Origin of the sequence: Streptomyces sp. NPDC006385 (assembly GCF_040612485.1) — a bacterium.
Lineage (GTDB): Bacteria > Actinomycetota > Actinomycetes > Streptomycetales > Streptomycetaceae > Streptomyces.
In genome coordinates, this window is record NZ_JBEXQG010000045.1 from 1 (window position 1) to 56,313 (window position 56,313).

The window sequence follows — 56,313 nt, forward strand, 5'->3', positions numbered from 1 at the left end:
GGGCCCGGGCGCCGCTGGGCACCGCCGGAGCGGGCGGGCTTCGCGGGTCCGGGTACGCGGCGGCGCGGCGGTTCCCTGTCGGACACTTCCGTCACCTGCCGGGGGTCGGGTACGGGGAGAGCTGGGCGGACGGGATGGACTGGGCGTACGGGGTCGGCTGCTGGGCGGAGGGAGCGTAGCCGGGGTCGGCGGTGGCCTGCGGCGACGGGTACCGAGGCGCGGTGGAGGCGGCCGCGGAGTCCGGCGCGGTGGGCGTCGGACTGGGGGCCGGGGGCGCCAAGGGCTCGCTGACGAGGGCTTCGGGGGGCAGGACGAGGGGACGGTACGCGGAGTTCTCGTCGGCGGCCGCGGGGCTGGGTACGCCCTTGACCTTGCCGTCGGGGCTGAGGAAGGCGGGGTCGCCCCCGGGGACCATGCCGAGTTCGCGGGCGCGGTGCTGAAGGGCGTCGGGGGCGGAGTAGGCGTCGATGTCCCGCTGCAGGGACTGCTCCTCGTCGGTGAGGCCCTTCGTCTCCCGCCGCAGGTCCTCAAGGCGGAACGCGCCTTCGCTGAGAGCGGAGTTCAGCACCAGGAGCCCGATGAGGCCGCCGCCGAGCAGGAGGACCACGAGGAGGACGAAGGGGGTACGGGCGGCCCGTGCGCGTCCTGCGGGGATGAGCCGTGCGAGCCGGGCGGCACGCCCCCTCAGTTCGGGTTTCCTACTCACTCGCCCTCCCGCGTCCGGTTCTCCGACTCATGGGTGTGAATCCTGGACCCGGACGCCCGCCCCTGCCTCACGCCCTTCATTCGATGGACTCCCTGATGCGCTCGGCCCCACGCAGGCGCGCCGGTGCCGCGCGCCGGTTCTCGGCGATCTCTTCCTCGGTGGGAAGTTCGGCACCGCGCGTCAGCAGCTTGAGCCGAGGCTGGTACCGCTCGGGGACGACGGGCAGTCCGGGCGGGGCGGTGTTGGCGGCGCCGGCCGCGAACACCTGCTTGACCAGCCGGTCCTCCAGCGAGTGGTACGACAGGACGGCGATCCGCCCGCCGACGGCGAGGGCCTCCACGGCGGCCGGGATCGCCCGCTCCAGGACGGAGAGCTCGCCGTTGACCTCGATACGCAGCGCCTGGAAGGTGCGCTTGGCCGGGTTGCCGCCGGTGCGCTTGGCGGCCTGCGGGAGCGCGTCGCGGATCAGCTCCACGAGCCGCGCGCTGTTGCTGAACGGCTCCTTCTCGCGCTCGCGCACGATCGCGGCCACGATCCGCTTGGCCTGCTTCTCCTCGCCGTACGCGCGCAGGATCCGGACGAGTTCGCCGGCCGGGTAGGTGTTGAGGACCTCGGCGGCGCTGATGCCGGTGGTCTGGTCCATGCGCATGTCGAGGGGGGCGTCCTGGGCGTAGGCGAAGCCCCGGTCGGCCTCGTCGAGCTGCATGGAGGAGACGCCCAGGTCGAACAGGACGCCCTGCACGCGCGCGATGCCGAGCCTCGCCAGGACGTCCGGGAGCTCGTCGTAGACGGCGTGCACGAGGGTGGCGCGCTCGGCGTGCGGTGCGAGCCGCTCGCCGGACAGGCGCAGGGCCTCCTTGTCACGGTCGAGGGCGACGAGGCGGGCCTCGGGGAACCGCTGAAGCAGGGCCTCGCTGTGGCCGCCGAGGCCGAGTGTGCAGTCGACGACCACCGCTCCCGGCCGCTGAAGGGCGGGGGCCAACAGGTCCAGGCACCGCTGGAGCATCACCGGGACATGTCGACTCTGACTCAAGGGGCCCTCTCAGATCCGGCGGGCGGTACGCACCGCCGGGTCCCCGCCCGCTCGTGAAGGGGAGGCCTGCCGGCGCCGGAAGCGTCAGCCGACCGGGAGCGGGAGGAGGCCGAGCCGTACGTACGCGCCGCGCACGCGGGGAGATCTCCGGAAAATCGCCGGGGTCTCCGGGGGAAAACAGTCCAGCAGGGAGAGTCGCCTCCCGCTTCGCGTCACTTTAGTCCACCCTGTCTCGCGGTCAATCAACCGGCCTGCGCGTCGCCGATTCGGGTTCGGACGCAGCCGTGCAGCGGGCGAAATCGCTCGTATGGGCGCACTCACGCCACCCCTGTGGGTTAGCTCACAACAAGGCTCGATGACACTCTTTGTCCCCTCTCACAACGGGAACGTTTCGGCCGTGACCAGTAACGTCATGGCTATGACGACTTCTGCATCGGTCCCCGCTGCTCCCGAGAGTGCGACAGGCCGCCGCGGCACGGTCACCGACCGGCTCGTCGAGGCGAACGCGCGCTACGCCGCCGCCTTCACCGACCCCGGTATGGACGCCCGCCCCGTGCTCCACGTCGCCGTGGTGGCCTGCATGGACGCCCGCCTCGACCTGCATGCCGCGCTCGGCCTGGAACTCGGCGACTGCCACACCATCCGCAACGCCGGCGGCGTCGTCACCGACGACGTGATCCGCTCGCTCACCATCAGCCAGCGCAAGCTCGGCACCCGCAGCATCGTGCTGATCCACCACACGGGCTGCGGCCTGGAGTCCCTCACCGAGGACTTCCGCACCGAGCTGGAGGCGGAGGTCGGACAGCGGCCCGCCTGGGCGGTGGAGTCCTTCCGGGACGTCGACCAGGACGTACGGCAGTCGATGCAGCGCGTGCGCACCTCGCCGTTCCTGCCGCACACCGACGACGTGCGGGGCTTCGTCTTCGACGTGAAGACGGGCCTGCTGCGCGAGGTCGACCCGGCGTGACCATCCGCCGCACCTGTCGTTTCGCTGTCAATTCGGGCTCAGGCGTGCCCAAAAGTCCGTAAGACCCGACATATCACAGGCAGTTGTCCACAGGCGAGTGACACGAATCGGTAACGGCAGCAAGAATGCGGGTGTGGCAACACGCGGAACCTTTCACGCGTGGTGTCCGTGTTCCAGGGGTGGGCCGGTCCGCGTCGTAGAGCGTCGGCCCGGAAAGAACGGGCCGAGGAGGGCCGGGTGACGACCTATGACGATCGAGCGAGCCTCACTGATCTGACCGCCACTGTGGAGCGTGTCCGCAGTTCGGTGGAGGGTGTGATCGAGGGCAAGCCCGAGGTCGTACGGCTTTCGCTGACCGTACTGCTCGCCGAGGGACATCTTCTGATCGAGGATGTCCCGGGCGTGGGCAAGACGATGCTGGCGAAGGCGCTGGCGCGGTCCATCGACTGCTCGGTGCGGCGTATCCAGTTCACACCGGACCTGCTGCCGTCCGACATCACCGGTGTGTCCATCTGGGACCAGCAGCGCAAGGACTTCGAGTTCAAGCCGGGTGCGATCTTCGCCCAGATCGTGATCGGCGACGAGATCAACCGCGCCTCGCCGAAGACGCAGTCCGCGCTCCTGGAGTCCATGGAGGAGCGCCAGGTCACGATCGACGGCCAGACCTACGAGCTGCCGAGCCCCTTCATGGTGGTGGCCACGCAGAACCCGGTCGAGATGGAGGGCACCTACCCGCTGCCCGAGGCCCAGCGCGACCGCTTCATGGCCCGTGTCTCCGTCGGCTACCCCAGTGTGGAGGCCGAGCTGCAGATGCTGGACGTGCACGGCGGCGTCTCGCCGCTGGAGGACCTCCAGCCGGTGGCGCACGCGCATGACATCGTGAAGCTGATCGACGCCGTCCGCGGTGTCCATGTCGCCGAGTCGGTCCGCCGGTACGCGGTGGACCTGGTCTCCGCCACGCGCACCCACCCCGACCTCAGACTCGGCGCCTCGCCGCGCGCGACGCTGCACCTGCTGCGCGCGGCGAAGGCGTCGGCGGCCCTGAGCGGCCGGGAGTACGCGCTGCCGGACGACGTGCAGGCCCTCGCCGTGGCCGTCCTGGCCCACCGCCTGCTGCCCACCGCGCAGGCCCAGCTCAACCGCCGTACGTCCGAGCAGGTCGTCCAGGAGATCCTCCAGCGCACCCCGGTGCCCGCCGCGCCCCAGCAGAGCGGCTTCGGCGGCCTGGGCCGCGGTACTCCGGCGTACGGCCAGCAGCCGCCGCGGAGGCTGTGATGACCTTCGGCGCGGCGGGCCAGGCCGAGGCGGACCGGGGCGAGCAGAGCGGGCTGCGCACGGCACTGGCCGGTCTGACCACGCGCGGCCGCTCCTTCCTGGCCGCCGGCATCGCGGCCGCCGTCTGCGCCTACGTCCTCGGCCAGAGCGACCTGCTGCGCGTCGGACTGCTGCTCGCCGTGCTGCCGCTGGTCTGCGCGACCGTGCTGTACCGCACCCGCTACCGGGTCGCGGGCAGTCGCCGGCTCTCCCCCGCGCGCGTGCCCGCGGGCAGCGAGGCCCGCGTCCACCTGCGGATCGACAACGTCTCCCGGCTGCCCACGGGCCTGCTTATGCTCCAGGACCGGGTGCCGTACGTCCTCGGCCCGCGCCCGCGCTTCGTACTGGACCGGGTGGAGGCGGGCGGCCGTCGCGAGGTGTCCTACCGGGTCCGCTCCGACCTGCGCGGCCGCTATCCGCTGGGCCCGTTGCAACTGCGCCTGAGTGATCCGTTCGGCATGTGCGAGCTGACCCGGTCCTTCTCGACGTACGACACCCTCACGGTCATCCCGCGCGTGGAGCCGCTGCCGCCGGTTCGCTTCGGCGGGGAGGCGAAGGGGTACGGCGACGGGCGGCAGCGCTCGCTCGCGCTGGCCGGCGAGGACGACGTACTCCCCCGCGGCTACCGCTACGGCGACGACCTGCGCCGTGTGCACTGGCGCTCCACCGCGCGCTACGGCGAGCTGATGGTGCGCCGCGAGGAGCAGCCGCAGCGCTCCCGCTGCACGGTGCTGCTGGACACCCGGGGCCTGGCCTTCCAGGGCGCGGGCCCCGACTCGGCCTTCGAGTGGGCCGTGTCAGGCGCGGCGTCCGTGCTGGTCCACATGCTGGAGCGGGGCTTCTCCGTGCGGCTGCTGACCGACACGGGCAGCTCGGTGCCCGGTGAGGGCGCCGACGGGTTCGCGGGCTCGAGCCAGGAGTCGGCGGACGCGGCGGGCCTGATGATGGACACCCTCGCGGTGATCGACCACTCCGACGGCACGGCTCTGTCACGGGCGTACGACGTGCTGCGCGGTGGCAACGAAGGACTGCTGGTCGCCTTCTTCGGTGACCTCGACGAGGAGCAGGCGGCGGTGGCCGCCAAGATGCGCCGGCGCAGCGGGGGCGCGGTGGCCTTCCTGCTGGACAGCGGGGCCTGGGTGCGGGAACCGACCGATGTGCCCGGCGCGTTGGACAGGAGCGAGGAGCGGCTGCGGCTGCTGCGGGAGGCGGGCTGGACGGCGCTGAGCGTGCCGCGGGGCGCTGCGGTGAACGAGCTGTGGCGCCAGGCGGACCGAGCGCGTACGGACGCCGCCGCGACCAGTGGCGCCCGGGGCGAGGGGGGACCGGCATGAGCGGGCGGACACGGATGACGCTGTGCGCCGCGGCGGCCACGCTGATGGCGTCCTGCGCCCTGCTGCCGCTGGTCGCCCCGGTCACCTGGTTCCTGCAGGCGATCTTCCTGCTGACGATCCAGACGGCCATGGGCATGGCGGCCCGGCGGGTGCCGCTGGCGCGTCCCCTGACGGTGGCGGCACAGGCGCTCGTCGCCCTGATGCTGCTGACCCTGACCTTCGCCCACCAGCAGGCGATCATCGGAGCGATCCCCGGCCCCGATGCCTTCCGTCACTTCGCCGATCTGCTTCAGACCGGCGCGGCCGACGTCAGCCGGTATTCGATCCCCGCACCGCTGTCGGACGGCATCCGGCTGATGCTCATCGGTGGCGTTCTGATCATCGGACTGGCGGTGGACACCCTCGCGGTGACGTACCGCAGTGCCGCCCCGGCCGGACTGCCGCTGCTGGCGTTGTACTCCGTGGCCGCGGGACTGTCCGACGGGGGCGCGGACTGGTTGTGGTTCCTGATCGCCGCCGCGGGTTATCTGATGCTGCTCCTGGCCGAGGGCCGCGACCGGCTCTCGCAGTGGGGCCGGGTCTTCGGCGGGGCACCGCGGACGCCGGGCGGGGAGCCGTCCGGCGCGGTGGCACCGGTCCGCACCGGGCGGCGCATCGGCGTGGTGGCGCTGGGCATCGCCCTGGTGGTGCCGCTCGCCCTGCCCGCGATGAACAGCGGTCTGCTGGACGCCGCGGGCACGGGCGTGGGCCTCGGCAGCGGGCGCGGGGGCATGGTCTCCACGGTCGACCCGGTGGTGTCGCTGCGCAACAATCTGAACGTGGACGAGGACCGCGAGGTCATGTCCCTGAAGACCAGCACGGACGACACCTCGAGCCTGTACCTGCGGATCGTGTCCCTGGACGACTTCGACGGCGAGACCTGGAAGCCGGCGCAGCGCGACATCCAGGCCGTGCCGGACCCGTTCCCCCAGCCCGCCGGCCTCGGCCCCGACGTACGGCGCGCGGAGATCGAGACGACCATCTCGGCCGCGGACTGGTACGGCCAGTCCTGGCTGCCGATGCCGTACCCGCCCAGCGACGTGGACATCGCGGGCAGGTGGCGGTACGAACCGCTCGGGATGACAGTCGTCGGTGACCGACGCCAGACCACACGCGGGGTGACGTACACCGTGCGCAGCCTCGATGTGCAGCCGACGGCCAAGCAGCTCGCCGACGCGCCGGAACCGCCCGCCGCCCTCAAGCGTGCGTTCACCGAGGTGCCCGACTCGCTGCCCGCGGTGGTCGCCCGGACCGCGCGCGAGGTCACCGACGGCGCGACCAGCCACTACGAACAGGCGGTCAGGCTGCAGGACTACTTCGCCCTCACCGGCGGGTTCCAGTACGACACCAGCGTCAAGACCGGCGAGGATCAACAGGCGATCGCCCGTTTCCTGCGGGACAAACAGGGCTTCTGTGTCCACTTCTCCTTCGCGATGGCGTCGATGGCCCGCTCGCTGGGCATACCGGCCCGGGTCGCGGTGGGCTTCGCACCCGGGACCCCGCAGGGAGACAACTCCGTCTCGGTGGGGTTGAGGGACGCGCACGCCTGGCCGGAGCTGTACTTCCAGGGCGTGGGCTGGACCCGCTTCGAGCCGACGCCGACCCGTGGCTCGGCTCCCTCGTACACCCAGCCGGACACGCCCGGCTCCACCCTTCCGGACGCGGCACGGCCCACGCAGTCCGCCAGCACCGGGCCCTCCGCCTCACCATCGGCGAGCGAGAGCTGCGCGGGGCGGAACCCGGAGCTGTGCGCGAGCGAGTCCCCCGGGGCAGCGCTGCCCCCGGGCGGCAACGGCCCCAGGTGGTACGTCGTCCTGGCGTGGGTGCTCGGCGGCCTGGCCGCCCTGCTGACTCCGTTGGCCCCGATGCTGTGGCGGCTGCGGACAAGAGCGGCACGGCTGGGCGCGCACGGCCGCACGGAAGCGGACGTGTCGCTCCACACCTTGGCGGTCTGGCAGGAACTGACCGACACCGCCTGGGACTTCGGCATACCCCCGGACGAGTCCCAGACCCCCCGCAGGGCCGCGGCACGCATCGTCCGCCTGGGCAACCTCGACCCACCGGCCGCGGCCTGCGTGCATCGGGTCGCCGACGCGGTGGAACAGGTCCTCTACGCACCCAGTCCGCGCCCCACGGCCGGCCTCGCAGAGGATGTCCGCGGCGTCCTGTCCGACCTTCGGTCCAGGGTCGGCTGGACGACGAACGTGCGCGCTCTGCTGGCCCCACGGTCCACCGTGCGCGTGGTCTGGGCCTTGTCGGACTGGTGGACCACCGTGAAACGCCGCGTGGCCGCCGCACGTCCGACGCTGCGCGGGCCGTCCACCTCGGGTCAGCGGGGGTGACGGCTCGCTGACGGCCCGCTGACGGCTCGCTTCGGGCGAGGTCGTGGGGACACTGAGGCGGGCTCGCGGGGAGGGCTCCTCAGCGACGCAGGCGCCCGGAGTGCCGACGCAGGGGCTCCGCGGGCTCCGGGCTCCGGGCGGGCATGGGCTGACGGGGCGGCCCCGGCATCGAGCGGGGTGGCGCCGACCGGGAGACCGGGTGGGGCCCGGTGCCCGAGGCGTCCCCGCCCGCTCGCCGAGCGGTGCGCGGCATGCGTCAGGGGGTGACCACCCGTCCGGTGGTCACCCCCTGCGTATGGCTAGGAGCTGCTCGTCGAGCTAATGGCCGCCCTGTTCGTCGCGGCGGCGCTGCCAGCGCTCTTCGATACGGTCCATCATCGAGCGCTTCTGGCGTGGCTGACGGCGGGCATGCGGGCCGCCGCCGCTGGGCTGTTCGCCCGGCTTGGGGGCCTTGCGCCAACCGGTCACCGCGAGTACCGCACAGCCCAGCATGACCAGGAAGCCCACCACGCTGAGCCAGACCTGCTTGGCGACCATTCCAGCCATGAGGAGCGCGATACCCACGAGGAAGCCCGCGACCGCCTGGTAGACCCGCCGCCGGGTGTACGTACGCAGCCCGCTTCCCTCAAGCGCCGACGCGAACTTGGGATCTTCGGCGTACAGCGCTCGCTCCATCTGCTCGAGCATTCGCTGCTCGTGCTCCGAGAGCGGCACGGAGTCCTCCTCATCGTGCAGTCGCCGGGGCGACCCGGGGGTCCCTTCAGGATAGGCAGGGAATCGCCCCCGTGAAACCCGCCCCTCTACGCCAATTGGCCAACCGGGCTCCGCCATGGGCGTCCCGGCTCGCTGAGATCTTCTTTCCCCAGCGGCCGACCCGTCATGCCGGAACGGTCTCCCTCGATCATACGGCGCTGAGCGCCCGATCGGGGGGCCTGTGGCGTACTCCATGTGCAGCCAAGTCCCTGATCAACGGCGCACCCTGCGGTCGGTTCACGGGAGACGACTCAGACCTCCGTGGCCTCCTGCGTCTCGCCGAGCACATGGAGCTGCGTGGCCACCGAGTGGAAGGCGGGCAGCTCGGCCGCCGCCTCCTCCAGCTTCAGCAGCGCCTCCAGGGCGCCGGGCTCGGTGTCCACCAGCACGCCCGGAACCAGGTCGGCGAAGACCCGCACGCCGTGCACGGCACCGACCCGCAGGCCGGCGCCCTCGACCAGCCCGGTGAGCTGATCGGCGGTGAAACGCCGCGGCACGGGGTCGCCCTGGCCCCAACGGCCGTCCGGGTCCTCGAGGGCCTGCTTGGCCTCCTTGAAGTGGCCGGCGAGGGCCCGCGCCAGCACGGCACCGCCCAGTCCGGCGGCGAGCAGGCTGAGGACGCCCTCCGCGCGCAGGGCGGCCACCGCGTTGCGGACGCCCTCGGCGGGGTCGTCGACGTACTCCAGGACGCCGTGGCACAGCACTACGTCGTAGCCGCCGCGTTCGACCACGTCGAAGAGGCCGTGCGCGTCGCCCTGAACGCCCCGCACCCGATCCGCGACCCCGGCCTCGGCGGCGCGCCGCTCCAGGGCGAAGAGCGCGTTCGGGCTGGGGTCGACGACGGTGACGCGGTGGCCGAGTCGGGCGACGGGCACCGCGAACTTGCCGCTGCCGCCTCCGGTGTCGAGGACGTCCAGCGCCTGACGGCCCGTGGCCTTGACCCGGCGGTCCAGGGCGTCCTGGAGGACCTCCCAGACCACGGCGGTACGGAGAGAGGCGCGGGGTCGCATCGGGTCCGACACGGCAGATGACTCCTCGGCACGGCACCGCCACGTGCATGGCGGAGCGAACGGGCTGCCTCCCTCGCCCGGGGTACGGAGCGGGAAGGCTTCAGGCGCCCTCCACCCTATTGCCTACGGCGCCCCACCCGAGAGCCGCGGGCAGGGAGCGACGCAAGCACGTGGCGTGCTCCGGGCTCCCCGGCCCCACCGGCCCGCCGATCCGCCCCGCCCCCGTCAGCCCGCGTCAGGCATGTCCTGACGCGGGTGGCGTGGGCCGTCGGTCTTCTCCGCGTCCGCGTCCGGTCGCGGCTGGGGCAGGACCGGCTGGAGCACCAGCATCCGCTCGACGAGGCGCAGGAACATCGCCACGTCGCGTATCAGGTCGTCGGCGTCCCGGCGGCTGGCCGCGCCCTGGATGCCCGCCTCGGCCCGGGCGCGGCGCCGGGCGCCCGAGGCGAACAGGGCGCTCCACTCGGTGAGTTCGGGCGCTATCTCGGGGAGCACTTCCCAGGCGCTCCGGATGCGGGCCCGGCGCCTGGACGTGGGCTCCGGGCGCCCCCGTGCGGCGAGTACGGCGGCGGCGGTGCGCAGGGCGGCGAGGTGGGCCGTCGCGTAGCGCTCGTTGGGGGTCTCCAGGACGGCGGCCTCGTCCAGTCCGGCGCGGGCCTGGGCGAGCAGATCGAGGGCGGCGGGCGGGGCCGTGGTCCGGCGGAGCACGGGGTGCACGTCGCTCGCCGGGCCGGTCAGTGAGGGGGCAGGGCCGGTTGCGCGGTGCCGACGGGCGGCTGCTGCGTGGTAGCTGGCCATGACGAACCTCCTGTCGTCTTCGTGACGGCACGCCCTGATACGAGGTGCCGTATGCGCCCATCGTGAGGTATGGCACTGACAATCCGTTCTGACCTGCGCTTTTGCATCGATCGCGAGTTCGGACTAACTTTTGAACTGACCAGTCAGTTCAAAAGTAGGAGGGGCAGGATGGGGGGAACCGTGACCGGAGTCGGCGTCACGGCCCAGGGCCTCGGTCTCGAAGGACCCCGCGGGTGGGCGTTCCGCGGGGTCTCCTTCGAGGCGGACCCCGGCTCGCTGATCACGATCGAAGGGCCGTCCGGCAGCGGCCGTACGTGCCTGTTGCTCGCGCTCACAGGGCGGATGAAGGCCACCGAGGGGACCGCCACCGTGGGCGAGGCCCCGCTGCCCAAGCGCATGGCCGCGGTACGGCGCGTCGGCGCCCTCGCCCACGTCCCGGGGGTGACCGACCTGGAACCGGCCCTGACCGTCGCCGAGCACCTCCATGAACGCGCGCTGCTGCAACGGCGGTTCGGCGACTCGGTGCGCGCGCTGTGGCGGCCGCGCACCGAGCGGCGGGCCGAGGAGAAGCTGCGCGTCGAGGCCGCGCTGACGGCGGCGGGCCTCGACCTGGAGGCCCTGCCCAAGGGCTCCCGTACGGCCGTACGGGATCTGGAGCGGCTGGAGGCGCTGCGGCTGTCCGTGGCGCTGGCTCTGATCGGGCGTCCGCGCCTGCTCGGCGTCGACGACACCGACCTCAAGCTCTCGGACGCCGAACGGACCGAGGTCTGGGCGCTGTTGAAGTCGCTCACCGAGGCCGGGACCACGGTCGTGGCGGTGTGCAGCGAGGCCCCCGACGGCACGGTCACGGTGTCGACCCGGGCATCCCAGGAGACCGACACGCCTCCCGGCACCCCCGAAGCCCCCAAGTCCCAGGGAACCGACGGAAAGGAGGCCGCCGATGCGATCGCCGAGGCTGGCCGCGCTTGAGCTCAGGCGCTTCGGCCGGGGGAAGCTGCCGCGTGCCGCCCTGGTCGCGCTGCTGGTGCTGCCCCTGCTGTACGGCGCCCTGTACCTGTGGTCGTTCTGGGACCCGTACGGCCGTCTCGACCGCGTCCCGGTGGCGCTCGTGAACGACGACAAGGGGGCGACGGTCGAGGGCAGGAAGCTCAGGGCCGGCGACGACATCACCGAGGGGCTGCGCGAGAGCGACGTCTTCGACTGGCGTGAGGTGAGCGCCGCCGAGGCCCGCAAGGGCGTCGAGGACGGCACGTACTACCTGTCGCTGACCATGCCGGACGACTTCAGCGCGCGGATCGCCTCCAGCGCCGGGGAGTCGCCGGAGACGGGCGCCCTTCAGGTGCATACGAACGACGCGAACAACTACATCGTCGGGCAGATCTCGCGGACGGTCTTCAGCGAGGTGCGCGAGGCCGCGTCCACGAAGGCGTCACGGTCGTTCCTGGACCGGATCTTCGTCTCGTTCTCCGACATCCACGGCGCGACGGTGAAGGCCGCGAACGGGGCCGACAAGCTCGAGGGCGGCATCGGCAAGGCGGAGAAGGGCTCCAAGGACCTCGCGGACGGGCTGACGGACGCCAAGGAGGGCAGCGGCAAGCTGTCCACCGGCCTGAAGAAGCTCGACAAGGGCTCGGCCGATCTGGAGGACGGCTCCAGGCGGGTCGCGGAGGGTACGCAGACGCTGGCCGACCGGGTCAACGGCGTCGACAAGAAGATCGGCCCGTTCCTGGCGGACAACGAGAAGACCATCGGGGACACCGCCCGGCTGGTCGCCGACTCCTCAAGGGCGATCCGCAACAACCTCGACGACCTGGTGGAGCGGGCTCCGGGCGCCGCCGAGGGCGCCCATACGGCTGCCGACGCACTGAACGCCGTCTACAAAGCACGCTGTGAGGACGCCGCGCTGCCCGACCCGGCCTGCTCCGACCTGAAGAAGGCGAAGCAGTCGGCCGCGGACGTGGCGACGATCGCCGACGATCTCAACACGCTGATCACCGACCATGACGGCGATCTGAAGAAGCTCGACGAGAACCTCGCCACCCTCCAGAAGCAGGCCGGGGCGCTCGCCGAGCGCGCACCCCACCTCTCCGAGGACCTCGACGACGCCGTCACCAGGATCAACAAGTTGAACCAGGGAGCCGCCAAGGTCGCCGCGGGCGCCAAGAAGCTGCACTCGGGGATCGGCTCGGCCAAGACCGGCGCTGCCGACCTGGACACCGGCGTGGGCGAGTTGAAGACCGGCGCCCACGACCTCAACGGCGGCATCTACAAGCTCGTCGACGGCTCCGGGAAGCTCTCGGACGGACTGCACGACGGCGCGGAGCAGATCCCCGACTACGACAAGAAGGCCCGCGACCAGCGCACCGAGGTCATGGCCGACCCGGTCCAGCTCGTCTCCAGGGACCTGCACAAGGCGCCCAACTACGGCACCGGTTTCGCCCCGTACTTCATCCCGCTGTCCCTGTGGGTGGGCGCGATGGTGGCGTACATGGTGATCGCGCCGATGAACCGGCGCGCGCTCGCCGCGGGGGCCTCGGCGTGGCGGATCGCGCTGGCCGGCTGGCTGCCCGTGGTGGCGATCGGGGTGCTGCAGACGGTGGCCCTGATGTCGGTGCTGCACTGGGCGGTCGGGTTGCAGATGGCGCGGGCGGCCGGGACGGTGGGCTTCCTGTTCCTGGTGACGGCGTGCTTCGCGGCGATCGTGCAGTGGCTGAACGCGCGCTTCGGGGCGGCGGGACGGATCCTCGTCCTGGCCTTCCTGATGCTCCAGTTGACGTCCGCGGGCGGCACGTACCCCGTGCAGACCAGCCCTGGCTTCTTCAACGCGCTCCACCCCTTCCTCCCGATGAGCTACGTCGTCGAGGCGCTCAGGAGGCTCATCACGGGCGGCGGCCTGGGACCGGTGTGGCACGCGTGCGTGGTGCTCCTCGCCTTCACCGCGGGCGCCCTCGCGCTGACCGCGCTGTCGGCCCGTCGCCGACAGGTGTGGACGCTCGACCGGCTCCACCCGGAGCTGAGCCTGTGAGCGCGCGCGGGACAATCAGGGCCATGGAAAGCAGCAGCGCCGCGTCGGGCGGCAGCACGCGCCGTGAGGCCACCCGGCAGAAGCTCTACGAGGCGGCCGTCACCCTCATCGCCGAACAAGGCTTCTCCGCCACCACGGTGGACGAGATCGCCGAGCGGGCCGGGGTGGCGAAGGGCACGGTCTACTACAACTTCGCGAGCAAGTCGGTCCTCTTCGAGGAACTGCTGCGGCACGGAGTCGGACTCCTCACCGCCTCCCTGCGGGAGGCGGCCGAGAAGACCGCCCGGGACGGCGGCGGCAAGGTCGACGCCCTGGACGCGATGATCCGCGCGGGGCTGGTCTTCATCGACCGGTATCCGTCCTTCACGCAGCTCTACGTCGCCGAGCTGTGGCGTACCAACCGGGCCTGGCAGTCCACGCTGATGGTGGTCCGGCAGCAGGCCGTGGCCGTCGTCGAGGGTGTGCTGCGCGAGGGCGTGGAGAACGGCGAGTTCAGCGAGGAGATCGACATCACGCTGAGCGCGTCCGCGCTGGTCGGCATGGTTCTGGTGGCCGCCCTGGACTGGAAGTCCTTCCAGCCGGAGCGTTCCCTGGACGATGTGCACGCGGCGCTGTCCCGGCTGTTGCAGGGCCGGGTGAGCGGCTGCCGCTGAAGCGGCCGGCGCGCATGCGAAGGCGCCGGCCCGAAGTGGCCGCGTCCCCCGCGGGCCACCGTCGAACCGGCGCCTTCTCCTGCTCCCCCGTTTCCCCGTTTCCCCCGTTTCCCCGTTTCCCCCGCCGGACCCCCGTTCGGTCGTCCCACCCCGGGTCCCCCGTCTCACTCCCGCCGACGCCGGGCCGGCGGAAGGAGCGGATCCGGGGGCCGCTCCGTTCCGGCGCCCCGTGTCGCCGGTGCCGGAGCCGACCCCTTCTCCGTGGCTCCACTCTCTCGTTCAGGCTGGTCGGGACCCATCCGCGCGCGTACTCATCTCAACGACTAGGTACGCGTACTCAGACCTGCGCACCCAGCCCCAGGACGCTGCGTCGCCGGCTGGTTACGATCGCGTCCGTGTCCATACTTCCCTTGATCTTCACCAGCGGCTGGGCCAGCGGCGTCAACGCCTACGCCGTGGTCCTGCTGCTCGGCGTCTTCGGCGCGACAGGGCTGAGCGACGAGGTGCCCGAAGCGCTGCAACGGCCCGATGTACTGATCGCGGCCGGCGTCCTGTTCCTCTGCGAGGCCGTCGCCGACAAGATCCCGTACGTGGACTCGGCGTGGGACGCGGTGCACACCGTGATCCGGCCGGTGGCCGGTGGTGTGGTCGCGGCGCTGCTCGCCGGGCAGAGCGGGTCGCTGCCCGAACTGACGGCGGGTGTGGTGGGCGGTTCCACAGCCCTGGTGAGCCATCTGATCAAGGCGGGGACGCGGATGGCGGTCAACTCCTCGCCCGAGCCGTTCAGCAACATCGTGGTGAGCCTCGCGGAGGACCTCGGGGTCGCCGCCCTCATCACCCTCGCGATCTTCCACCCCGTCGCCGCGGCGGTCATCGTCGGCGTCCTGCTGCTCGGCGGGCTGCTGCTGCTCCTGTTCCTGGTCTCGCGGATCCGTCGCTTCCTTCGCCGCAGGGCCGAGCGGCGGGAGGAGAAACGGCTCGCGCAGGCGGTGGGACACCGGTCCGGCTGAGCCGGCGCCCGCCGGTCGCCGAGCCTTCTCCCGAGGTCAGCGAGCCGGTTGTCAGTGGTGGCCGATAAAGTCCCACGCATGGCACGGATTGCGGTGATCGGCGCCGGGATGGGCGCGATGGCGGCCGCTGCCCGGCTGGCCGTCGCGGGCCACCGGGTGGCGGTGTACGAGCGTACGCGGACGTACGGCGGAGCGGTGCGCCGCTTCGAGTGCGACGGCTTCGCCTTCGACACGGGCCCGGGGCTGCTCCCCCTCCCGGCCGTCTACCGCGACCTGTTCATCAAGACCGGCAAGGAGCCGCTGGAGGCGTGCGTCGAGCTGGTCCAGGTCGACCCGTCCGCGCGGCACGTCTTCGCGGACGGCACCGAGGTGTCCCTGCCGAACGCCTCGCGCGCGGGTGTGGTGGCCGCCCTGGGGGAGGCGCTGGGTGCCGGGACCGGCGAGCGCTGGGGTGACTTCCTGGTCCGCGCCCGCGAGGCCTGGGACCGCACGCGCAGGCCGCTGCTGGAGGAGCCCCTGTGGCCGAACTGGCAGGTGCTGGCCGAGCGCGAGCCCTATCCGTCGGTCCCCCACAAGCGACTCCTGCGCACCCGCCGGGCCGGCACGCTCGCCGAGGTCGGCGCCTGGGAACTGCGCGACCCCCGGCTCATCGCCCTGCTGGAGAGCCACGCGCTCGCGTACGGCCTGGATCCGCGCGAGACACCGGCGAGCGCGGCGGTGCTGCCGTACATGGAGCACGCCTTCGGCACCTGGTATGTGCGGGGCGGCATACGGGAGCTGGCGCGGGCGGTGTACGAGCGGTGCCTCACACGGAAGGTCGAGTTCCACTTCGGCGCCGAGATCACCGGGGTCGTGGAGAAGGACGGCCGGGCGGCGGGCCTGGAGCTGGCCGACAGGTCGATGGCGGAGGCCGACTTCGTGGTCGCCGGCGTCGCCCCCGGGGTGCTGGACCGTCTCGTTCGGGAGACGGCGCTGCGAGGCGAGGGCGAGGTCGTGCCGCAGCGCGCCGCAGCGAGCCGCCTGACCGTGCTGCTGGCGCTGCGGGGCGGCCGACCGGAGGGCACGGCACACCGCACGGTGGTCCACGCGGAGGACCGTGAGACCGAGCTGGACGCTCTGTTCGGCGGCGCCGGCGGCATGGCCACGCGGGGCCCGCGGGCCACGGTCACCGTCCTGCGGCCCGACGACCCGGCGCTGGTCCCGGACGCCGGTCATGAGGCGATCACGCTCACCTCGACGGTGCCGGCGCAGCCCGACGGGGGCAGGGCGGAGTCGGAGGTCTTCGATCAGCACGCCGAGGATCTGATCACGGTCGCCGAGCGTGCCGTGCCGGGCCTGCGCGACCGTCTCCTGTGGCACGAGGTGCGTACTCCGGCCGACATCGCGGACGTGACCGGCGCGGAGGGCGGAGCGGTTCCGGCTCCGGCGCTGGCCGGGGCCGACGGGCGCCTGTTGCACCCCTCCAACAGCACTGCGCTGTCCGGCCTGTTCGGCGTCGGCGGCTGGTCGCACCCGGGCGGCGGACTCCCGCACGCCGGCATGTCGGGCGCGCTGACGGCCGGGCTGATCGTGGAGGGACCGGAGTTCCGGGGCTCGCAGTGATGTCTGCGTCAGCCTGATCGCGCGGGGGGCGTCAGGCGTCAGAAACGGTACTGCTCGTCGTACCCGTTGCCCTGCTGGCCGTTGCCCTGCTGGCCGTTGGCCTCGTACGGGTACTGCTGCTCGGGCGGCAGTTCGCCGCCGTACGCCTCGTCGGTGCGCTGCTGCGGGACCCAGACACCGCCGGGCGGGGTCGTCTCGCCGTAGGTGCCGGTCGCGTACTGGTCCTGGCCGTAGCCCTGTTGGCCGTACTGCTGCTGGCCATAGGCGTCGTACGAGGTGCCGCCGTAGGTCTGGGTGCCGATGTACGGGTCGGAGTAGGCGGCGTACTGCTGCTGGCCGGTGGCGTCGTAGCCGTACTGCTGCTGGTCGTAGCCGGAGTAGCCGTCGTACGCGTAGCTCTGGTCGGCCGTCGCGTACTGGTCCTGGGGCTGGTCGGCGGAGGCGTAGTTCTGGTCGGCGGCGGCGCGGGCGGGGTCGCTGTATATGCCGTATGTGCCGGTTTCGTCCGGCAGGGGCTGCGGCTCGTAGACGGCGGTCGTCTCCGCGGCCGACGACCGGTCCGGGCGCGAGGGGGTGAAGACGTCGTCGCGGTCGTAGTCGTCGTGGCCGTGGTCGACGCTGTCGTGGCTGTAGTCGCCGCGGTCCGGGCCGTAATCGCCGTCACCGTGGCCGTACCTGCCGTCGTCGCCCCCGAAGCCGCCCTCGCTCGCCTTGAGGTCGGAGACCTCAAGGGTCGGCTCCTTGCGGTCCGGCTCGCCACCACGGCGCTTCCCGCCGCCCAGGGGGCCCAGCGCCGGCGCGGAGACCGCCCAGCCGGACGAGAAGCCGCGGCGGAAGGACAGCGTGACGTAGGTCTGGCCGACCGCGAACGCGGCCGCGCCCAGACCGATGACGATCACCGACGGGATGAGCACCCCGACCACGACGCCGAGGAAACCGACGAAGGCGAGCAGCCGCCAGCGCAGACGTGCCTTGTACTGCAGCAGTACCTCGCCCAGCAGCCACAGCGCGACGATGCCGAACGCGATGTAGAGGACCGTCCAGCCCATGTACGCCCCTCTCCCAGTGGCCGCCTACGCAGTGTGACGTATATCAGGACGACCGGTCTAGGCCCGCGGTGGGTGGTGCAGGCCCAGGTTCTCGTAGATTTCCAGGGTCGCCGTGGAGTTGTTGAGCGTGATGAAGTGCAGTCCGGGCACTCCTTCGGCCAGCAGCCGCGCGCAGAACTCCGTTGCGAACTCGATACCGATTGAGCGTACAGCCGCCGGATCGTCCTTCGCTGTGAGGATCCGCTCTTTCAGGGCGTCCGGGAAGGCGGCGTTGGTGAGGGACGGGATCCGCTCCAGCGTCCGGACGCTGGCGATCGGCATGATCTCCGGGATGATCGGAGTGGCGCAGCCGGCGGCCGAGACACGGTCGCGCAGCCGCAGGTAGTCCTCCGGGTCGAAGAACATCTGCGTGATCGCGTAGTCCGCGCCGGCCCGGCACTTGTCGACGAAGTGCCGGACGTCGGCCTCCCAGTCGGAGGAGCGCGGATGCATCGCGGGGAAGGCCGCGACACCCACGCAGAAGTCACCGGACGCCTTGATCAGCTCGACGAGTTCGGCGGCGTAGGCGAGGCCCTGCGGGTGCGGCACCCACTCGCCCAGCGGGTCGCCGGGCGGGTCGCCGCGCAGCGCCAGCATGTTGCGGATACCGGCGTCGGCGTACTGGCCGATGATGTTGCGCAGATCCGCCACCGAGTGGTCGACGGCGGTGAGGTGGGCGATCGGCGTGAGCGTGGTGTCCGAGGCGATCGCCTCGGTGGCCTTGACCGTACCCGCGCGGGTGGAACCGCCCGCGCCGTAGGTCACGGAGACGAAGTCCGGTCCGACGGCCTCGACCCGGCGCAGCGCGTTCCACAGGTTCCGCTCGCCCTTCGGGGTCTTGGGGGCGTAGAACTCGAACGAATACGTCGTCTTGCCGGTCGCGAGCATCTCACGCACGGTACGAGCGTGGTCCGACCTGATGGATGCGGTACCGAGGGCCATAGTCGCAGGTTAACCAGGGGGCCTCGGTCACCCAACCAGACCCTGGACATTTGCCCGATTTGTCGGGCTGTTGTCCACGCCTTGGACAAAGACGGGCCAACGGCGGCCTCAGGGGGCCGGCGCCTACGGCTGCCGGAGCCGCTTCGCGAACTCCGCCGCCGCCGCGGCCGGGTCGTCGGCCTGTGTGATCGCCCGTACGACGACGACACGGCGCGCGCCCGCCTCCAGCACCTGGTCGAGGTTGGCGAGGTCGATGCCGCCGATGGCGAACCAGGGGCGGTCGGTGCCGAGGGCGGCGGTGTGGCGGACCAGGTCGAGGCCGGGGGCGTGGCGGCCGGGCTTGGTGGGGGTGGGCCAGCAGGGGCCGGTGCAGAAGTAGTCGACGCCCTCCTGGGCGGCGGCCGCGGTGGCCTCGGACTCGGAGTGCGTGGAGCGGCCGATGAGGACGTCGTCGCCGAGGATCGCGCGCGCGGCAGGGACCGGGAGGTCGCCCTGGCCGAGGTGCAGGACGTCGGAGCCGGCGGCGTGGGCGACGTCGGCACGGTCGTTGACCGCGAGGAGCCTGCCGTGCCGGGCGCATGCCTCGGCGAAGACCTTCAGGTGCTCCAGTTCCTCGGCCGCCTCCATGCCCTTGTCGCGCAACTGCACGATGTCGACACCGCAGGCCAGCACGGCGTCCAGGAACTCCGCCAGGTCCCCCTGCCGCCTGCGGGCGTCGGTGCACAGGTAGAGCCGGGCGTCGGCGAGCTGGTTCCGGGCGGTGGCCCCGGTGACGGTGTCGGACATGCGGTTCCCCCTGGGATCGGGTGCCGGGCGGATGGCGTCGGGCGGCTGCCGGACGGTGGCACCGTAGCCGGAACCGGGCGGACCGCGGCGGCCCGGTGCCGCGCGCGACGGCGACCCGCGGCGGCCCTCGGCGGCCCGCAGCGTGCCACCGCAACCCGGGGTCGGCGGTGGTGGCGTACGGGCCGGCCGACCCGGCGCGGCCCGGCAGGCGCCCGCACCCTCAGCGCTCGCGGAGCCCCGTGGTCCGCAGCAGCCGGCCCGTACGCCCTGAGGATTTCGGATCGGTTGGTTCGGGTCAGACAGCGAGCGCCTGGGCGCGGCGCTTCACCTCCGTGCCGCGGTTCTCGCTCAGGGCCTGTGCGGGGGTGCCGGGCAGGCTCGGGTCGGGGGTGAAGAGCCACTCCAGCATCTCTTCGTCCGTGAAGCCGTCGTCCCGCAGGAGCGTCAGGGTCCCGGACAGGCCCTTGACGACCTTGTCCCCGTCGATGAATGCGGCGGGGACGTGCAGCGCGCGGTTCTCGCCACGGCGTACGGCGATGAGCTGGCCCTCCTTGACCAGCTGCCGGACGCGGGTCACCTCGACATCGAGCATCTCCGCGATGTCGGGGAGGGTGAGCCAGGCGGGGACGAGAGCATCGATCTTTGCGTCAATCTCGGTCACGGAAACAAGCCTGCCATCTGCCACTGACAGTCGGAAGTCAGGCCGGTCCGCCTGGGAGGACCTGTCGCCCCGACGCGCTACGCCACCGCCGCCTTCAGCGGCCGTGTCGCGTCCGCCAGCAGCTCCCGGTCCATCGGCGTGCCCGCCTCGATCAGCCGCCGTCCCTGCGCGAGATCCCTCGGCCGGCCCACGGCCAGCAGAGCGACCAGACGGTCCTCCTTCAGCCAGCAGACGGTCCAGGCCGGACCCGACGGATCACCGCGCCACAGTGTCGTGTCGGCGGCGGCGTGGTGGCCCGCGTACTGGACGAAGCGGCCGAACTGCTCGGACCAGAAGTACGGCACCGGGTCGTAGACGGCGGGCGTCTCGCCGAGGATGTTGGCGGCGACCGTGCGCGGGCCCTGGAGGGCGTTGTCCCAGTGGTGGACCAGCAGGCGCTCGCCATACCGTCCCGAAGGGAAGGAGGCGCAGTCGCCGACCGCGAACACCTCCGGCACGGAGGTGCGCAGGTGGTCGTCGGCGACGACCTCGCCGTGCGCGCCGAGCTCGATCCCCGAGCCGGCCAGCCAGGCCGTGGCCGGGCGTGCCCCGATGCCGACCACGACGGCGCCCGCGGGCAGCCGCGAGCCGTCGTCGAGGATCACCGCGCCGGGCTCGACGCGCTCCACGCGCGCGTGCGTGCGCAGTACCGTCCCGCTGTCCTCGTACCAGGCGGTCATCGGCGCCGCCACCTCCGCGGGCAGCGCACCCGCGAGCGGCCGGTCGGCGGCCTCCACGACCGTCACCGCGCAGCCCGCCTCGCGCGCGGCCGTGGCGAACTCCGCGCCGATCCAGCCCGCGCCGACGACCACGATGTCGTGCTGCCGGGCGAGCACCGGCCGCAGCCGCTCGGCGTCGTCCAGGGTGCGCAGCAGATGCACGCCGGGGACGCCCTCCGCGCCCGGCAGCCGGATCGGTTCGGCGCCGGTGGCGAGTACGAGGACGTCGTACGGGACGGGCCCGGCCTCGGTGTCCAGCTCGTGGTCGGCGGTGCGCAGGCCCAGCACCTCGCACCCCAGCCGGAGTTCGATGTCGAGGGCGTCGAAGTCGACGTCGAAGGCGGACCCCTCGGCCTTGCCGAGCAGCACGGCCTTGGACAGGGGCGGCCGGTCGTACGGCTGGTGGGGCTCGGCGCCGATCAGTGTGACGGTCCCGGTGAAGCCCCGCTCCCGCAGGGCGACCGCGGTCTGCACACCGGCCATGCCCGCGCCGGCGACGACCACGCGCCGCGCCTGTGACGTGCCCTGTCGCTGCGTCTGCTCGCTCACCTGATCACCATAGACAACTGACAATTCGTCAGTCAGGGGGCATGCTCAGTGACCTGCTCCACAACACTCGTCCCCGCGCCCGCCTGCGACTCCCACTCCCAGGTCTCCTCCAGGCGCACCCGTCCGTCGGGCAGCTCGCTGACCGTCGACACACAGTGCCCCGACGACGTCGTGCCGTCCCGCTTGAGCTGCACGTAGCGGAAGTCCAGCCGGTCGCCTTCCCTGGTGCCCACGAGGTGTCCGCGTACGACGTCGCCGCCCGCGTACTCCGCCCAGACCTCACCCTCCTTCTCGTGGTACGTGAACCGGGTGCGGGTACCCACCTGACCTGGGGCTTGATCGGCCACAGGGGCGAGGACGAGACCGTCGAGCGAACGGGCCACGGGCACAGGCTCCCTTACTGAGACACACGGCGGCGGGCTAGGGTGGCCAACGTAGAGCACTCGCGGGAGCCCGGACGCACCGGGCTGAGAGGGAGGCTGGCGGCCTCCGACCGTACGAACCTGATCCGGGTCATGCCGGCGAAGGGAGGGGCTGGACGCCCATGTCGCGTACGCGAACGTCAGACGTCCTCGTCATCGGGGGCGGCATCATCGGCCTGGTCACGGCGTGGCGGGCCGCGCAGAGCGGGTTCTCCACGGCTGTCGTGGACCCCGAGCCGGGCGGCGGCGCCGCCCAGGTGGCGGCCGGGATGCTGGCCGCCGTCACGGAGCTGCACTACGGCGAGCAGACGCTGCTGGGCCTGAATCTGGCCTCGGCCCGCCGCTACCCCGACTTCGTGGCCGAGCTCACCGACCTCACCGGCCATGACCTCGGCTACCGCCGCTGCGGCACGCTCGCCGTCGCGCTGGATTCCGACGACCGGGCCCACCTGCGGGAACTGCACGCCCTTCAGCGCCGGTCGGGGCTGGACTCCGAGTGGCTGTCGGGGCGCGAGTGCCGGCGTCTGGAGCCGATGCTCGCGCCGGGCGTGCGCGGCGGGCTGCGCGTGGACGGGGACCACCAGATCGATCCGCGGCGGCTGGCCGGGGCACTGGTGGCCGCGTGCGAGCGGGCCGGTGTGGTCTTCCACCGGGCCTGGGCCGAGCGCTTCGACGTCGTACGGGACCGGGCCGCCGGTGTCACCACGGCGGACGGCACCGAGCTGCGCGCGGGCCAGGTGGTCCTCGCCGCCGGCAGCCGCAGCGGGCGGCTGCCCGGGGTCCCCGCCGACGTACTGCCGCCGGTCCGCCCGGTGAAGGGCCAGGTGCTGCGGCTGACGGTGCCGAAGCGGTACGCGCCGTTCCTGAGCCGGACCGTACGGGCCGTGGTGCGCGGCAGCCACGTGTATCTGGTGCCGCGCGAGAGCGGGGAGCTGGTCGTCGGGGCGACGAGTGAGGAGCTCGGCTGGGACACGACGGTGACCGCGGGCGGGGTGTACGAGCTGCTGCGCGACGCGCACGAGCTGGTGCCGGGCATCACGGAGCTGCCGCTCACCGAGACGCGGGCGGGTCTGCGCCCCGGCTCCCCCGACAACGCGCCGCTGCTCGGCCCGACCGAGCTGGCGGGGCTGCTGCTGGCCACCGGGCACTACCGCAACGGCGTGCTGCTCACGCCGGTCACCGGCGACGCCATGGCGCAGGTCCTGGCCACCGGTGAACTCCCGGAAGAGGCCCGGCCGTTCACGCCCAGGCGCTTCAGTCCCGCCGCACTCACGGAGCAGCCCGCATGAGCCACCCGGTCACCATCTCGGTCAACGGCGAGCGTCGGCGGATCGAGCCCGGCACAGCTCTCGACGCGCTCGTGAAGTCCCTCACCGCGGCGCCCTCCGGAGTGGCCGCCGCCCTCAACGAAACCGTCGTCCCGCGCGCGCAGTGGCCGTCGACGTCCCTCTCGGAGGGCGACCGCGTCGAGGTCCTCACCGCCGTCCAAGGAGGCTGAACCATGGCCGACGATCCCTTTGTCATCGGCGACACGTCCTTCACGTCCCGCCTGATCATGGGCACGGGCGGGGCGCCCAGCCTGGACGTGCTGGAGCGGGCGCTGGTGGCGTCCGGGACGGAGCTGACCACGGTCGCGATGCGGCGGGTGAACCCGTCCGTGCACGGCTCGGTGCTGTCGGTGCTGGAGAGGCTCGGCATCCGCGTGCTGCCGAACACGGCGGGGTGCTTCACGGCCGGCGAGGCCGTGCTGACGGCCCGCCTCGCGCGCGAGGCGCTCGGTACGGATCTGATCAAGCTGGAGGTCATCGCCGACGAGCGGACCCTGCTGCCGGACCCGATCGAGCTGCTGGACGCCGCGGAGACGCTGGTGGACGACGGGTTCACCGTGCTGCCGTACACGAACGACGACCCTGTGCTGGCGCGGCGGCTGGAGGAGGTCGGCTGTGCGGCGATCATGCCGCTGGGGTCCCCGATCGGGTCGGGGCTCGGCATCCGCAATCCGCACAACTTCCAGCTGATCGTGGAGCACGCGCGCGTGCCGGTCATCCTGGACGCCGGAGCCGGTACGGCGTCGGACGCGGCGCTCGCGATGGAGCTGGGGTGCGCGGGCGTGATGCTGGCCTCGGCGGTGACGCGGGCGCAGGAGCCGGTGCTGATGGCCGACGCGATGCGGCATGCGGTGGAGGCGGGGCGACTGGCGTACCGGGCCGGGCGGATTCCCCGACGGCACTTCGCCGAGGCGTCGTCTCCGGTGGAGGGCATGGCGCGGCTGGACCCGGAGCGACCCGCGTTCTGACGCACGTTCGACAAAAGCCCTTTACCGATGAGGCGTCCGTCACAGGTCGGCTGCAGTCCCGCCCCGATCACGGTCGGGGCGGCGGGTCTGTCGGTGACGGCTCGTAGACTCACCCGCGTGGATACGACCCTTCAGGACCCTCTGGTCGGGCAGGTGCTCGACGGCCGGTATCGCGTGGACGCGCGGATCGCGGTCGGCGGGATGGCCACGGTCTACCGGGCCCTGGACACCCGCCTGGACCGCGTCCTCGCGCTCAAGGTGATGCATCCGGCACTGGCGGTGGACGGGGTGTTCGTCGACCGGTTCATCCGGGAGGCGAAGTCCGTCGCCCGGCTGGCGCACCCCAATGTGGTCCAGGTCTTCGACCAGGGCACCGACGGGTCGTACGTCTATCTCGCCATGGAGTACGTCGCGGGCTGCACCCTGCGGGACGTGCTGCGCGAGCGCGGGGCGCTCCAGCCCCGGGCCGCGCTCGACATCCTGGAGCCGGTCCTCGCCGCGCTCGGCGCCGCGCACCGCGCCGGGTTCGTGCACCGCGACATGAAGCCGGAGAACGTCCTGATAGGGGACGACGGCCGGGTCAAGGTCGCCGACTTCGGGCTCGTACGGTCCGTGGACACCGTGACCAGCACCACCGGTGCCGTGCTCGGCACCGTGTCCTATCTCGCGCCCGAGCAGATCGAGCAGCCGGGCGCCGCCGACGCCCGCGTCGACGTGTACGCGTGCGGTGTCGTCCTCTACGAGATGCTCACCGGCGACAAGCCGCACGACGGGGACTCCCCCGCGGTGGTGCTCTACAAGCACCTTCACGAGGACGTCCCGCCGCCTTCGGCGGTCGTGCCGGGGCTGGCGTACGAGCTCGACGAGCTGGTCGCCTCGGCCACCGCCCGCACCCCGGACATCCGCCCGTACGACGCCGTGGCGCTGCTCGCGCAGGCCCGGCAGACGCGTGCCGCGCTGAGCGCGGACCAGTTGGACGCCGTGCCGCCGCAGGCGCTCACGGCGGAGCGCAGCAACGCCGACGACCGTACGAGCGTCATCCCGCGCGCGCTGGCGATTCAGCGGCCGCTGCCCGTGAACGAGGACGCCCCGGAGCCCGAGGCCGTCTTCAACCGGACCAGCCGGCTGGAGGCTCCCCCGCCTCCGCCGCCCGGGTCCCGCCGGTCGCGGACCTCGCGTCGGCCGCGCGGCCCGCTGGTCGTGGTGGCCGCCGTCCTGCTGGTCCTCGGGCTCGGGGTCGGCATCTGGTACATCAACTCCGGGCAGTTCACCGAGGTCCCGCCGCTGCTGGCCAAGACCGAGGCGCAGGCACGGGACCGGCTGGCCGAGGCCGGGCTCGACGTCGGCAAGGTGGAGCGCGCCCACAGCGACACGTTCAGGCGCGGCACCGTCATCACCACGGACCCGAAGCCGCGCGCCCGCATCCGGCACAACGACTCCGTGAGCCTGGTCATCTCGCTGGGACCGGAGACCGTGAAGGTGCCGGACCTCCAGGGCTACAAGCTGGACAAGGCGCGGGCCGTGCTGAAGGACGGCAGTCTCGAACCGGGCAGGAAGACCGAGGAGTTCAACGACGACGTCCCCCGGGGCTTCGTGATCTCCTCGGATCCGGGCACCGGCACCACGGTCCGCTCCGGTTCCGCGGTCGCGCTCACCGTCAGCAAGGGCAGCCCGGTGGACGTCCCGGACGTCACCGGCCAGAGCCTGGCCGACGCGAAGACCGACCTGGAGGAGGCCGGCCTGAAGGTGAAGGTCGCCGCCGCGCGGGTCAACTCCGACTTCGACGCGGGCCAGGTCGCCCGGCAGTCGCCGGCGGAGGGCAGGCAGGCCGCCGAGGGCGACACGGTGACGCTGACGCTGTCCAAGGGTCCCGAGATGATCGAGGTCCCGGACGTGGTCGGCGACAGCGTCGACGACGCCAAGGCCGAGCTGGCGGCCGCGGGCTTCGAGGTCGACGAGGACCGCGGCCTGCTCGGGCTGTTCGGCGACACGGTCAAGAAGCAGTCCGTGGCGGGCGGGCAGAGGGCGCCGAAGGGCTCGACGATCACGATCACCATCCGGTGAGGTAGCCCGCTCCAGGCCCGCTCGTCGACTCCAGGCCCCGCTCGTCACCGGCCGGTGCTCGGGCGGGCCGGGCCGCATGACACCCTGAACGGGTGAGTAGTCAGCAGTCCGGCACCGCCCTCTCGGGCCCCTCCCGCAACCCCGTCGGCAGCCACGTCCCCGTGGCCGGTGGTCTCAGCTCCGTCGGGCTCACCTACGCCCACGACCTCAAGGCCGAGACCGTCCAGGTCTTCGTCGCCAACCCGCGCGGCTGGGCCACGCCCGCCGGGAATCCGCGGCAGGACGAGGAGTTCCGCGCGGTGTGCGAGGCCGAGTCGATCCCGGCGTATGTCCACGCGCCGTACCTCATCAACTTCGGCTCGCACACCGAGGCCACCGTCGAGAAGTCGGTGGAGTCGCTGCGGCACTCGCTGCGGCGCGGCCGGGAGATCGGGGCGCTGGGCGTGGTCGTGCACACGGGCAGCGCGACCGGCGGCCGGGAGCGCTCGGTGGCCCTGAAGCAGGTCCGGGAGCACATGCTGCCGCTGCTCGACGAGCTGACCCGCGACGACGACCCGTATCTGCTGCTGGAGTCCACCGCCGGGCAGGGCGCCTCGCTGTGCTCGCGGACCTGGGACTTCGGGCCGTACTTCGAGGCGCTGGACGCGCATCCGAAGCTGGGCGTGTGCCTGGACACCTGCCACATCTTCGCCGCCGGCCATGACCTGACCGGCCCGTCCGGCATGCACCAGACGCTGGACCTGCTGGTGGACACCGTCGGTGAGGGCCGGCTGAAGCTGATCCACGCCAATGACTCCAAGGACGTCGTCGGCGCGCACAAGGACCGGCACGAGAACATCGGCACCGGGCACATCGGCGAGGACCCGTTCCGGGCCCTGATGACCCACCCGGCCACCGCGGGCGTACCGCTGATCATCGAGACGCCCGGCGGGAAGGAGGGGCACGCGGCGGATGTGGAGCGGCTGAAAAAACTTCGGGACGCATAGCCCGTTGAGGGAATACCCCTGGGGGGTATACGGTTCTTGCTCGGTGCAGGAACCGCAACCTGGCATTGGGGGCACCCATGCAGCACGATGCGCACGCTCACCACGAGAGGGCCGTCACCAGCACGTGGGCGATGGCCGTCCAGGCCACCCTGCACTGCCTCACCGGCTGTGCCATCGGCGAGGTGCTCGGCATGGTGATCGGCACCGCGCTCGGCTGGGGCGACCTGCCGACCCTGGTGCTGGCGATCGCGCTCGCGTTCTTCTTCGGCTACGCGCTCACCCTGCGCGGCGTACTGAAGGCGGACGTCGGCTTCCGGGCGGCCGTCCGGGTGGCCCTGGCCGCGGACACCCTGTCGATCGCCGTGATGGAACTGGTAGACAACGGCGTACTCGTCCTGTGGCCCGGCGCGATGGACGCGGGTCTGGACGACCTGCTGTTCTGGGGTGCGCTGGCCATCGCCCTCGCGGTCGCCTTCGTCGTCACGACGCCGGTCAACAAGTGGATGATCGGCCGTGGCAAGGGCCACGCGGTGGTGCACCAGTACCACCGCTGACAGCCGGGGAAGGACCAGGAGTCAGAGCTCGGGGCCGTCCCCGGGCTCCTCCTGGTACGAGTAGCGCTGTTCCTTCCAGGGGTCGCCGATGTTGTGGTAGCCGCGCTCCTCCCAGAAGCCGCGACGGTCGGCGGTCATGTACTCCACGCCGCGGACCCACTTGGGCCCCTTCCAGGCGTACAGATGGGGGACGACCAGACGGAGGGGGAAGCCGTGCTCCGCCGTGAGCAGTTCGCCGTCCTTGTGGGTGGCGAAGATCGCGCCCTCGGAGGCGAAGTCGGCCAGGCGGAGGTTGGAGCTGAAGCCGTACTCCGCCCACACCATCACATGGGTGACGGCCGGAGCGGGCGGTGCGATCTCCAGGATCGTACGGGCCGGGATGCCGCCCCACTCCGCGCCGAGCATGCTGAACTTCGTGACGCAGTGCAGATCGGCGACGACGCTGGTGTACGGCAGGGCCGTGAACTCCTCGTGGGTCCAGCAGTGCTTCTCACCGTCGGCGGTGGCCCCGAACACCCTGAACTCCCAGCGTTCGGGACGAAACTTGGGGACCGGGCCGTAGTGCGTGACCGGCCAGCCGCGCTGCACTCGCTGCCCCGGCGGAAGCTCGGAGTGTGCCGCTGCTCCAGTTTCGCGCTCCACCGGCTGACCCATGACTCCATCCTGACAGACCCTGGGCAGTGCACCGGACCACCCTCCCCCCAATTCAGCTCAAAACGGACTAAGCATGCCCTTACTTACTAAGTGAAGACTTACTGGACGATCTTCGCCGCCGGGTGCAATCATGCGGCGCAACCTGCCAGTTCCCCCCGCGTGGAAGGAGCCTCTGCGATGCAGGGCGACCCCGAGGTCCTCGAATTCCTGAACGAGCAGCTGACCGGCGAGCTGACGGCGATCAACCAGTACTGGCTGCACTACCGGATCCAGGACAACAAAGGCTGGACGAAGCTCGCCAAGTACACGCGTGAAGAGTCCATCGACGAGATGAAGCACGCGGACAAGATCACCGAGCGCATCCTGATGCTGGACGGCCTGCCCAACTACCAGCGGCTGTTCCATGTCCGGGTCGGCCAGACGGTCACCGAGATGTTCCAGGCCGACCGGCAGATCGAGGTCGAGGCGATCGACCGCCTCAAGCGCGGTATCGAGGTGATGCGCACCAAGGGCGACATCACCTCCGCGAACCTCTTCGAGTCGATCCTCGAGGACGAGGAACACCACATCGACTACCTGGACACGCAGCTGGAGCTCATCGACAAGCTCGGTGAGGCGCTCTACCTCGCGCAGCAGATCGAGCAGCCGAGCTAGGCCGCTTCTTCCAGTTCGGCGAGCACCGGCTGGCCCTGGTCGGCCAGCTCACGGCGCGGGCACGCACCCCTGCCCAGCAGTGCCTGGATACGACGCACGCAGGAGCCGCAGTCGGTGCCCGCCTTGCAGGCCGACGCTATCTGGCGGGGCGTGCAGGCGCCGCTCTCCGCGTGCTGCTTCACCTGCTGCTCGGTGATACCGAAGCAACTGCACACGTACACGCGGTTCACCTCCCGCCCGGGTTCGACAAGTCGTGCCGTACCGATGTACCGAGTGACCCTCTTGATCGGTGAGGCTAACCTAACCTTACCCGCCGCACAGGTACCGCAAAAGTGGGAGGGGCGCGGATCGTATGTGATCCGCGCCCCACTCCACATGCCGGTGACAAGCCGGTCCGATTACTGGTCCCTGTACATCTCCGCGACGAGGAACGCCAGGTCAAGCGACTGGCTGCGGTTGAGCCGCGGGTCGCAGGCCGTCTCGTAGCGCTGGTGCAGATCGTCGACGAAGATCTCGTCGCCGCCGCCCACGCACTCGGTGACGTCGTCGCCGGTCAGCTCCACGTGGATGCCGCCCGGGTGGGTGCCGAGCTCCTTGTGGACCTCGAAGAAGCCCTTGACCTCGTCGAGCACGTCGTCGAAGCGGCGGGTCTTGTGACCGGAGGCCGCCTCGAAGGTGTTGCCGTGCATCGGGTCGGTCACCCAGGCCACGGTGGCGCCCGAGGCGGTGACCTTCTCGACCAGCTCGGGCAGCTTGTCGCGGACCTTGTCGGCGCCCATGCGGACGATGAAGGTCAGCCGGCCCGGCTCCCGCTCCGGGTCGAGGCGCTCGATGTACTGCAGCGCGTCCTCGGCCGTGGTCGTCGGACCCAGCTTGATGCCGATCGGGTTGCGGATCTGCGAGGCGAACTCGATGTGCGCGTGGTCCAGCTGCCGGGTGCGCTCACCGATCCACACCATGTGCGCCGAGACGTCGTACAGCTGCCCGGTGCGCGAGTCGACCCTGGTCAGCGCCGACTCGTAGTCGAGCAGCAGCGCCTCGTGCGAGGAGTAGAACTCGACCGTCTTGAACTCCTCCGGGTCGGCCCCGCAGGCGTGCATGAAGTTCAGCGCGTTGTCGATCTCGCGGGCGAGCTGTTCGTAGCGCTGACCGGACGGGGACGACTTCACGAAGTCCTGGTTCCAGGCGTGCACCTGGCGCAGGTCGGCGTAGCCGCCGGTGGTGAAGGCGCGCACCAGGTTCAGCGTGGAGGCGGACGCGTGGTACATCCGCTTCAGCCGCTCCGGGTCCGGGACGCGGGCGGCCTCGGTGAAGTCGAAGCCGTTGACGGAGTCGCCCCGGTAGGTCGGGAGCGTCACGCCGTCGCGGGTCTCGGTCGGCTTGGAGCGCGGCTTGGAGTACTGGCCGGCGATGCGGCCGACCTTCACGACCGGCACCGAGGCGGCGTACGTCAGCACGGCGCCCATCTGGAGCAGGGTCTTGAGCTTGTTGCGGATGTGGTCGGCGGACACCGCGTCGAACGCCTCGGCGCAGTCGCCGCCCTGGAGGAGGAACGCCTCTCCCTTGGCGACGGCCGCCATCCGGGCGCGCAGCTGGTCGCACTCGCCTGCGAAGACGAGCGGCGGATACGACTCCAGCTCCGCAACGACTGCGCGCAGAGCCTCGGGGTCGGGGTACTCGGGCTGCTGCGCCGCGGGCAGGTTTCGCCAGGTGTTGCCAGCGCTCGCGCTGGTCTTAGCGTTCACGGTCACGACCTCAACATTACGGGGTCGGGTGGGACGTCCTGCCCCATGCCCAGCAATTGAGACGCGGGGTACACGACTCGGACATGGGGTAGGGTGCCTGGCATGTTCGCGCACTCGACCCAGAACTGGTGGTGGACCGCTCATCCGGCGGCCCACTGACTGCGCGTACGCAAGACTTCGCGAAGGCCGCCCGAGGGGCGGCCTTCGGCGTTCCCGGGGTCGTTCCTCACCGCCATCGATCGACAGCGACATCGACATCGACGGAAGAGGAACCATGGACCTGGCACAGCTCCCGCACGACGCCCGCCCCTTCGCGCTGCTGCGCCGCCGCACGCCGGGCCACGACCACGACCGGGTCGAGGTCCTCCTCGGCCCGGTCACCGCATACGACCGCCTCGCCGACCTCCCCGACGAGGGCCTGGCGCTGGTCCCCTTCCGCCAGATCCGCGAGCGCGGCTTCGACGTGCGCGACGACGGCACGCCCCTGGTCGTGCTCACCCCCGAGGAGTCGTACGAGCTCCCGCTCGCCGACGCCCTGGCACAGCTCCCGTCGCACGACGTGCGCGTCGAGGGCGGTGGCTTCGACGTCGGCGACGAGGAGTACGCGGAGATCGTCGGGCGCGTGCTGCGGGAGGAGATCGGGCAGGGCGAGGGCGCGAACTTCGTGATCCGGCGGACGTACGAGGGGCGGATCCCCGGGTTCGGGCGGGCCGACGCGCTGGCGCTGTTCCGACGGCTGCTGGAGGGCGAGCGGGGGGCGTACTGGACGTTCGTCGTGCACACCGGGGAGCGGACGCTGGTCGGGGCCAGCCCGGAGGTGCACGTGAGGATGTCCGGCGGGACGGTCGTGATGAACCCGATCAGCGGGACGTACCGCTATCCCGCCGAGGGTCCGACGCCCGAGCACCTGCTCGGCTTCCTCGCCGACGGCAAGGAGATCGAGGAGCTGTCGATGGTCGTCGACGAGGAGCTCAAGATGATGTGCACCGTCGGCGACATGGGCGGGGTCGTCGTCGGGCCCCGGCTGAAGGAGATGGCGCACCTCGCGCACACCGAGTACGAGCTGCGCGGGAAGTCGTCGCTGGATGTGCGGGAGGTGCTGAGGGAGACCATGTTCGCGGCCACCGTCACCGGCTCGCCCGTGCAGAACGCGTGCCGGGTGATCGAGCGGCACGAGGTCGGGGGGCGCGGGTACTACGCCGGTGCGCTGGCCCTGGTCGGCCGGGACTCCGGCGGGGCCCAGACCCTCGACTCCCCCATCCTGATCCGCACCGCCGACATCGACGCGGACGGTGGGCTGCGGGTGCCCGTCGGCGCCACTCTGGTGCGCGGCTCGGACCCGGCGAGCGAGGTCGCGGAGACGCACACGAAGGCGGCCGGAGTGCTGACGGCCCTGGGCGTACGCCCGTCCCGGCCGCGTGCGGAGCACGCGCGCGTACGCCTCGCCGACGACCCACGCGTGCGTGCCGCGCTGGACGGGCGCCGGGCCTCGCTGGCGCCGTTCTGGCTGCGGATGCAGGAGCGGTCGGAGGAACTGAGCGGGCACGCCCTGGTCGTGGACGGGGAGGACACGTTCACGGCGATGCTCGCGCACGTGCTGCGGTCGAGCGGGCTGGAGGTGACCGTCCGGCGGTACGACGAGCCGGGGCTGCGGGAGGCGGTGCTCACGCACGAGGGCCCGGTGGTGCTGGGTCCCGGTCCCGGCGACCCGTCCGATCTGGAAGACCCCAAGATGCGGTTCCTGCGTGAGCTCACCGCCGAGGTCGTCCGCAACCACCGGCACGGCGTCCTCGGCGTCTGCCTCGGGCACGAGCTGATCGCGGCCGAGCTGGGGCTGGAGATCGTACGCAAGGAAGTGCCGTACCAGGGGGCGCAGACGACGATCGACCTGTTCGGGCGTCCGGAGACGGTCGGTTTCTACAACAGCTTCGTGGCGCGCTGCGACGACGAGGCGGCCGAGGAGCTGGGCGCGCACGGCGTCGAGATCAGCCGGTCCGACGATGCGGAGGTGCACGCCGTACGGGGGCCCGGGTTCGCCGGGGTGCAATTCCACCCGGAGTCGATCCTGACGCTGAACGGGGCGGCGGTCGTACGGGAGTTGGTCGGTCAGCTGCGGAACACGACCGTTTAGCGGAACACCGACCGCTTGGTCGTCCGGGGGCTGCCGCCCCCGGACCACCGCTCCGGCCGATGGTCAGCCGAAGAAGACCCCGACCTCGTCGTACAGCTTCGGGTCCACCGTCTTCAGCTTGGCCGTGGCGTCCGCGATCGGGACGCGGACGATGTCCGTGCCGCGCAGGGCGACCATCTTGCCGAAGTCGCCGTCATGGACGGCCTCGATGGCGTGCAGCCCGAAGCGGGTGGCGAGCCAGCGGTCGAAGGCGCTGGGCGTGCCGCCGCGCTGGACGTGGCCGAGGACGGTCGTCCGGGCCTCCTTCCCCGTCCGCTTCTCGATCTCCTTGGCCAGCCACTCGCCGACGCCGGACAGCCGGACGTGCCCGAAGGAGTCCAGCGACCCGTCCTTGAGGACCATGTCGCCGTCCTTCGGCATGGCGCCCTCGGCGACGACCACGATCGGGGCGTAGGACGCCTTGAAGCGGGAGGTCACCCAGGCGCACACCTTGTCGACGTCGAAGCGCTGCTCGGGGATGAGGATGACGTTGGCGCCGCCGGCCAGGCCGGAGTGGATGGCGATCCAGCCCGCGTGACGGCCCATCACCTCGACGACCAGGACGCGCATATGGGACTCGGCGGTGGTGTGCAGCCGGTCGATGGCCTCGGTCGCGATGCCGACCGCGGTGTCGAAGCCGAAGGTGTAGTCGGTGGCGGACAGGTCGTTGTCGATGGTCTTCGGGACGCCGACGCAGGGCACGCCGTACTCGTCGGACAGGCGGGTGGCGACGCCGAGGGTGTCCTCGCCGCCGATGGCGATGAGCGCCTCGACCTCCTGCTTGGCGAGGTTCTCCTTGATACGGCGGATGCCGTCCTCCTGCTTGAGGGGGTTGGTGCGCGAGGAGCCGAGGATGGTTCCGCCGCGGGGCAGGATGCCGCGCACGGCGGGGATGTCGAGACGGACGGTGTCGTTCTCGAGTGGACCTCGCCAGCCGTCCCGGAAGCCGACGAAGTCGTAGCCGTACTCCTGCACGCCCTTGCGGACGACGGCCCGGATGACGGCGTTGAGACCGGGGCAGTCGCCGCCTCCGGTCAGTACTCCGACCCGCATGGAAATATCCCTTCGCCGCGGTTGCCTGGTGAGGCCACGCTAATGGTGAGCCAGGTCACAACGGGATGGGTCGGAACGGCAATTCCGGTGAACCGCCGGGTGTTCGGTTTACGCGTCGTCAAGCCGACGACCGATGGATCACTCGTCGTCGAGACCGCGCTCTATCGCGTACCGCACCAGCTCCACCCGGTTGTGGAGCTGGAGCTTGCCGAGGGTGTTCTGGACGTGGTTCTGGACCGTGCGGTGGGAGATCACCAGGCGTTCGGCGATCTGCTTGTAGCTCAGGCCCTTGGCGACGAGCCGCAGCACCTCGGTCTCGCGCTCGGTGAGCTGCGGTGCCCCCGGCTGGTCGGCGTCGGGGGCGGCGGGCGCGGGCTCGGAGGCGAGGCGGCGGTACTCGCCGAGGACCAGTCCGGCCAGGCCCGGCGTGAACACCGGGTCGCCGACGGCCGTGCGGCGCACCGCGTCGAGGAGTTCGTCCGTCGAGGCCGACTTCAGCAGGTAACCGGTGGCGCCGGACTTCACGGCCTCCAGGACGTCGGCGTGCTCGCCGCTCGCGGACAGGACGAGGACGCGCAGGGCCGGGTTGTGGCCGACGAGTTCCTTGCAGACCTGGACGCCGGGCTTGGCGGGCAGGTTGAGGTCGAGCACGAGGACGTCGGGGGCGGCGGCCTTGGCGCGGCGTACCGCCTGGTCGCCGTCGCCCGCGGTGGCGACCACGTCGAAGCCGGACTCGGCCAGGTCGCGGGCGACCGCGTCGCGCCACATGGGGTGGTCGTCGACCACCATGACCTTGATGGGGCCCTGCTGTCCGTTCGCGGTGTCCGTCATCGCTGCTCCGCCTTCCCCCGTGAAGCGCTGCTGTCCTTCGGTACTTTCAGTTCCACTTCGGTGCCCTGCCCCGGCACCGAGATCAGCTCGGCACTGCCGCCGAGATCCCGCAGCCGCCCCCGGATCGACAGGGCGACCCCGAGCCGCCCCTCGCCCTCGGCCTGCGCGAGCCGGCCCTCGGGGATGCCGGGCCCGTCGTCCCGTACGGTGACGATCACCTCGTCGGGTTCGTCCTCGACCAGGATCCACGCGCGCGCGTGCTCCCCCGCGTGCTTACGGACGTTGTCCAGGGCGGCTCCCACGGCAGCGGCCAGCTCCCGCGCGGCGACCGGGGCCAGCGACACGGGCGCGCCGGGCTCGGCCAGGTTCACCTTGGCGCCCGCGTACGGGGCCAGCAGCGCACGCAGGTCGACGGGACCGGTGGCGTCGTCCGGCTCGTCCACAGCCCGTACGACCGCCCCCTCGGCGGAGTCCTCCGACACCCGGGACACGGGCACCAGGCCGCCCGAGACCAGGGTGCGCAGCGCCACCTCCTGCTCGCCGGCCATCCGGCCCAGCTCGGCCGCCTCGCCGCCGATGACGGCGCCGCGCCGCTGCACCATCGCCAGCACCTGAAGGACGCTGTCGTGGATGTCCCGGGCGAGCCGCTCCCGCTCACGGGTCGCCGCCTCGATCTCCAGGGCGCGGGCGAGGGTGCGCTCGGAGGCGCGGGCGACCTCGACGACGTAGCCGATGGCGATGGAGGCGATCCAGACGAGCAGCACCATGTGGACGGTGTCGCGGGTGGGTACGCCGGAGCGGTGGACCAGGTTGGCGGCGGCGACCAGCGTGGAGGCGAACGCGGCCCAGCGCCAGCCGCCCTTGATGGCGAACGCCAGCACGGCGCCCGCGGTCCATATCGACGGCAGGGTCGGGGCGCCCGCGTCGATCCGCTCGGGTGACTCGGCGAGCCGGGTGAGCAGGATTCCGGCCAGGGCGATGGTGAGGTCCACGGCGAGGAAGCGCTTGGTGCAGCTCGCGGCGTTGGCGACCCTGGGCAGGGTGGCCAGCGTCCACACGGCCAGTACGGCGAAGTAGGCGATGGCCACCCAGGGGCGGGCGACCTCGTCGTGGGCGCTGACGAAGAGACCGATCGCGTACACCAGGGTCAGCACCCGGTAGCCGGTGAGCGCACGCCACAGCGGCTGCTCGACGGACATCCTCATGACCCGCTCGCGCTCGGCCACTCGCCCCCACCCCTCGGCTCAGATGTGGCCGACTCTATTCGGACTGTTCCTTCTTCTTCCGCGCCTGTTCCTTCTCGGCCTTCGCCGCCTCCGCGAGCTGCCGTTTGGCGGCGGTCGCGTACATGTCGACGTATTCCTGGCCGGAGAGCTTCATGATCTCGTACATGACCTCGTCGGTCAGCGCGCGGAGCACGAACCGGTCGTGCTCCATGCCCCGGTACCGGCTGAAGTCCATGGGCTCGCCGATCCGGATGCCCGGCCGCATGAGCTTGGGCATGACCTGGCCCGGCGGCTGGATCTTCTCCGTGTCGATCATGGCGACCGGGATGACCGGCGCCCCGGTGGCGAGCGCCACGCGCGCGAGGCCACCGGGCTTGCCCCGGTACAGCCGGCCGTCGGGCGAGCGCGTGCCCTCCGGATAGATGCCGAACAACTCACCGCGCTCGAGGACCTCTATGCCGCTCTTGATGGCCGCCTCGCCCGCCCCGCGCGCCCCGGAGCGGTCCACGGGCAGCTGCCCGACGCCCTTGAAGAACGCGGCCGTCAGCCGGCCCTTGACGCCCGGGGTCGTGAAGTACTCGGCCTTCGCGATGAAGGTGACCTTGCGGTCGAGGACCGCGGGCAGGAAGAACGAGTCCGAGAAGGACAGGTGGTTGCTCGCCAGGATCGCGGGGCCCTCGGCGGGAATGTTCTCCAGCCCTTCCACCCAGGGCCTGAAAGCGACCTTCAGCGGTCCCCCGATGGCCACCTTCATCGCGCCGTACAACAACCGAGTGCCTCCTGTGTCTGTAGATCAGACCTTAACCCGGAGCACTGTCAAAGAGTCCGACGGCCCTGGTCGGTGTCAGTGCGGTCGCGTACGGTGAAGCACACGCCGTCCTTTCTCACGAACAGGAGACCGTAAAGGTGCCGGTCCTTCCTGGAGCCGAGCCGTACCGCCACGAGGGCGGGGAGGTCGGGGTCCTCCTCTGCCACGGCTTCACCGGTTCCCCCCAGTCGCTGCGCCCCTGGGCGGAGTACCTCGCCGAGCGCGAGCTCACCGTCTCGCTGCCGCTGCTGCCGGGGCACGGCACACGCTGGGAGGACCTGCGGCTCACCGGCTGGCAGGACTGGTACGCCGAGGTGGACCGCGCCCTGCGCGATCTGCGCGACCGCTGCGAGCGGGTCGTCGTGGCCGGCCTGGCCATGGGCGGCACGCTCGCGCTGCGGCTCGCCGCGAAGCACGGGGAGGACGTGGCCGGGGTGGTGGCCGTCAACCCGGCGAACAAGGTGCACGGCGTGTCCGCGTACGCCCTGCCCGTCTCCCGCCATCTCGTGCGTACGGCGCGCGGGATCACCGGGGACATCGCGAAGGGCGGTGTCGAGATCGGGTACGACCGGGTGCCGCTGCACGCGGCCCACTCCCTGCGGACCTTCTACCGCCTGGTCGACGGCGAGCTGCCGCAGGTCACCCAGCCGCTGCTGCTGCTGCGCGGCGCGCAGGACCACGTCGTGCCGGCGGAGGACTCGGCCCGGATCCTGAGCAGGGTGTCGTCGACGGACGTAACAGAGATCGTGCTGGAACAGAGCTGTCACGTGGCGACGTTGGACCATGACGCGAACCGGATCTTCGAGGAGAGCCTCGGCTTCATCGACCGGCTCGCGACCGGCGCCGGCAAGGAAGGGACGACCGCACGTGGCTGAGCACGATTCCGACCGCGGCAGACGCGAGGACCGCGACGATCGCGAGCCGGACGAGCAGCACGTCCCGTTCGACGAGGACGCCGCCTGGGCCGCGATCGTCGCCGGGTACGGCGACGAGCCGCCGGACCCGCCCGGCGCGAAGCCGTTCAAGTCGGTCGAGGACCTGGCGCTGCTGGAGTCCGACACGAACGACGCGACGGGCGACGCGACGGGCGACGCGACGGACAAGGAACCCCAGGGCGGCAAAGGTGAGCGGGGCGACAAGGCCGAGGCGCCCAAAGAATCGAAGGCGTCCGAGGCGTCCGAGGAGTCCAGGAAGCCCAAGGAGGACAAGCCGGTCAAGCCGCTCGGCAGCTCCGTCTCCTTCGCGCCCGGTGTCGGCCCCCGCGACTACAGCGTGGCCGAACCGTCCGAGGACGACTTCGACAGCGACGACGAGGGCCACTTCGTACCACCGGAGCCACCGCCGCTGCCCACCGCCGACACGACCGCGAAGTTCGCCTGGCTCGCCGTGATCGGCGGGCCGATCCTGCTGCTGTTCGCCGTCCTGTTCGGCTGGGAGATGACGTGGTGGCTGGCCACGCTGGGCATCGGCGGGTTCGTGGGCGGGTTCGCCACGCTGGTGATGCGGATGAAGACGGATGACGAGGACGACGACGATCCCGGGCGGGGTGCCGTCGTCTAGGACGCCGGGACTCTGAGGGCGGCCAGGACCGGAAGGTGGTCCGTGGCCGCCCTCAGGTCCGTCTCCGTCACGCCGGGGAGGCCCAGGGGCACACCGCAGCCGAGCACCTCGATGCCCTCGGTGGCGAAGAGGGCGTCGATGCGCTGATGGGGGTCGGCCGGGGTCGAGGTGTACTCGCTGCCCCACGGGGCGGTGGCCCAGCAGTCCTGGAGATCTTCGGCCATGCGCCGGAAGGTGCGGCCGCCGGGGCGTTCGTTCAGGTCGCCGCCCGCGACGGCGTGCTCCACACCCAGGCCGGCGAGGCGGTCGAGCAGCATGCCGCCCTGCTCGTGGCGCTCGTCGGTCTGGAGGCTGAGGTGGCAGCTGAGGACACCGACACGGGCTCCGCCGAACCGGACCACTGCCGTGGCGAAGCCGCGCCTGTGAAGGCCGGGGGTGAGCGGGAGGAGTACGTCCTCTGTCCGCTCGACGGTGGCGCGGAGGTTGCACAGGATCGCGGGTCCGGCCGCCGTGGCGCCGCCGGTGAGGATCACGAGGTTCGCCGCGCGGGCCAGGCGGGCGAGTTTCTTGCGCCAGCGGAAGAAGCGGGGGGCTTCTTGGATCAGGACCAGGTCGGGATCGCAGGCGGTGATGACGCGGGCGAGGGCGGCGGTGTCGTCGCGCATCGAGCGGATGTTGTAGCTCAGGACCCTGATGACCGCGGAACCGTCGGGCTCCGTGCGGGATTTGGGGAGCGACTCCATGTGGATCAATCTACGCCCGATGGCTCGGGGCGCGGGGTTCGTGTGCGACTGCCGGTTGTCTGTGGCTGGTCGCGCCCACGCGGCGGAGCCGACAGTGGTACAGCCCCGCGCCCCTGGGTGGGCATGGCCGCCGCACCCCGAGCATGCACCGTCACATGATCGGGTCGGGCTCCCTGGCCAGGTCGGCAGCGCCCACCAGCCCGGCCTCGTTGCCCAGCTGGGCGGCGATCACATCCGCCACCGGGCGCCAGTTGCCGCCCACCAGCCAGCGCTTGTAGGACTTGCGGATGGGGTCGAGGACCAGTTCGCCCTCGTCCGAGAGGCCGCCGCCGACGATGAAGGCGGACGGGTCGAACAGGGAGGCAAGGTCGGCGAGGCCGGCGCCGGCCCAGCGGGCGAGTTCGCGGTAGGAGTCGACGGCGACCGGGTCGCCCTGGCGGGCGGCCATGGAGATGTGCTTGCCCTCGATGCCCTCGGGGGTGCCGTCGCCCATGGCGAGCAGGATCTCGGCGTTCTCCGGGGTGGCGTTGGCGCGCTGCTTGGCGTAGCGGACCAGGGCGCGGCCGGAGGCGTACTGCTCCCAGCAGCCCTGGCTGCCGCAGCCGCACAGCAGGCCGTCCGGCACCATGCGGATGTGGCCGAACTCGGCGGCCACGCCGTAGTGCCCGCGGCGCAGCTTGTTGCCGATGATGATGCCGCCGCCGAGGCCGGTGCCGAGCGTGATGCAGATGACGTTGCGGTGGCCCTTGCCCGCGCCGAACTTGTACTCGCCCCAGGCGGCCGCGTTGGCGTCGTTCTCGACGACGACCGGGAGGCCCACACGGGCCTCGACCTTCTCCTTCAGCGGCTCGTTGCGCCAGTGGATGTTGGGGGCGAAGTAGACCTCGGAGCGCTGGCGGTTGACGTAACCGGCCGCACCGATGCCCACGCCGACGATCTCGTGCCCGACGCGCGCGCCCTCCACGGCGGAGGCGATGGCGTCCACGATGCCCTCGGGCGTGCCCGGGGTCGGCACCTTGTGGGTCGAGAGGATGTTGCCTTCCTCATCGACCACGCCGGCCGCGATCTTCGTGCCGCCGATGTCGACGCCGATGGTGAGTCCCATGAATCCCTCAGTTTCGGTCGAGCCCCGCTACGGCCAACCGTACCCGAGGCCCTGCCGTCGGGTGCCCGTCGTCCGCCCGGCGGACGGGCCGCCGAGGGCTCGCCGTGGCGGGCTCCGTCCGTCGGCGGTTCCGGGGGCTCAGTCGAGGTCGATGCGCTGGCCGGGCCCGGCCTCGTCGCCCCGGTCCGGGCGCTCGGCCGGGTCGTGGCCGTCGGTCTTCCGGGTCGTCCAGCGCTGTTCCTGGGCCTGGACCGCGGAGCGGTAGGCGGCGAGGAGTTCGGTGCCGGCCGCGGCGAGGTGGTCGAAGACGTCCGGGTTGCGCTCGATGACGGGCTCGACGGCGGCCTTGGCCTGCTCCACCACCTGCTTGACCACCTGCTGGGCGGCGGGTCCGGCGACCGCGCCGAGCAGCGGGGACTGGATGTTCGACAGCTTGTCCGCGACGGCGTCGACGAGCTTGCGCAGTTCCTCGGCGGCCGAGCCCGGGGGCGGGCCGTGCTCGGCGCGGCGGCGGGCCTTCTCCGCCGCGAGGTCCTCGGCGCAGGCCGTCGCCCAGGCGTCGGTGTCGGTCGCCCGCACCTCGTCGGCCCGTACCTCGTCGATCGCCTCGTGCTCTCCCCCACTCTCGGCTTCGTTCGAGCGGGGGGACCCCCACGCGTCGGACGGGGGGAGATCTTCGCTCATGACGGACTCCTGACTACGGCTCGTCTCTCCGACGTTACCCGAACGGGCGTACCTGCTTCATCGGGTCCGCGGCCACAGGTCCGGATCCGGGGCGAACCGGATGCGCAGCTCGCCGTCCCGCAGCGCGGCCCCGTCCACCCGGCATCGGCGCAGCGCGGACGGCAGGGAGACGATGCGCCGGAACTGCCCTGCGGTGACGACGAGTTCGTCGCCGCGCCGGACGAGGTCGAGTTCGTCGCGCAGGGCGCCGGGCAGGGGGATGTGCCAGACGAGGACGCCGTCCTCGGCGAGCCGGTCGGCGACGGGCCACTCGACGGTGGAGGACGTGTCGTTGACGGCGGCCACGGCGAGGGTGTCGAGGTCGTCGGCGCCGCGGGGGTCGCGGCCGAGGTGCGCGACAGCGTGGACGTCGTGGTGCTCGCGCCATTCCTCCAGGACCTTGCGCTGCTGGGTGACGGGTCCGGCGAGCCAGCTGCCCGCCGTCGCCTCCGTCTCCGGCAGGATCCGGTTGGCGACCAGCAGGTCGGGGCGCAGGCCGCGCAGGGCGAGGGCGAGACCGGCGGCCCGTACGGCGTCGGCCCCGCCCGGGCCCGGTTCGGCGACCAGCCGTACGACGGTGTCGCGGTCGGCGACGACGGCTTCGACGGCGGCGAGTTCGACGTCCCAGCGGGCCGCGGTCTCGTAGAGCCACTCCGCGGGCATCGGGACGCCGGCCAGCCGTCCCAGGACGGGCCGCAGGGCGCGGGCCGCCTGCCGCTCGGAGGGGAGCAGCCGGCGCAGATAGCGGCGCAGTTCTTCGGGCAGGGAGAGGAGGGCGAGGGCGTGCGGGGTGGCCGGCAGGTCGACGACGAGGAGGTCATGGGCCTCGGCGAGCGCGGCGTCCCGCAGGGCGCGGAGCAGCGCGAGTTCCTCGGCGCCGGGGAGGGGGGTGACCTCTTCCGGGTCGAGGCGGGAGGCGCCGAGGAGGTCGAGGGCGGTGGTCGCGCGTTCCTGGAAGGCGGCGAGGTCGTCCCGGAAACCGACGGCGGCGTCCGGGCGCCAGGCGGTGAGGTGCTCGGTGACCTGGTTCGGGGTCACGCCCGTGGTCGTGCCGAGGGCGGCGCCCAGGGTGTCGGTGCGGTCGGCGCTGAGGACCAGGGTTCTGGTGCCGCCCGCCGCCGCCGTGAGCGCGGTGGCCGCGGCGACGGTGGTACGGCCGCTGCCGCCGGGGCCGGTGATCAGGATGGTGCGCATGGGGGTGAACCGTAACGGACGCCGCGGGTGCGCCCCCGCCCGGCGGGGGCCCGGCGCCGGCGCGTACCCCCACCCGCCCGCGGCGCGGCGCCTACTTGCCCGACTCCACCCGCTTCTTCAGGCCCGCCAGTGCCCGGTCGATGATGACCTTCTCGGCCTTGCGCTTGATCATGCCGAGCATCGGGATCTTGACGTCGACCGTCAGCCGGTACGTGACCTCGGTGGCCCCGGCCCCCGCCGGCTTGAGGATGTAGGAGCCGTCCAGCGACCGCAGCATCTGGGACTTCACCAGCGTCCAGGACACCTCGTGCTCGCCGCCCCAGGTGTACGCCAGCACCTGGTCGTCCTTGATCGCGCCGGCGTCCATGACGAGACGGACCTGCTCGGCACGGCCCTCGGCGTCGGTCTTGAGGACCTCGGCCTCCTTCACCTCGCCGGTCCAGTCCGGGTAGCGGGCGAAGTCGGCGATCACCCCCATCACGTCGGCCGGTGCCGCCTCGATCGTGATGCTCGAGCTGGTGTGTTCCGCCATCGCTGTGGCTCCTCCAGATGCGGGCCGGTAAGAAGTCGTGGTGCGCACGCGTGCGCAGCGTGAAGGCTACCGCGCGCCCGACCGGCCGACTTCACCCCCACCTGCGCCGATCGCCGGCTCCCCGCCCGCCGGACCGGAATTCGCTCACCATTCCAGCGCCCACGGCTTTCCCGTCCCGGCGAAATGCCCCACGTTCACGCATTCCGTCGCCCCGATCCGCATCCGCCGGACCAGCGGCTGGTGGACGTGACCGAACAGCGCGTAGCGGGGCCGCGTACGGCGGATCGCCTCCAGCAGCGCCCGGCTCCCGCGCTCGAAGCGCCGCGCCACCGTGTCGTACACCAGTTCCGGGACCTCCGGCGGAATGTGCGTGCACAGCACGTCCACCTCCCCCACGGCCTCGATCTTCGCCGCATACTCCTCGTCGCTGATCTCGTAGGGTGTGCGCATCGGGGTGCGCAGGCCGCCGCCCACGAACCCGAAGGTCCAGCCGCCGATCTCGACCCGCTCCCCGTCCAGCACCGTCGTGCCCGGCCCGGCGTATTCCGGCCACAGGGGCGGCATGTCGACATTGCCGTAGGTGGCGTACGTCGGCGTCGGGAACGCCGCGAACATCTCGGCGTACTGCTTGCGCACCGCCTTCTCGATCACCGCGCGCCGGTCCGAGCCGATCCCGGCCCACAGCCGCGCCCCGAACTCCCGCGCCTCCTCGAAGCGCCGGGCGGTGCGCAGCTCCACGATGCGGTCGGCGTTCGCCACGCCGAACAGGTCGGGGAAGATGCCGCGCGAGTGGTCGGCGTAGTCCAGGAACAGCACCAGGTCGCCCAGGCAGATCAGGGCGTCGGCACCCTCGCCGGCCCTGGCCAGGTCGCGGGCGTTGCCGTGCACGTCGCTGACCACATGTACGCGTGTCTTGCGGTTTCCCGTCGGTGTGGGTGCCATGACGATCAAGGGTAAGCGTGTGCGGCATACGTGAACAATGGCGGGCGGACCGATGGTTACTGGCCAGTCGTCAGACCGCTCGACTACTGTGCGCGCAGAAGCACCAATCCGTGTGACGCAGCGAACATCTCGTCGGGACCCCCTGTCGAAGAAGCCATACCGGCGGGTAACGTCCGGTCGGTCCAGTCGTGCTCTGGATTTCAACATGTGAATCCCCGAGCACTTGCCCGAGCCTTGGACCGCACGGTCGCATCACACAACGTCGTGGCGCCGGCGCCCTATGAGGAGCAGCAGTCTTGCGCGAGTTCAGCCTTCCGGCTTTGTACGAGGTCCCTGCGGACGGGAATCTGACCGACATCGTCCGCAGAAACGCCGCGCAGCACCCGGACGTCGCCGTCATCGCCCGCAAGGTGGGCGGTGCCTGGCAGGACGTGACGGCCACCGCGTTCCTGGCCGAGGTGCGCGCGGCCGCGAAGGGGCTCGTCGCCGCCGGAGTCCGGCCGGGCGACCGGGTCGGCCTGATGTCCCGCACCCGCTACGAGTGGACCCTGCTCGACTTCGCGATCTGGTCGGCGGGCGCGGTCACCGTGCCCGTGTACGAGACCAGCTCGGCGGAGCAGGTCCAGTGGATCCTGGGCGACTCGGGCGCGACCGCCATGATCACGGAGCTGGACAACCACACGGCCGCCGTCGAGTCGGTGCGCGACCGGCTGCCCGCGCTCAAGCACGTCTGGCAGATCGAGGCCGGGGGCGTGGAGGAGCTGGGCCGGCTCGGGCAGGACATCAGCGACGCCACGGTCGAGGAGCGCAGCTCGCTGGCGAAGGCGGACGACCCGGCGACCATCGTGTACACGTCCGGCACCACGGGGCGCCCCAAGGGCTGCGTGCTCACCCACCGCAGCTTCTTCGCCGAGTGCGGGAACATCGTGGAGCGCCTGCGGCCGCTGTTCCGCACGGGCGAGTGCTCCGTGCTGCTCTTCCTGCCGCTCGCGCACGTCTTCGGCCGGCTGGTGCAGATCGCGCCGATGATGGCGCCGATCAGGCTCGGCTGCGTTCCGGACATCAAGAACCTCACCGACGAGCTCGCCTCGTTCCGCCCGACGCTGATCCTGGGCGTGCCGCGGGTCTTCGAGAAGGTCTACAACTCGGCCCGCGCCAAGGCCCAGGCGGACGGCAAGGGCAAGATCTTCGACAAGGCGGCGGACACCGCGATCGCCTACAGCAAGGCGCTGGACACCCCGTCGGGCCCGCCCGTGGGCCTGAAGATCAAACACAAGGTCTTCGACAAGCTCGTCTACAGCAAGCTGCGCGCGGTCCTCGGCGGCAAGGGCGAGTACGCCATCTCCGGCGGCGCTCCGCTCGGCGAGCGGCTCGGGCACTTCTTCCGCGGCATCGGCTTCACGGTCCTGGAGGGCTACGGCCTGACCGAGTCCTGCGCCGCCACCGCCTTCAACCCCTGGGACCGGCAGAAGATCGGCACGGTCGGCCAGCCGCTGCCGGGTTCCGTGGTGCGGATCGCGGACGACGGGGAGGTGCTGCTGCACGGCGAGCACCTGTTCAAGGAGTACTGGAACAACCCGGGCGCGACCGAGGAGGCGCTGGCCGACGGCTGGTTCCACACCGGTGACATCGGCACCCTCGACGAGGACGGCTACCTCAGGATCACCGGCCGCAAGAAGGAGATCATCGTCACCGCGGGCGGCAAGAACGTCGCCCCGGCCGTGATCGAGGACCGCATCCGGGCGCACGCGCTGGTCGCGGAGTGCATGGTGGTGGGCGACGGTCGGCCGTTCGTGGGCGCGCTGGTCACCCTCGACGAGGAGTTCCTGGGCCGCTGGTGTGCCGAGCACGGCAAGCCGGCGGGCTCCACCGCGGCGTCGCTGCACGAGGACTCCGACCTGCTGGCCGCGATCCAGTCGGCGGTCGACGACGGCAACGCCGCGGTGTCGAAGGCGGAATCGGTGCGGAAGTTCCGCATTCTGCCCTCCCAGTTCACGGAGGACTCGGGCCATCTGACGCCGTCGCTGAAGCTCAAGCGCAACGTCGTGGCGAAGGACTTCGCGGACGAGATCGAGGCGATCTACCAGAAGTAGCACGCCCTTTCCGAGGCGGTGGCCGAGGCGGTACGACGGTTCATGGCGCGGTGTCCTCCACGAGGACCCGCGCCATCGTCCGTTCGGCGAGCGCGGTGATCGTCACGAAGGGGTTCACGCCGATCGACCCGGGCACGAGCGAGCCGTCGGTGACGTACAGCCGCGCGTACCCCTTCACCCGGCCGTAGTCGTCGGTCGCCTTCCCGAGCACGCAGCCGCCCAGCGGGTGGTAGGTGAAGTCGTCGGCGAAGACCTTGTCGGCCGAGCCGAACAGGTCGTACCGGTAGATCGTGGAGTTCGCTCTGTTGATCCGGTCGAACAGGTTCTTCGCCATGCCCACCGACACGGCACTCTGCGCGGCGGACCAGCCCAGCTTCACCCCGCCGGAAGCCGAGTCGTACGAGAAGGACGCCCGCTCGGGGTTCTTGGTGATCGCCAGATAGAGGCTGACCCAGTGCTCCAGTCCCGTCGGCAGCGGCGCGATCTCGGCGAAGACGGGGTTGGCGGCGTTGGCCCAGTCGTCGATGCCCATGACCGGCATGGTCGACTGGTTCTCCCCGACCGTGTCCCACAGGTGGTTGGCCCGGCCGAGCATCACGTTGCCGTTGGCCCCCCACCCGGTGCCGACGCTCGCGTCCAGGGCGGGCAGCGTGCCTGAATCGCGGGCGCGGACGAGGAGTTCGGTGGTGCCTGTGCTGCCGCCGCCGAGGAAGAGGTACGTGCAGCCGTACTCCTTGGTCCCGACGACCGTGCCGGTGTCGTCGATCCGGTCGGCGGTCACCAGGTACGTCCCGTCGGCCGCCCTGCTGATCGACCGCACTTTCTCCAGGGTGTGGAGGGTGACGTTCCCGGTGCCGAGCGCGGCGGCCAGGTACGTCTTGTCGAGGGTGCGCTTGCCGTGGTTGTTGCCGTAGATGACCTCACCGGCCAGCGCGGACTTCGTCGCCGTACCGGCCGCCTCGCGTCGCATGTGCCCGAAGTCGTAGACGCTGGGCACGAAGGTGGTCCGCAGGCCGGCGTTGGCGGCGTGCTTGCGGGAGATCCGGGTGAAGCGGTACCACTCCGTGGACTCGAACCACGCGGGGTCGATGGTGTTGACGCCCAGCATGGAGCGGGCGCGGGGGAAGTACGTGCGGTACATCTCCGCGGTGTCCACGGTCGGGAACTGCTCGGCGAAGTAGGACCGGAGCGGGGTGACCGCCATGCCGCCGTTGACCAGGGAGCCGCCGCCGACGCCACGGCCGACGTAGACGGACATGTGGTCGTAGCGGACGCGGTCCAGGACTCCCGGATACGCGCTGATGTCCTTGTTGACCACGTCCAGCCACAGGAAGGTGGCCAGGGGCGCCTCGGTGCGGGTGCGGAACCACATGGAGCGCTGGTCGGGGGCGCTGGTGGAGCAGAAGACCTTGCCGTCGGGGCCGGGGGTGTTCCACAGGCGGCCCATTTCGAGGACGAGGGTGCGGATGCCGGCCTGGCCGAGGCGGAGGGCGGCGACGGCACCGCCGTAGCCCGAGCCGACGACGACGGCGGGGGCGTGTTCGACCGCGTCGGGCTCGGCGGCCCGGGCGGACGCGAGGGAGACACGGGTGAAGCCGAGGGCGGCCGCGGTCTGCAGGGCGGCCATACCGAGGATGTGACGTCTTGTCAGGTGACGCTGCATCAGTTTTACTGTCATGTGCGCAGCATGTGCGGATTTCTACGTTCCGCCTAGAGTCCCGGGGACTCCGGTCACAGCAAAGCCCGGAGCTTGTCCGCCAGCAGGTCCCAGCGCCACTTCTCCTCGACCCACGCTCGGCCCCGCTCGCCCATCCGGGCGCGCAGTTCAGGGTCCCCGAGGAGCTCGATGACGCGCTCGGCCGTCTCCTCGGGGGAGCCGCCCCGCACCACCCAGCCCGTCTCCCCGTCGAGCACCGCGTCCGGTGCCCCGCCCGAGTCTCCGGCGACGACCGGCAGTCCCGTCGCCGAGGCCTCCAGGTAGACGATGCCGAGGCCCTCGACGTCCAGGCCGCCCCGGCGGGTCCGGCACGGCATCGCGAAGACGTCGCCGGCGCCGTAGTGGGCGGGCAGGTCGGACCAGGGCACCGGGCCGGTGAAGTGGACGGAGCCGGCGACCCCCGTCTCGTGCGCCATCCGCCGCAGGTCCTGCTCGTACGGCCCGCCCCCGACGATCAGCAGCACGGCGTCCGGCTCGGCGGCCAGGATGCGCGGCATCGCCTGGATCAGGGTGTCCTGCCCCTTGCGCCGCACCAGCCGGGACACACAGACGACCACCGGCCGGTCCGTCAGCCCCAGCCGTGCCCGCACCTCGTCGCCGCCCGATCCGGGGTGGAAGGTCTTCTCGTCGACTCCCGGCGGCAGTTGCGCCATCCGCGAGGCCGCCTCGGGCGTCAGTGCGGTCGCGATCCGCGAGCGCGTGTACTCCCCGAGGTAGGTGATCGTGTCCGTCGACTCCCCGATCCGGCGCAGCAACCGCCGGGCCGCGGGGAGCTGTGCCCACCCCGCCTCGTGGCCGTGGGTCGTGGCCACCAGCCGCTCGGCGCCCGCCTTGCGCAGGGCCGGGGCCATCAGTCCGAGCGGTGCCGCCGCCCCGAACCACACCGACGTGCACCCGTGCTCGCGCAGCAGCCCGACCGCCCGCCGGGTCGCCCCGGGCGTCGGCAGCAGCATCGTCGTACGGTCCCGTACGACCGTGAAGGGCTGCTCGGCGTCGAAGGCCGCCGTGGCCTCGATGCCCTCGCGGCCGCGCTTCCAGGTGGAGGCGTAGACGACCAGCCGCTCCGGGTCGAGCCGCAGCGCCATGTTGTGCAGGAATGCCTGGATGCCGCCGGGGCGGGGCGGAAAGTCGTTGGTCACGATCAGGGTCTTGTGCATCGCCGCCGACCTTACCGAAGCCCCTGCGCACAGCCGGGGCTCGGCCAGGTGTGTGGCCCGCTCACAGCCGGACAGGACATCATGTTCTCCTCAGGCGGGAAGCGAACGGCAGGGGATCCGGTGGAGACGACGGGCAGGCGGCGGCCCCTGGCGTGGCTTGTGGGAATCTGGGGCCTGACGAGGGTGGCCCTGCTGCTCCTCGTGTTCAAGGTGTACGTCTTCCCCGGCCCGGACGTCACCAGCGACGTGTCGGTGATCTACCAGGGCTGGTACGAGGTGCTGCGCACCGGAACGTTCCCGTTGGACGACGTCACCTGGCAGTACCCGCCCGCCGCGGCCCTCGCGATCCTCTCCCCCGCGCTGCTGTTCTGGCTGGACTATCCCTCGGCGTTCTTCGTCCTCGCCTTCACCGCCGACCTGGCCGTCCTGCTGCTCCTGCTGTACGCGGGCCGGCGCCCCGGCCGGACGCCGCGTGGGGCCTGGGTCTGGGTGGCGGGCGTGCCACTGCTCGGGCCGACCGTGTACGCCCGCTACGACGTGATGGTCACCGCGGTCGCCGTGGCCGCGCTGCTCGCGGGCGCCCGGCATCCCCGGGTGATGGGCGCGCTGACGGCCCTCGGGGCGATGCTGAAGGTGTGGCCGGTGCTGCTGCTGGTCGCGGCCCGCGGGCGCGGCGCCTGGGCCTCGGCCGCGCTGACCGCCGGGGCCCTGGCGGCACTGTTCGCCCTCGCCATGCCCGGCGCCTTCGCCTTCCTGACCTTCCAGCGCGACCGCGGCACCGAGGTGGAGTCGCTGGGCGCGCTGGTCTTCCATGTGGCCCGGCAGTACGGCTGGGACGGCAAGGTGCTGCTGAACTACGGCTCGGTCGAGTTCCTCGGCCCGTATGTCGACGTCGTCAGCAACGCCGCCCTCGCCCTGAGCGCTCTCGCCTTCGGCTGGCTGCTGCTGTGGCGGCTGCGGGCGCGGCGGTTCCTGTCGCACACGCTCGCGGACGCGGCCTTCGTGGCGGTGCTGATGTTCGTGACGACCAGCCGGGTGATCAGCCCGCAGTACATGGTGTGGCTGGTCGGCCTCGCGGCCGTGTGCCTGTGCTTCCGCGGCAGCCGTATGACCGTGCCCGCCGGCCTGGTCCTCGCGGCGTCCTTCGTGACGGTCCTGGAGTTCCCGCTCTGGTTCGCGCACGTCGTCGCCAGCGACGCCCTCGGCGTCACCCTGCTCGTCCTGCGCAACGGCCTGCTGGTCCTCGCCACCCTCCTCGCGGCCCGCGCGCTCTGGCGCGAGACGGTGACCCGGACCGCCCCGCTGCCCGTGCCGGCTCAGCCCACCCGCGCCAAGGAGACGTCGCTGCCCTCCTGACGCCGGACCCGCCGGAGCGGCCCCAGCACCGCCCCGCACTGGACGGCCATGGCCAGCGCCAGGGCCAGGCACACGCCGGGCATGCCGAGGCCGGACAGCCCGTACGCGAGCGGCAGCTGGACGGCCGTGCCCAGCACGGTCACCCGCAGCAGCACGGGCGCCGCCCCGCTCCCCTCGAAAACCCCGCCGAGCGCGATGACGCAGGCCATCAGGACGAGGTACGGCCCGACACAGCGCAGGAACAGCACCCCGTCGTGGGCCACGGCGGGCCCGGCGCCGAAGGCGGCCATCACCCACGGGGCGGTGACCCCCAGCAGCACGGCCGCCACCAGCCCGGCCGCCCCGGAGACCAGTACCGCCTGCCGCCCGATCGCCCACCTGGCGTCCAGGCCCGCGCCGAGCAGGTGCGCGGTGTGGATGGTGGCGGCCTGGCGTACGGCGTAGAAGGCCATGGTGGCGACGTACAGGACCTTGTACGCGATCGAGTAGGCGGCGACCGCCGTCACCCCGAGCCGTGCCACGATCGCGACCAGCACCAGCGTGCCCGCCTGCCGCACGGTGAAGTCGGCCGACATCGGCAGCCCGGTCCGCAGCGTCCGCAGTGCCGCACCGGCGAGCGGCTGTGCGGGCCGCGCCCGGGCCGCCGCGCGCAGCAGCCGGTTCCGGCGCAGGGCCATCAGTGCGACCCCCAGGGCCACGGTCCGGCACAGCACGGTCGAGGCGGCGGCGCCCTGGACGCCGTAGAGGTGGATGAGGAACGGGTCACAGACCAGGATCAGCCCGCCCGCGAACAGCGCGAGCCGCAGTGGAGTCCTGGTGTCGCCGGCGCCCTTGAGGATGCCGTCGACCAGCTGCTGCGCGAAGAACACCGCCATCCCCGGCAGCGAGATCGCGAAGTAGCCCACCGCGAGCGGCAGAGCCGGCCCCCCGTCGAGCACCAGCCGCGCCAGGGGCTCGCGCAGCAGGAACCCGCCCACCACGACCACCGGCGTGACCAGCGCCCACACCGCCCAGCCCCCACGCACCGCCGCCCGCACCGCCCCCGCGTCCCGCGCGCCCCTGGCATGCGCGACCAGCACGGTCGTACCGGACCCGAAGACGAGCGCCACGCCGAGGAGCACGTTCTCGGTGTTGGTCGCGACCGCCACGGCGGCCACGGCCGGGCCGCCGAGCCGGGACACCCAGACGGTGTTGATGATCCCGGCGGCGACGGAGGCGAGGAGCGAGAAGTAGACGGGGTGGGCGAGCGAGACCAGCTGCCTGCGATGCGTGCTCACGTGCGGGGCTCCCCCTCTTATCGAGTTACCTCGTTTCGAGGTAACTCGATAAGAGGTAGCATGGCTGCACCGCGTCCGCAAGGAGGACCATGCTGGAGCTGTCGATCCTGGGCTTTCTGGCCGAAGCCCCCCTGCACGGCTACGAGTTGAAGGAGCGCATCAGGGCGTTGAGCGGCCATGTCCGCCCCGTCAGCGACGGCGCGCTCTACCCGGCGATCACGCGTCTGCTCAAGGCCGGCAAGCTCGACGAGCACGCGGAGCCGGGGGCGGGCGCCGCCCCGCGCCGGATCCTCTCCCTCACCGGCGAAGGCCGCGAGGACCTGCTGGAACGCCTGCGCCACCCGAAACAGGTGGAGATCACGGACCAGGTGCGCTTCAACACGGTCCTGGCCTTCCTGCGACACCTCCCGGACCCCCGGGAACAGGCCGACGTGCTGCGCCGCAGACTGGAGTTCCTCACCGCGCCCACGAGCTTCTTCTACGCGGACGGCGAGCCCGTACGGGCGGAGCAGGCCGACGACCTGTTCCGGCAGGGCATGCTGCGGGTGGCCCGGGCGACGGGCGAGGCGGAGCGCGCCTGGCTGACGGAGGCCATCGCGAAGCTTGACCGGCCGGACTGAGTCACCGACCGGACCTCGCCCCGACCGCTTGCGCGGTTCAGCCGAACTGCGCCCGCAGATACTCCCGCCACTGGCCGGTGAACTCCTCCAACGACGTCCCCAGCACGTCCCGCATCGCCCCCTCGACCGCCCCGGACCGCCGCTCGTGGGCGCCCACGGCCCGGTAGAAGTCGATGAGCGCGACCTCGCCCCAGCGCTCCGCGATCATCCGGCAGGCCATCCAGCCGCTCTCGTACGCCAGCGCCAGCCTGCCCGCGTCGCCGCTGAAGCCGAAGTCCTCGTCGGACGGGAGGGCCCGCGGCGCCCGCCCCTCGGACACCGCACGGGACAGCTCGGGCGCGGCCTGGGACGGGGAGCGGCCGCTGCCGAGGTAGCCGACCCGGTCGGCATAACCCTCGGAGAGCCACAGCGGGGTGGCGGCGGTGGTGTGGGCGCGGGTGGCGACATGGGTGGTCTCGTGGGTGAGGACGACCTGCTTGCCGGTGTCGCCGAGGACGCCGTACGCGTCGGGGTTGACGACGATCCGGTCCGCGGGCGCCCGTGCCCGGGCGCCGGTCTCGCCGGTGGTGACCGCGGCGATCCCGCGGTAGGAGGAGGCGGGCGAGCCGAGCAGCCCCGCCATGCCGGTCAGCGACCCGGGTACGAGGACGACGACGTGCCGGGCCCAGTCCCCGCCCCACGCCCGGGACACGGCCGGCACCGCGCGGTCCGCCAGCGCCGCGTACGAACGCAGCGCCTTCTCGGACTGCCCGACGCCCAGGACGAGGCTGTGCTCACCGCGGACGACGCTCACCTCGCCCTGGTCCCACAGTTGCTGGGCGGAGCCCTTCGCGGGCCGCTCCGCCTCGACGTACCAGCGGCCCTCCGCGTCCCGGCTCAGGCTCAGCGTGCGGCCGGCGCTGACGGGAGACCGGTCGTAGCCCCGGACGCGGTAGCGGAGTTCGGCCTGGGCGGTCGCGGTGTCACCGGTGCGCCGCAGTCCGGTCAGGCGGTACGACCAGTCGGCGAGGGGCAGCGCGCCCAGGTTGCCGAACCGGTCCCGCGCGCCCGTCCGCAGATACGCCGCCTCGTCGCGGTCGAGTACCGCGGCCGCCCGCCGGTCGAGCAGGCGCTGCACCTCCGCCTCGGCACGGTCGGTGGCGGGCCGCCCGCCGCAGCCCACCAGCGAGACGAGCAGCAGACAGAGCGCGACGACGACGCGCGTTCCCGACCCCCGCCTTCGACCAGCCATTTCCCGATCGTACGGCGGGGAGGGCGCGGCGGTCAGACCCGCGTCGGACCAGCGTCAGACCCGGGTGACCGTCGCCCCCGGCATCATGCCCACCGGGTCGTAGCGCACGGGTGCGCCCGGGTAGGGCGCGTGGATCACCTGGCCGTTGCCCGCGTACATCCCGACATGACTGGCGTCGGAACGGTAGGTGACCACGTCGCCGGGCTGGGCCTCGGAGAGCGGGACCTGCCGGCCGGCGTACCGCTGGCCCTGCGAGGTGCGCGGCATGGAGACGCCGGCCTGGGCGTACGACCACTGGATCAGGCCCGAACAGTCGAAGCCGGAGGGGCCGTTGGCGCCCCAGATGTACGGCTTGCCCAGCGCGGTCTGGGCGGCGGCGACGGCGGCCGCCGCGCGGGCCGAGGGGGCGACGGCGCTGCCGAAGTCGGGCAGGTCGGCGCGGCCGGAGCGGGAGGCGCGGTCGAAGGCGGCGCGGTCGGTCGCCGAGAGGGAGTTCAGAAGCCTGCGGGCCTCGGCGAGTTTGCGCTCGACGGTCCGCTTGTGGGCGGCGACGACCTTGCGACTCTTCTCCAGTTCGGTGAGCTTCTTGGCCGCCTCGGCACGCTCCTGGGCGACGAGGCGCATGGCGTCCTGGAGGTCCTGCAGCTCGCCGGCCTGGTGGGCGCTGATCCGGGCGATGCGGGCGGCCTTGTCCAGGTAGTCGGCCGGGTCCTCGGAGAGCAGCAGGGCGAGGGAGGGATCGATGCCGCCGGACCGGTACTGAGCGCCGGCCAGCGCACCGAGGGTGTCCCGCATGGAGTTGATGCTCTCCTGCTGCCGGGCGATCCGGTCCTGGGCGTCACCGACCTGCTCGCGGAGCTTGTCGGCGCGCTCGTCGGCCTTGTTGTAGGCCTCGGTGGCCTTCTCGGCCTCCTCGTAGAGGCGGTCCACCTTGGCCCGGGTGTCGTCGTGCGGCGCGGCCGTGGCCGGTACGACCCCGAGGGCCGTGGCGGCGGCTGACATGACACAGAGCGCTGCACCGGCGCCCCGGTCGAACCCGGACGATGCAAGGCGGCGATGGGACCCCACGGGAAGCAGCTCTCCTTCCGCTGGCGACAAGGACCTTCCCCGGCGACCGGGGAAACGCGGCAGACAGTAGCTCCGTGCGAGGGCGACGACCAACGACCGCGCCGGGCACGCAAAGTGACGCCCCGCCTCTGACGCAGGTCATAGGCGGGGCGTGGGGTCAGCCGGGGGTCTCGGGATTCGCTCGTTCGGGCGGTGCGCTGTGTTGATCTTGGAGGGTCGGGTCAGACCCGGACGCCCCACATGAACGGGCCGCCGATGGTGTCCATCGACTCGTACCGGACGACCGTGCCGGTGCGCGGAGCGTGGATGATCTGGCCGTTGCCGGCGTAGAGGCCGACGTGGTGCAGGTCGTTGAAGAAGAAGACGAGGTCGCCGACCTGGAGATCGCTCTGCGAGTAGATGCGGGTGCCGATGCCGGACTGCGCCTCCGACGTGCGCGGTATGGAGACGCCGGCCTGGGCGTAGGCCCAGGAGGTCAGGCCCGAGCAGTCGTAGGAGGACGGGCCGGTGGCTCCGTAGACATAGGGCGAACCGAGCTTGCTCTGGGCGGCCTGGAAGGCCGCCATGGCCCGGCCGGAGGCGGCGGAGGCGTTGCCGAGGTCCACGCGGGCGGCCGACGAGCGGCTGGCGCGGGCCTCCTCCTCGGCGAGGGCGGCCTTCTCCGCGGCCGTCAGGGAGTTGAGCAGCTTCTGCGCCTCGGCGAGCTTGCCCTGGACTTCCTTCTTCTTCTTGCCCAGCTCGGTGCGGGTGGAGGAGAGGTCCTTGAGCTTGTCGGCGGCCTCGGCGCGCTGCTGGGCGAGTTCGCGCTGCTTCTGCTGGATCTTCTTCAGCGAGTCGACCTGCTGGGCGCTCAGCTGGTCCATGGTGGACGCCTTGTCCAGGTAGTCGTCCGGGTCGGACGACAGGAACAGCTGGACGGAGGAGTCGATGCTGCCCGTGCGGTACTGGGCGGCGGCCGCGAGGCCCATGGAGTCGCGCAGCCCGTTGAGCTCCTCCTGGCCGCGGGCCACGTCGTCCTGGATGGTGGAGATCTCCTTCTGGAGCTTCTCCTGCTTCTCCTTGGCCCCGTTGTACTTCTCGGTGGCCGCCTCGGCCTGTTCGTAGAGCTTGTCGACCTTGGCCTTGACCTCGTCCTTGCTCGGCTTCTCGCCGGGCGCGGCGTTGGCGGCCTGCGAACTGATGGCCACGGCAGCGGCGGCGGCTGTGGTCAGCACGGTCACGCGTGCTCGGCTCGGATGCTTGGGTCGACGATGGGACGCCACGGAGGTGAAACCCTTCTTCTGAGTGATCACCTGCTCGGAGGTTCGGCGCCGACCCTAGTGACCTTCCTGTGATCAGATCAAATCCTCAGAAGAAAATTCTCGTCACACCATGCATTCTTTGCACACAACTCACGTGGAGTGATATCGGCTTGACACTACGTTGCGTGACGGTTGCCCCAATTCGGGCATTGCGCCTGTAGGTTGGCGTTTTCAGGACAGCCGCTTGAGAAGCACCGCAGACGCCACCGGCCGCGCCCCGGCCCGTGCCACCCCGTCGGCCACCTCGCGGTCGGTCGAGGCGACGATGACCGGCCGGCCCGGCGGCTCGGCGCGCACCAGCTGGCGGATCAACTCGTCCGCGGTCACACCCGGCTTGGAGAACAGCACCCGCACCCCGCGCGGCGGCGCGAGCAGCACCGGCGCGGCCAGCTCGGCCCCGTCGAAGACACAGGTCACCTCGGCGCCGGTCTGCGCCGCGAGCTGGGAGAGCTGGCCGAGCAGCCGCAGTCGCTGCTTCTCCAGCGGCATCTGGGGGTAGCCGGTCTTGGTGACGTTGTAGCCGTCGACCACCAGATGGGCCTGCGGCAGGGCGAGCAACTGGTCGAGGATCGCGGGGTCGTTCTCGGACAACGCCCGTGCGGCGATGTCCTTCGGGGTCATGCGGCCCGGTTCGACCGCGTCCACGGTCTCGGCGGGCCGCACGGACACCGGCGGCAACGCCAGCTCCCGGCGCAGCCCTTGGGTGGCGTCCAGGAGGGTGTCGAGCAGCAGCCGTACACGCATGTCCTCGACGCTGCGCCCCTCGCGGGCGGCTCTACGCGTGGCCTCCAGGGCCGCCTCGGCCTCCCCGAGCCGCGCCTTGAGCCGCCGGGTCTCGCTCTCGGCCGCGGAGACCTGGGC

Annotated in this window: 54 protein-coding genes and 1 riboswitch (1 of these 55 only partly in view); of the genes, 23 read left to right on the plus strand and 31 right to left on the minus strand. The window is 71.8% G+C overall.

Going from position 1 to position 56,313, the window contains the following annotated elements; genetic code table 11:
- Positions 1-91: 91 nt before the first annotated feature.
- Both ABZ078_RS28640 and rsmH read right to left on the minus strand, forming a co-directional pair.
- Positions 92-706, minus strand: a complete 615-nt coding sequence (locus ABZ078_RS28640) for a hypothetical protein (protein ID WP_356579886.1) — start codon at positions 704-706, stop codon at positions 92-94.
- 76 nt (positions 707-782) lie between these two features.
- Positions 783-1,739, minus strand: coding sequence for a 16S rRNA (cytosine(1402)-N(4))-methyltransferase RsmH (gene rsmH / locus ABZ078_RS28645; RefSeq protein ID WP_356579888.1), 957 nt, complete (start codon positions 1,737-1,739; stop codon positions 783-785).
- A gap of 355 nt (positions 1,740-2,094) precedes the next feature.
- Here rsmH and ABZ078_RS28650 point away from each other — a divergent pair, with 355 nt between their 5' ends.
- The 4 genes from ABZ078_RS28650 to ABZ078_RS28665 all read left to right on the plus strand — a co-directional run bounded on the left by ABZ078_RS28650 (position 2,095) and on the right by ABZ078_RS28665 (position 7,735).
- The gene (locus tag ABZ078_RS28650; RefSeq protein WP_356579890.1) at positions 2,095-2,706 is read left to right on the plus strand and encodes a carbonic anhydrase; all 612 of its coding nucleotides are present in this window, start codon (positions 2,095-2,097) and stop codon (positions 2,704-2,706) included.
- Positions 2,707-2,943: 237 nt separating this feature from the next.
- Positions 2,944-3,981, plus strand: coding sequence for a MoxR family ATPase (locus ABZ078_RS28655; protein WP_356579892.1), 1,038 nt, complete (start codon positions 2,944-2,946; stop codon positions 3,979-3,981).
- Positions 3,981-5,354 carry a DUF58 domain-containing protein gene (locus tag ABZ078_RS28660; RefSeq protein ID WP_356579894.1) on the plus strand — a complete coding sequence of 458 codons (1,374 nt, stop codon included), beginning with the start codon at positions 3,981-3,983 and terminating at the stop codon, positions 5,352-5,354. The genes ABZ078_RS28655 and ABZ078_RS28660 overlap by 1 nt, the downstream gene beginning before the upstream one ends.
- Complete coding sequence (locus tag ABZ078_RS28665) at positions 5,351-7,735, plus strand: DUF3488 and transglutaminase-like domain-containing protein (protein WP_356579896.1); 2,385 nt, start codon at positions 5,351-5,353, stop codon at positions 7,733-7,735. Before ABZ078_RS28660 ends, ABZ078_RS28665 begins: the two co-directional genes overlap by 4 nt.
- Before the next feature lie 318 nt (positions 7,736-8,053).
- On the opposite strand, the gene ABZ078_RS28670 is transcribed toward ABZ078_RS28665, so the two are convergent.
- From ABZ078_RS28670 to ABZ078_RS28680, 3 genes are all read right to left on the minus strand, one after another.
- Positions 8,054-8,449, minus strand: a complete 396-nt coding sequence (locus ABZ078_RS28670; protein WP_356579898.1) for a DUF3040 domain-containing protein — start codon at positions 8,447-8,449, stop codon at positions 8,054-8,056.
- A 290-nt stretch (positions 8,450-8,739) separates the two neighbouring features.
- The gene (locus tag ABZ078_RS28675; RefSeq protein WP_356579900.1) at positions 8,740-9,510 is read right to left on the minus strand and encodes a methyltransferase; all 771 of its coding nucleotides are present in this window, start codon (positions 9,508-9,510) and stop codon (positions 8,740-8,742) included.
- A 213-nt stretch (positions 9,511-9,723) separates the two neighbouring features.
- Positions 9,724-10,296, minus strand: a complete 573-nt coding sequence (locus tag ABZ078_RS28680; protein WP_356579902.1) for an SAV_6107 family HEPN domain-containing protein — start codon at positions 10,294-10,296, stop codon at positions 9,724-9,726.
- Between the two features lie 168 nt (positions 10,297-10,464).
- On the opposite strand from ABZ078_RS28680, the gene ABZ078_RS28685 reads away from it, so the two are divergent.
- The 5 genes from ABZ078_RS28685 (at position 10,465) to ABZ078_RS28705 (ending at position 16,586) form a co-directional block, all read left to right on the plus strand.
- Entirely contained in the window at positions 10,465-11,265 is an 801-nt protein-coding gene (locus ABZ078_RS28685) for an ATP-binding cassette domain-containing protein (RefSeq protein WP_356579903.1), read from the plus strand.
- The gene (locus ABZ078_RS28690; RefSeq protein ID WP_356579905.1) at positions 11,237-13,321 is read left to right on the plus strand and encodes a YhgE/Pip domain-containing protein; all 2,085 of its coding nucleotides are present in this window, start codon (positions 11,237-11,239) and stop codon (positions 13,319-13,321) included. The genes ABZ078_RS28685 and ABZ078_RS28690 overlap by 29 nt, the downstream gene beginning before the upstream one ends.
- Positions 13,322-13,344: 23 nt before the next feature.
- On the plus strand, positions 13,345-13,974 hold the full coding sequence (locus ABZ078_RS28695) for a TetR/AcrR family transcriptional regulator (protein ID WP_356579907.1): 630 nt from the start codon (positions 13,345-13,347) through the stop codon (positions 13,972-13,974).
- 395 nt (positions 13,975-14,369) lie between these two features.
- Positions 14,370-14,984 carry a DUF4126 domain-containing protein gene (locus ABZ078_RS28700; protein ID WP_356579909.1) on the plus strand — a complete coding sequence of 205 codons (615 nt, stop codon included), beginning with the start codon at positions 14,370-14,372 and terminating at the stop codon, positions 14,982-14,984.
- Between the two features lie 78 nt (positions 14,985-15,062).
- Positions 15,063-16,586, plus strand: a complete 1,524-nt coding sequence (locus ABZ078_RS28705) for an NAD(P)/FAD-dependent oxidoreductase (RefSeq protein WP_356579911.1) — start codon at positions 15,063-15,065, stop codon at positions 16,584-16,586.
- 38 nt (positions 16,587-16,624) lie between these two features.
- Here the strand turns inward: ABZ078_RS28705 and ABZ078_RS28710 are convergent, their stop codons facing one another.
- From ABZ078_RS28710 to ABZ078_RS28735, 6 genes are all read right to left on the minus strand, one after another.
- Complete coding sequence (locus ABZ078_RS28710) at positions 16,625-17,635, minus strand: hypothetical protein (RefSeq protein ID WP_356579912.1); 1,011 nt, start codon at positions 17,633-17,635, stop codon at positions 16,625-16,627.
- 57 nt (positions 17,636-17,692) lie between these two features.
- Positions 17,693-18,616: a methylenetetrahydrofolate reductase [NAD(P)H] gene (gene metF, locus ABZ078_RS28715; protein ID WP_356579914.1), complete on the minus strand. Its 924-nt coding sequence runs from the start codon at positions 18,614-18,616 to the stop codon at positions 17,693-17,695.
- 123 nt (positions 18,617-18,739) lie between these two features.
- The gene (thiE, locus tag ABZ078_RS28720) at positions 18,740-19,402 is read right to left on the minus strand and encodes a thiamine phosphate synthase (RefSeq protein ID WP_356579915.1); all 663 of its coding nucleotides are present in this window, start codon (positions 19,400-19,402) and stop codon (positions 18,740-18,742) included.
- Between the two features lie 295 nt (positions 19,403-19,697).
- Positions 19,698-20,063, minus strand: coding sequence for a helix-turn-helix domain-containing protein (locus ABZ078_RS28725; protein WP_149822629.1), 366 nt, complete (start codon positions 20,061-20,063; stop codon positions 19,698-19,700).
- 77 nt (positions 20,064-20,140) lie between these two features.
- Positions 20,141-21,370 (minus strand): FAD-dependent oxidoreductase, encoded by a 1,230-nt coding sequence (locus ABZ078_RS28730; protein WP_356579917.1) that lies wholly within the window; start codon positions 21,368-21,370, stop codon positions 20,141-20,143.
- Between the two features lie 32 nt (positions 21,371-21,402).
- On the minus strand, positions 21,403-21,753 hold the full coding sequence (locus ABZ078_RS28735; protein WP_356579919.1) for a hypothetical protein: 351 nt from the start codon (positions 21,751-21,753) through the stop codon (positions 21,403-21,405).
- 52 nt (positions 21,754-21,805) lie between these two features.
- A riboswitch (TPP riboswitch) is annotated at positions 21,806-21,917 on the plus strand.
- Here ABZ078_RS28735 and thiO point away from each other — a divergent pair.
- The 6 genes from thiO (at position 21,915) to ABZ078_RS28765 (ending at position 27,692) form a co-directional block, all read left to right on the plus strand.
- Positions 21,915-23,081: a glycine oxidase ThiO gene (gene thiO, locus ABZ078_RS28740; RefSeq protein WP_356579921.1), complete on the plus strand. Its 1,167-nt coding sequence runs from the start codon at positions 21,915-21,917 to the stop codon at positions 23,079-23,081. It overlaps the preceding riboswitch by 3 nt.
- Complete coding sequence (gene thiS, locus ABZ078_RS28745; protein ID WP_356579923.1) at positions 23,078-23,290, plus strand: sulfur carrier protein ThiS; 213 nt, start codon at positions 23,078-23,080, stop codon at positions 23,288-23,290. The genes thiO and thiS overlap by 4 nt, the downstream gene beginning before the upstream one ends.
- Positions 23,291-23,293: 3 nt before the next feature.
- On the plus strand, positions 23,294-24,088 hold the full coding sequence (locus tag ABZ078_RS28750) for a thiazole synthase (RefSeq protein ID WP_356579925.1): 795 nt from the start codon (positions 23,294-23,296) through the stop codon (positions 24,086-24,088).
- A gap of 117 nt (positions 24,089-24,205) precedes the next feature.
- Positions 24,206-26,152, plus strand: a complete 1,947-nt coding sequence (pknB, locus tag ABZ078_RS28755) for a Stk1 family PASTA domain-containing Ser/Thr kinase (protein ID WP_356579927.1) — start codon at positions 24,206-24,208, stop codon at positions 26,150-26,152.
- Between the two features lie 92 nt (positions 26,153-26,244).
- Positions 26,245-27,138 carry a deoxyribonuclease IV gene (locus ABZ078_RS28760; RefSeq protein ID WP_356579929.1) on the plus strand — a complete coding sequence of 298 codons (894 nt, stop codon included), beginning with the start codon at positions 26,245-26,247 and terminating at the stop codon, positions 27,136-27,138.
- A 77-nt stretch (positions 27,139-27,215) separates the two neighbouring features.
- On the plus strand, positions 27,216-27,692 hold the full coding sequence (locus tag ABZ078_RS28765) for a DUF4396 domain-containing protein (RefSeq protein ID WP_356579931.1): 477 nt from the start codon (positions 27,216-27,218) through the stop codon (positions 27,690-27,692).
- 21 nt (positions 27,693-27,713) lie between these two features.
- Here the strand turns inward: ABZ078_RS28765 and ABZ078_RS28770 are convergent, their stop codons facing one another.
- Positions 27,714-28,346 carry a sulfite oxidase-like oxidoreductase gene (locus tag ABZ078_RS28770; protein ID WP_356579932.1) on the minus strand — a complete coding sequence of 211 codons (633 nt, stop codon included), beginning with the start codon at positions 28,344-28,346 and terminating at the stop codon, positions 27,714-27,716.
- 177 nt (positions 28,347-28,523) lie between these two features.
- Here ABZ078_RS28770 and bfr point away from each other — a divergent pair, with 177 nt between their 5' ends.
- Positions 28,524-29,000: a bacterioferritin gene (bfr, locus tag ABZ078_RS28775; RefSeq protein ID WP_073942879.1), complete on the plus strand. Its 477-nt coding sequence runs from the start codon at positions 28,524-28,526 to the stop codon at positions 28,998-29,000.
- On the opposite strand, the gene ABZ078_RS28780 is transcribed toward bfr, so the two are convergent.
- Both ABZ078_RS28780 and ABZ078_RS28785 read right to left on the minus strand, forming a co-directional pair.
- Entirely contained in the window at positions 28,997-29,230 is a 234-nt protein-coding gene (locus ABZ078_RS28780) for a (2Fe-2S)-binding protein (protein WP_356579935.1), read from the minus strand. The genes bfr and ABZ078_RS28780 overlap by 4 nt on opposite strands.
- Before the next feature lie 168 nt (positions 29,231-29,398).
- Positions 29,399-30,751, minus strand: coding sequence for a class II 3-deoxy-7-phosphoheptulonate synthase (locus ABZ078_RS28785; protein WP_356579937.1), 1,353 nt, complete (start codon positions 30,749-30,751; stop codon positions 29,399-29,401).
- Positions 30,752-30,847: 96 nt separating this feature from the next.
- On the opposite strand from ABZ078_RS28785, the gene ABZ078_RS28790 reads away from it, so the two are divergent.
- Positions 30,848-30,904 (plus strand): trp operon leader peptide, encoded by a 57-nt coding sequence (locus ABZ078_RS28790; RefSeq protein ID WP_071528813.1) that lies wholly within the window; start codon positions 30,848-30,850, stop codon positions 30,902-30,904.
- Between the two features lie 115 nt (positions 30,905-31,019).
- A complete protein-coding gene (locus ABZ078_RS28795; protein ID WP_356579939.1) occupies positions 31,020-32,876 on the plus strand; it encodes an anthranilate synthase family protein in 1,857 nt (618 codons plus the stop codon).
- A 63-nt stretch (positions 32,877-32,939) separates the two neighbouring features.
- On the opposite strand, the gene ABZ078_RS28800 is transcribed toward ABZ078_RS28795, so the two are convergent.
- The 4 genes from ABZ078_RS28800 to ABZ078_RS28815 form a co-directional block, all read right to left on the minus strand.
- Positions 32,940-33,968, minus strand: coding sequence for a 6-phosphofructokinase (locus tag ABZ078_RS28800; RefSeq protein ID WP_356579941.1), 1,029 nt, complete (start codon positions 33,966-33,968; stop codon positions 32,940-32,942).
- 138 nt (positions 33,969-34,106) lie between these two features.
- Positions 34,107-34,799, minus strand: a complete 693-nt coding sequence (locus tag ABZ078_RS28805) for a response regulator transcription factor (protein ID WP_356579943.1) — start codon at positions 34,797-34,799, stop codon at positions 34,107-34,109.
- Positions 34,796-36,025, minus strand: a complete 1,230-nt coding sequence (locus ABZ078_RS28810; RefSeq protein WP_356579945.1) for a DUF5931 domain-containing protein — start codon at positions 36,023-36,025, stop codon at positions 34,796-34,798. Before ABZ078_RS28810 ends, ABZ078_RS28805 begins: the two co-directional genes overlap by 4 nt.
- Before the next feature lie 34 nt (positions 36,026-36,059).
- Positions 36,060-36,779: a lysophospholipid acyltransferase family protein gene (locus tag ABZ078_RS28815; RefSeq protein ID WP_356580005.1), complete on the minus strand. Its 720-nt coding sequence runs from the start codon at positions 36,777-36,779 to the stop codon at positions 36,060-36,062.
- A gap of 152 nt (positions 36,780-36,931) precedes the next feature.
- Between ABZ078_RS28815 and ABZ078_RS28820 the strand changes: the two genes are divergently transcribed.
- Together ABZ078_RS28820 and ABZ078_RS28825 are read left to right on the plus strand one after the other, a co-directional pair.
- On the plus strand, positions 36,932-37,708 hold the full coding sequence (locus tag ABZ078_RS28820) for an alpha/beta fold hydrolase (RefSeq protein ID WP_356579946.1): 777 nt from the start codon (positions 36,932-36,934) through the stop codon (positions 37,706-37,708).
- On the plus strand, positions 37,701-38,393 hold the full coding sequence (locus ABZ078_RS28825; protein WP_356579948.1) for a hypothetical protein: 693 nt from the start codon (positions 37,701-37,703) through the stop codon (positions 38,391-38,393). The genes ABZ078_RS28820 and ABZ078_RS28825 overlap by 8 nt, the downstream gene beginning before the upstream one ends.
- Here ABZ078_RS28825 and ABZ078_RS28830 read toward each other — a convergent pair.
- The 6 genes from ABZ078_RS28830 to ABZ078_RS28855 all read right to left on the minus strand — a co-directional run bounded on the left by ABZ078_RS28830 (position 38,390) and on the right by ABZ078_RS28855 (position 43,632).
- A complete protein-coding gene (locus ABZ078_RS28830) occupies positions 38,390-39,136 on the minus strand; it encodes an endonuclease/exonuclease/phosphatase family protein (protein WP_356579950.1) in 747 nt (248 codons plus the stop codon). The two genes, ABZ078_RS28825 and ABZ078_RS28830, sit on opposite strands and share 4 nt — an antisense overlap.
- A gap of 151 nt (positions 39,137-39,287) precedes the next feature.
- A complete protein-coding gene (locus tag ABZ078_RS28835; RefSeq protein ID WP_356579951.1) occupies positions 39,288-40,241 on the minus strand; it encodes an ROK family glucokinase in 954 nt (317 codons plus the stop codon).
- A gap of 138 nt (positions 40,242-40,379) precedes the next feature.
- Positions 40,380-40,925, minus strand: a complete 546-nt coding sequence (locus tag ABZ078_RS28840) for a DUF5304 domain-containing protein (RefSeq protein WP_356579953.1) — start codon at positions 40,923-40,925, stop codon at positions 40,380-40,382.
- Positions 40,926-40,982: 57 nt separating this feature from the next.
- Positions 40,983-42,158: an ArsA-related P-loop ATPase gene (locus ABZ078_RS28845; RefSeq protein WP_356579955.1), complete on the minus strand. Its 1,176-nt coding sequence runs from the start codon at positions 42,156-42,158 to the stop codon at positions 40,983-40,985.
- Positions 42,159-42,249: 91 nt separating this feature from the next.
- Positions 42,250-42,690, minus strand: a complete 441-nt coding sequence (locus tag ABZ078_RS28850; RefSeq protein WP_356579957.1) for an SRPBCC family protein — start codon at positions 42,688-42,690, stop codon at positions 42,250-42,252.
- A gap of 144 nt (positions 42,691-42,834) precedes the next feature.
- Positions 42,835-43,632: a metallophosphoesterase gene (locus tag ABZ078_RS28855; protein WP_356579959.1), complete on the minus strand. Its 798-nt coding sequence runs from the start codon at positions 43,630-43,632 to the stop codon at positions 42,835-42,837.
- Between the two features lie 296 nt (positions 43,633-43,928).
- Here ABZ078_RS28855 and ABZ078_RS28860 point away from each other — a divergent pair, with 296 nt between their 5' ends.
- Entirely contained in the window at positions 43,929-45,725 is a 1,797-nt protein-coding gene (locus tag ABZ078_RS28860; RefSeq protein ID WP_356579961.1) for an AMP-dependent synthetase/ligase, read from the plus strand.
- 40 nt (positions 45,726-45,765) lie between these two features.
- On the opposite strand, the gene ABZ078_RS28865 is transcribed toward ABZ078_RS28860, so the two are convergent.
- Entirely contained in the window at positions 45,766-47,352 is a 1,587-nt protein-coding gene (locus tag ABZ078_RS28865) for a GMC oxidoreductase (RefSeq protein ID WP_356580007.1), read from the minus strand.
- 104 nt (positions 47,353-47,456) lie between these two features.
- Positions 47,457-48,599, minus strand: coding sequence for a glycosyltransferase family 4 protein (locus tag ABZ078_RS28870; RefSeq protein WP_356579963.1), 1,143 nt, complete (start codon positions 48,597-48,599; stop codon positions 47,457-47,459).
- 120 nt (positions 48,600-48,719) lie between these two features.
- On the opposite strand from ABZ078_RS28870, the gene ABZ078_RS28875 reads away from it, so the two are divergent.
- Positions 48,720-49,955, plus strand: coding sequence for a glycosyltransferase family 87 protein (locus ABZ078_RS28875; RefSeq protein WP_356579965.1), 1,236 nt, complete (start codon positions 48,720-48,722; stop codon positions 49,953-49,955).
- Here the strand turns inward: ABZ078_RS28875 and ABZ078_RS28880 are convergent.
- The gene (locus ABZ078_RS28880) at positions 49,916-51,232 is read right to left on the minus strand and encodes an MATE family efflux transporter (protein WP_356579967.1); all 1,317 of its coding nucleotides are present in this window, start codon (positions 51,230-51,232) and stop codon (positions 49,916-49,918) included. The two genes, ABZ078_RS28875 and ABZ078_RS28880, sit on opposite strands and share 40 nt — an antisense overlap.
- Positions 51,233-51,321: 89 nt before the next feature.
- Between ABZ078_RS28880 and ABZ078_RS28885 the strand changes: the two genes are divergently transcribed.
- Positions 51,322-51,852: a PadR family transcriptional regulator gene (locus ABZ078_RS28885; protein ID WP_356579969.1), complete on the plus strand. Its 531-nt coding sequence runs from the start codon at positions 51,322-51,324 to the stop codon at positions 51,850-51,852.
- A gap of 37 nt (positions 51,853-51,889) precedes the next feature.
- On the opposite strand, the gene ABZ078_RS28890 is transcribed toward ABZ078_RS28885, so the two are convergent.
- The 4 genes from ABZ078_RS28890 to ABZ078_RS28905 form a co-directional block, all read right to left on the minus strand.
- Positions 51,890-53,083, minus strand: a complete 1,194-nt coding sequence (locus ABZ078_RS28890) for a hypothetical protein (protein ID WP_356579970.1) — start codon at positions 53,081-53,083, stop codon at positions 51,890-51,892.
- A 54-nt stretch (positions 53,084-53,137) separates the two neighbouring features.
- Positions 53,138-54,151 (minus strand): NlpC/P60 family protein, encoded by a 1,014-nt coding sequence (locus ABZ078_RS28895; RefSeq protein WP_356579972.1) that lies wholly within the window; start codon positions 54,149-54,151, stop codon positions 53,138-53,140.
- Positions 54,152-54,372: 221 nt separating this feature from the next.
- Complete coding sequence (locus tag ABZ078_RS28900; RefSeq protein ID WP_356580009.1) at positions 54,373-55,413, minus strand: NlpC/P60 family protein; 1,041 nt, start codon at positions 55,411-55,413, stop codon at positions 54,373-54,375.
- 210 nt (positions 55,414-55,623) lie between these two features.
- On the minus strand, positions 55,624-56,313 hold the 3' portion of the coding sequence (locus tag ABZ078_RS28905) for an NYN domain-containing protein (RefSeq protein WP_356579974.1). Its footprint extends 654 nt past the window's final position; the window shows 690 of its 1,344 coding nt (coding positions 655-1,344); the start codon falls outside the window, past its right edge; the stop codon is at positions 55,624-55,626.

Coding starts and splice junctions, on each gene's coding strand:
- ABZ078_RS28770 (WP_356579932.1), bottom strand. CDS start 28,346: ATGGGTCAGCCGGTGGAGCGCGAAACTGGAGCAGCGGCACACTCCGAG.
- ABZ078_RS28800 (WP_356579941.1), bottom strand. CDS start 33,968: ATGCGGGTCGGAGTACTGACCGGAGGCGGCGACTGCCCCGGTCTCAAC.
- ABZ078_RS28685 (WP_356579903.1), top strand. CDS start 10,465: ATGGGGGGAACCGTGACCGGAGTCGGCGTCACGGCCCAGGGCCTCGGT.
- ABZ078_RS28835 (WP_356579951.1), bottom strand. CDS start 40,241: ATGGGACTCACCATCGGCGTCGACATCGGCGGCACGAAGATCGCGGCC.
- ABZ078_RS28840 (WP_356579953.1), bottom strand. CDS start 40,925: ATGAGCGAAGATCTCCCCCCGTCCGACGCGTGGGGGTCCCCCCGCTCG.
- ABZ078_RS28845 (WP_356579955.1), bottom strand. CDS start 42,158: ATGCGCACCATCCTGATCACCGGCCCCGGCGGCAGCGGCCGTACCACC.
- ABZ078_RS28870 (WP_356579963.1), bottom strand. CDS start 48,599: ATGCACAAGACCCTGATCGTGACCAACGACTTTCCGCCCCGCCCCGGC.
- ABZ078_RS28660 (WP_356579894.1), top strand. CDS start 3,981: ATGACCTTCGGCGCGGCGGGCCAGGCCGAGGCGGACCGGGGCGAGCAG.
- thiO (WP_356579921.1), top strand. CDS start 21,915: ATGTCGCGTACGCGAACGTCAGACGTCCTCGTCATCGGGGGCGGCATC.
- ABZ078_RS28650 (WP_356579890.1), top strand. CDS start 2,095: ATGACACTCTTTGTCCCCTCTCACAACGGGAACGTTTCGGCCGTGACC.
- ABZ078_RS28890 (WP_356579970.1), bottom strand. CDS start 53,083: ATGGCTGGTCGAAGGCGGGGGTCGGGAACGCGCGTCGTCGTCGCGCTC.
- ABZ078_RS28855 (WP_356579959.1), bottom strand. CDS start 43,632: ATGGCACCCACACCGACGGGAAACCGCAAGACACGCGTACATGTGGTC.
- ABZ078_RS28695 (WP_356579907.1), top strand. CDS start 13,345: ATGGAAAGCAGCAGCGCCGCGTCGGGCGGCAGCACGCGCCGTGAGGCC.
- ABZ078_RS28815 (WP_356580005.1), bottom strand. CDS start 36,779: ATGAAGGTGGCCATCGGGGGACCGCTGAAGGTCGCTTTCAGGCCCTGG.
- ABZ078_RS28750 (WP_356579925.1), top strand. CDS start 23,294: ATGGCCGACGATCCCTTTGTCATCGGCGACACGTCCTTCACGTCCCGC.
- ABZ078_RS28710 (WP_356579912.1), bottom strand. CDS start 17,635: ATGGGCTGGACGGTCCTCTACATCGCGTTCGGCATCGTCGCGCTGTGG.
- ABZ078_RS28865 (WP_356580007.1), bottom strand. CDS start 47,352: ATGGCCGCCCTGCAGACCGCGGCCGCCCTCGGCTTCACCCGTGTCTCC.
- ABZ078_RS28850 (WP_356579957.1), bottom strand. CDS start 42,690: ATGGCGGAACACACCAGCTCGAGCATCACGATCGAGGCGGCACCGGCC.
- metF (WP_356579914.1), bottom strand. CDS start 18,616: ATGGCCCTCGGTACCGCATCCATCAGGTCGGACCACGCTCGTACCGTG.
- ABZ078_RS28885 (WP_356579969.1), top strand. CDS start 51,322: ATGCTGGAGCTGTCGATCCTGGGCTTTCTGGCCGAAGCCCCCCTGCAC.
- thiS (WP_356579923.1), top strand. CDS start 23,078: ATGAGCCACCCGGTCACCATCTCGGTCAACGGCGAGCGTCGGCGGATC.
- ABZ078_RS28830 (WP_356579950.1), bottom strand. CDS start 39,136: ATGGAGTCGCTCCCCAAATCCCGCACGGAGCCCGACGGTTCCGCGGTC.
- bfr (WP_073942879.1), top strand. CDS start 28,524: ATGCAGGGCGACCCCGAGGTCCTCGAATTCCTGAACGAGCAGCTGACC.
- thiE (WP_356579915.1), bottom strand. CDS start 19,402: ATGTCCGACACCGTCACCGGGGCCACCGCCCGGAACCAGCTCGCCGAC.
- ABZ078_RS28765 (WP_356579931.1), top strand. CDS start 27,216: ATGCAGCACGATGCGCACGCTCACCACGAGAGGGCCGTCACCAGCACG.
- ABZ078_RS28680 (WP_356579902.1), bottom strand. CDS start 10,296: ATGGCCAGCTACCACGCAGCAGCCGCCCGTCGGCACCGCGCAACCGGC.
- ABZ078_RS28690 (WP_356579905.1), top strand. CDS start 11,237: ATGCGATCGCCGAGGCTGGCCGCGCTTGAGCTCAGGCGCTTCGGCCGG.
- ABZ078_RS28795 (WP_356579939.1), top strand. CDS start 31,020: ATGGACCTGGCACAGCTCCCGCACGACGCCCGCCCCTTCGCGCTGCTG.
- ABZ078_RS28805 (WP_356579943.1), bottom strand. CDS start 34,799: ATGACGGACACCGCGAACGGACAGCAGGGCCCCATCAAGGTCATGGTG.
- ABZ078_RS28665 (WP_356579896.1), top strand. CDS start 5,351: ATGAGCGGGCGGACACGGATGACGCTGTGCGCCGCGGCGGCCACGCTG.
- ABZ078_RS28705 (WP_356579911.1), top strand. CDS start 15,063: ATGGCACGGATTGCGGTGATCGGCGCCGGGATGGGCGCGATGGCGGCC.